We start from the raw sequence: 56341 nt of genomic DNA, 5'->3' as shown, positions 1-56341 counted from the left end.
TCGGTGATGCCGTTGACCAGTGCATGGCTGATCCGCTGTTCGACCGGCAGGTCGCGCCAGGCGAGATCGCGCTCCTTGGCTTCCTGGCCCGCCGTGCCTTTGAAGCGTTCGGCGATCTCCAGCATGCGTTCGGTGGCGGTGCCGCCGGCCCTGGGCATGCGGTTGAGCACGACATCCTCGCAGGCCTCGCGCAGTGCCGGCTCGATCGTATCGTAGACTGCGAGCTGGCCGGCATTGACGATGCCCATGTCCATGCCGCGCTGGATGGCATCGTAGAGGAACACGGCATGCATGGCCTCGCGCACCGGCTCGTTGCCGCGGAACGAGAAGGACAGGTTCGACACGCCGCCGGAAATGTGAACATGCGGCAGCGTCGCGGTGATCTCGCCGGCCGCCTCAATGAAGTCGACACCGTAATTGTCGTGCTCCTCGATGCCGGTGGCGATGGCGAAGACATTGGGATCGAAGACGATGTCCTCGGGCGGGAAGCCGGCCTGCTCGGTCAGGAGCTTGTAGGCGCGCGTGCAGATCTCGACCTTGCGCGCCTTGGTGTCGGCCTGGCCGTCCTCGTCGAAGGCCATGACGACCACCGCCGCGCCATAGGCGCGGACCAGCCTGGCATGATGCAGGAAGGCCTCTTCGCCCTCCTTCATCGAGATGGAGTTGACCAGCGGCTTGCCCTGCACGCATTTCAAGCCGGCTTCGATGATCTCCCATTTCGAACTGTCGACCATGACAGGAACGCGGGCGATGTCCGGCTCGGCTGCGATCAGATTGAGATATTCGACCATGGCCTTCTTCGAATCGATCAGACCCTCGTCCATGTTGATGTCGATGATCTGCGCGCCATTGGCGACCTGGTCGCGGGCGACGTCGAGTGCGGCGACATAGTCGCCCGCCGTGATCAGTTTTCGGAATTTGGCCGAGCCGGTGACATTGGTGCGCTCGCCGACATTGACGAAGGGGATCTCCTCGGTGAGCGTGAACGGCTCCAGCCCGGACAGGCGCATCTTCGGCGTGATGTCAGGAATGGCGCGCGGCGGATACTTCCGCACCGCCTCTGCGATGGCGCGGATGTGCTCCGGGGTCGAGCCGCAGCAGCCGCCGACGACATTGACCAGCCCTTCCCTGGCGAAATCCTCGATCTGCGCGGCCATGAATTCCGGGCTCTCGTCATACCTACCGAATTCGTTGGGCAGGCCGGCATTCGGATAGGCGCAGGTGAAGGTGTTGGCGACGCCTGATAGTTCGGCCAGATGCGCCCGCATCGCATTGGCGCCGAGCGCGCAATTGAGGCCGATGGTGAAAGGGTTGGCATGGCGCACCGAATGCCAGAAGGCGGTCGGCGTCTGGCCCGACAGCGTGCGGCCGGAGAGGTCCGTGATGGTGCCCGAAATCATCACCGGCAGGCGCACGCCCTTCTCGATGAAGATCTCTTCCGCTGCAAAGATCGCGGCCTTGGCGTTCAGCGTGTCGAAGATCGTCTCGATCAGGATGATGTCGGCGCCGCCGTCGATCAGGCCGCGCAACTGCTCACCATAGGCGAGGCGCAGATCGTCGAAGGTCGCGGCGCGGTAGCCGGGATTGTTGACGTCGGGCGACATCGACGCGGTGCGGTTGGTCGGCCCCAGCGCGCCGGCGACGAAACGGCGCTTGCCATCTTCCTGCTCGGCCCTCACCGCCGCGCGCCGCACCAGCCGCGCGCCATCGCGGTTCAGCGCGTAGACGGCATCCTCCATGCCGTAATCGGCCTGGGCGATCGAGGTCGAGGAGAAGGTGTTGGTTTCGAGGATGTCGGCGCCTGCGATGGCGTATTGATAATGGATCTCCTCGATCGCCTTCGGCTGCGTCAGGATCAAAAGATCGTTGTTGCCTTGCTGGTGGCAGGCGCAGCCGGCGAAGGCCTCGCCGCGAAACTGGTCCTCGTCAAAGCCGAGGCCCTGGATCTGCGTGCCCATAGCGCCGTCGAGGATGAGAATGCGCTCGCGTGCCGCCGCTGTCAGCGCGGCAAGCACTTCCGAGCCGTCCGGTTTTGCCGCGACGGGGCCGAACAATGCGTCCAGCGATGCAGAATTCTGCGACATTTTTTATCCCTTTGGCGACAGGCCTTTCATGTCACATAAGGATATCTTTATGTCAATATACGGTAGATGCGCGCGATTGTCACCCACCTGTCTCGAAGGCGGGGTCTGTCGCGCCGGTTTTCCGACGGACCTACGCTCTGTCGAAGCTTGCCAGGAAGCGGGCGAAGACCGGGTTGAAACGATCCGGCGAGTCCCAGAACGGCGCGTGGCCGGATTTGTCGAGCAGATGGGCCTTGCCTTCCCATAAATTGGAGAATTTCACAGCGGAGACGAAATCGGTGTTGACGAATGGCTCGTCGATGCCGTTCAGAACGGCGATCGGCGGCGTCTTGCCGGCCACGATCTCGCGCTGGTTCCGCCCGGTGCCGGCCGCGAACTTTTCGAACATCAGGCGCCGCGCCCTTCCATCGGTGCGCGCCACCGTGTCGATGAGAAACGGCTCGAACGGCTCGCCGCAGGTGCTGCGCGCATAGGCCTCGACATCCGCTTCAGTGAAGGTTTCCTGCCCGGCAAGGTGCATATGCGGGCTCGGCTTGAAGCCGTTGCCGACCTCCTCGGGCGAGACGGGCGGCGTGCCGGTGATCATCAGGCCAAGCAGGCCGGGAAAGCGGTCGATCATCTCAAGCCCGATATGGCCGCCGAGCGACCAGCCGAAGACGATGGCCTTGTCGATGCCGAGCAGCCCGAGCACTTCGGTCATGGCATCGGCATAGCCTTCCATGCTGTAGGAACGCTCCGGATCGATCGCATCGGCGGACGCTCCATGGCCGGGCAAGTCGGGAGCGATGAGGTGGTAGCGCTCGCCCAACGGGCTGTCCAACTGGTTGCGGAAAACGGCGCTGGAAGATGAATTGCCGTGGATCAGCATGACAGCGGCGCCTTCGCCACTGGTCTGGCGAACCGCGATCTTGCCGTGGCTGGTTTCAAGGGTCTTCTGCGAGATCGCCATTGTCCGCTCCGTCGGGGGAATTGCCCTGTTTTAATACAGTTGCGCGGCAAAGCGCCACGGCTTCCATACCTTTGCGGGAACCATCTTCCCGGCCAGGTTGCGTTGAAAAATCCTTTTCAAATAAGAACAATTATGCGTAGATTGTCAATTATCCAACTCCCGATGAACGGGAGGAAAACAGGGAACAGCACGATGAAGCCCAAATCCGCCGCAAGTCGAATCCGCCATATGCTGATGAGCACGACGCTGATCGGCATGTTTGCCGTATCAGCCGCCCCCGCCTTTGCCGACGTCGTCAAGATCGGCCTGCTTGCGCCGCTGACCGGCCCTGCCGCGGCGGACGGCCAGGAATTCCAGCGCGGCGTGCAGATGGCCATCGACGAGGCCAACGCAGCCGGCGGCGTTGCCGGGGATACGTTCGAACTGGTGGTCGGCGACGTCAAGGATCAGTCCGCCGGCAACGTCACCAGCGCGGTCGAGCGCCTGCTTGGCGATCCGGGCGTGCACTTCATGCTGACCGGCTACGCCAGCCTGACCAATTTCGAGATCGACAACATGGCCGAGGCTGAGATGCCCTATATGCTCGCGGCCACCTCGCAGCAGACCCGGGACATCATCGCGCCGAGCCCCGATAAATACATGTGCTGCTGGTCGCTGACGCCTTCCTTCGACGCCTACAACACCGACGTCACCCTGTTCGTCGAGAAGCTCGCGGCCGACGGCAAGATCACCTTGCCGACCAAGAAGGTCGCCATCATCTCGTCCGACAACGCCTATTCGAAGACCATCTCCGAAGGCATGAAGAAGACCTTCAAGGAGAAGGGCTGGACCATCACCGTCGACGAGATCGTGCCGTTCGGCGAAGTGACCGACTGGCGTTCGATCCTCGCCAAGGTGCGCGAGAACGTTCCCGATGTCGTCATCAACACCGACTATCTGCCGGGCAATTCGGCTTCGTTCCTGAACCAGTTCCTCGAGCAACCGACCAAGAGCCTCGTCTTCCTGCAATATGCGCCGAGCGTTCCGGAATTCGTCGAGCTGACCGGCAAGAAATCGGATGGCGTCATCTACAATCTGCTCGGCGGCGCGTTGACGACGCCGAAGAACCCGCGCGCCGACGAGGTGGCGGCCAAGTTCAAGGCAAAATACGGCGTCGAGAGCGGCACCTACGGCGTCGGCCTCTACGAAATGACCAATGTCTATTTCGATGCGGTCAAGAAGGTCGGCGGCGCATCCGACCATGCGGCGATCATGAAGGCGCTGTCGGAGACCGACAAGCAGGTCGCGGAAGGGCGGCTGAAATTCGATCCCGCCACCCACCTTGCCACGCAGGGCGACGACTATATTCCGATCACCTTCTTCCAGATCTGGGATGGCCAGCGCACGCTGATCTCGCCGGAGAAATACGCCACCGGCGCCTTCAAGCTCCAGCCCTGGATGAAGTAGGGAATGGCCCTGCTTGAACTGGACGACGTGTCGAAGGCCTTCGGTTCGCTGAAGGCCGTCGATGGCGTGTCGTTCAAGGTCGAGGCCGGCGAGATCTTCGGCATCGCCGGCCCGAACGGCAGCGGCAAGAGCACGCTGTTCAACATCATCACCGGCATACCGTTCGGCCCCGACCGGGGCCGGATCCGCTTTGACGGCATTGCCATAAACGGCAAATCGGGACACGCCATCGCGCGCCTCGGCCTCGCCCGCACGTTTCAGCGCGAGACCAGCTTCGACGGGCTGACCGTGTTCGAGAACGCGCTGATCGGCGCCAGTTACGGCAAGCAGGAAAAGACAGCGGCCACGGCCCGCAATGCCGCCGCCGAGGCGCTCGAGTTCGTCGGCCTGGGATCTCGGTCGTTCGGCCGGCTTGCCGGCGAATTGTCCGTGTTCGAGCGCAAATGCCTGATGCTTGCCACCGCGATCGCCATGCAGCCGCGCATGCTCTTGCTCGACGAGCCGGCATCGAGCCTGACCAAGCCCGAGATCGAGACGTCGATCGGCCTGATCCGCCGCACCGCCGAACGCGGCATCACCATCCTTCTGATCGAACACGTGCTGACCTTCCTGATGAGCCTTTCGCAACATCTGCTGGTGCTCAACAATGGCCGCGTCCTGGCCGCTGGCGACCCGGCCGGCGTGATCGCCGACCCGCGCGTCATCGAAGCCTATCTCGGCACGAGGAGATCGGCGGCGTGAACCCCATTCTCAGCGTCGAAGGCGTCACCGCCGGCTATGGCCGCGTCACCGTGCTGCACGATATCTCGCTGGAGGCCGGCCGTTTCGGCAATGTCGGCCTGTTCGGCCCCAACGGCCATGGCAAGACGACGCTGCTGCGCGCAGTCTCCGGGCTGCTGCAACCGAAGAGCGGCCGCATCGTGTTCGACGGGCAAGACATTGCCGGCCGCAGCGCACGCGCCATCGTCGGCGCCGGCCTGATCCATGTGCCGCAAGGCAACCGGCTGTTTCCCGATCTCTCGATCGCCGACTGCATGGCGCTCGGCGCCTATTCGCCAAGGGCCCGGCCGCATGAGGCGGAGAACCGCGAAAAGGTGATCAAGCTGTTTCCAAAACTGGCGGAGCGCTGGCGCCAGCGCGTGCGCACGCTGTCGGGCGGCGAGCGCCAGATGGTGTCGATCGGCACGGCGCTGATGAGCCATCCGCGCCTGCTGATCCTGGACGAGCCGACGCTGGGGCTGGCGCCCAAGATCAAGGACGAACTCTGCGCCTCCGTCATGGACATTTCGCGCGGCGGCGTGCCGCTGATCGTCGTCGAGCAGGATATCGAATTCCTGCTGGAGCTGACGCAGCAACTCTACCTCGTCAACCATGGCGCGGTGGCGACCGAGATCAAGCCGGGCGAAAGCCTCGACCACGGCGAGATCATGTCGATGTATTTTGGCCATTAGGAAAATCCGAAGATGAGCGCATTGGCGGAAATCCTGTTCGGCGGCCTGTTCCAGGGCTCGCTCTACGCCATGATGGCGGTCGGGCTAGCGCTCGTCTGGACGACGATCGGCGTGTTCAATTTCAGCCATGGCGTGTTCATGATGCTGGGCGCCTACATCGCCTGGCAGCTGGTCGAACTCGGCCTGCCTGCGGCGGTCGCGTTTCCGATCGCCGTCGTCGTCATGGCCGGCGTCGGCTGGATCCTGCAGGCGAGCGTCGTGCGGCCGCTGATCGGCCGACCCAACATCGTGCTGGTCGTCGTCATCACCACGCTGGCGGCCGGGTCGCTGATCGAGAACGGCGCGCTGACCATCTGGGGACCGCGCTCGAAACAGATCCCGGCGCTGATCGCCGGCAACGCCACCATCGGGGGCGTCGGCGTCTCCCTGCACCAGATCGCCATCATCGTGATCACGCCGCTGATCCTGGCCGCACTTTGGGTGTTCCTCAACCGCACGCGGCTGGGGCTGGCGCTCCGCGCCGTGGCGCAAAATGAAGATGCCAGCCACCTTGTCGGTCTGAACGTCACCGCGCTCTATGGACTGGCCTTCGCCATCGCCGCTTCGCTGGCCGGGCTCGCCGGCATCTTCATGGGCGGCTACCGCTTCATGTCGCCGGTGATGGGCAGCGACCCGCTGCTCAAGGCGCTGATCGTCGTCGTTTTCGGCGGCATATCGAGCATATCGGGTCCGATCTTCGCCGCCTATCTGATCGGCTTCTTCGAGGCAGCCTGCAGCTATTATTTCGGCTTGTACTGGACGCCGGCACTGCTGTTCGGCGTGCTCATCCTGACCCTTATGGTGCGCCCCGAGGGCATCTTTGCCAGCCGCTCCCGAGGCCTAGCATGACCGACACGACATCGCTGATCGCGCCTGGCCACGCCGAGGCGGCAACCCCGATCGCTCCAGGCCGCACGCCGTGGAAGCAGGAGGCCATCGGCTTCGTGCTCGGCTTCGCCCTGCTGGCGCTGCTGCCGCTGATCTTCGGTGACACCTATGCCCGCCACATCCTGATCATGGCCTTCATCTATGCGATCGTCGCCTCGAACTGGGACCTCAGCCTCGGTTATGGCGGCGTCTTCAATTTCGGCCATCTGGCGCTGTTCGGCATCGGCGTCTATGCCTACAGCCTGCTGACCAAGCTGGCCGAATTCGACCCGTGGATCGCGCTGTTTGCCAGCGGTGTCATCGCAACCCTGGCGGCGATCCTGGTGACCATCCCGATCCTGCGGCTGAAGGGCATCTACATCATCCTGGTCACTTTCGGCTTCGCGCAACTGGTGATGCAGGTGATCATCAGCCAGTCGGCCATCACCGGCGGCACGCAAGGGCTGGTGCGCATTCCCGGACTTTATATCTTCGACCACAACATGGTCCGCGACGGCAAGTTCGCCTATTTCTACATCGCGCTGGCACTGCTGGTGGCAAGTACGCTGTTCCTGCGCGTGTTCGTGCGCTCACGCGCCGGGGCCAGTATCGTCGCCTTGCGCGACAATGAGGAATACGCCATCAGCCGCGGCGTCTCGATCGTGCGCCAGCGCATGCTGACGCTTGCCGCGAGCGCCTTCTTCACCGGCATCGCCGGCGCCTTTTACGCCGCCTACCAGCGCAATGCCTCGATCGACGTCTTCGGCATGAGCCTCGCGACCATCATCCTGTCGACGGTGCTGCTTGGCGGCACCAGCACCATCTACGGCGCCATCGTCGCCTCCTTCGTGCTGACGATCTTCGCCGAATGGATGGCCGATTTCGGCGCGTGGCGGCCGATGATCACGGCGGTGCTGATCATCGGCGTCATGCTGGCCTACCCGAGCGGCCTGGTCGGCATGATCAAGGCTTCATGGGGCGCCGTCGCCGGACGCCTGAAGCGCCCGGGCTGATCGGCTCGGAATAGCGGCTCCGCCTCAGCGGATGCCGCACCAGTCGATGACCGAAGCGGCGATCACCTTGGCGGTCTCGACCACCGATTCGACCTCGACATATTCGTCGGAACCGTGAAACCCGTCGCCTGACGGCCCGAAGATGACACCGTCGACGCCGGCGCCGGCATAGTGCGCGGCATCGCACACGGCGACGAAGCCGCGCGCCTGCGGCGCCTTGCCGACCATGGCCTTGCGCTTCATCAGCGATGTCACCAGCGGATGATCGACCGGCGTGTTCATCGGCGGGAAATACAGCCCGCCGAGCTCCCATTGGATCGCAGGCGGGTTGTCGCGCAGCCACGCATCGGTCTGGGCGAAATGGTGGACGAACGTCTCGAAATCGCGGCGGTAGTCGGCCGAGTTCTCATCGGGCAGGAATTTCATGTCGAGATCGAGCACCGCGACGTCGGGAATGATGGCCGGGTTGGTCATGACGATCGGCAGGCCGTGCTGGCCAAGGCCGGTTCCGCCATGCATGACGCCGATGTTGATCGTGTTCATGCCGAGCGGCAGCAGCGGATGCGATTTCGCCCGCGTCCGATCCAGCTCATACTGGCGCACGGCGGCGATGAAGCGGGCGGCGATCTCAATGGCGTTGACGCCCGGCTCGAGCCGGTCCTTGTCGTGGCGCTGCGGATAGATCTCGTTGTAGCGCAGCGCCGAATGGGCGTTGCGCCCGCGGATCGTCACCCGCGCCCATTCGAGCCCGCCTTCGACCGGCAGGACATCGCCCCAGGTTGGTTCGGCGACCAGCACCGCCTTGGCGAGCTTGCCCTTCTTCACCGCGTCCATGGCGCCGAAGCCGCCGGCTTCCTCGTCGACGACCGAGTGGATGGCGAGCCGGCCCTGCAACGTGATGCCCGCCTTGCGGATCGCGCGCGCGGCGGCGATGCAAGCGGCGACGCCGCCCTTCATGTCGACCGCGCCACGGCCATAGAGGCGGCCATTGGTGATCTCGCCGCCGAACGGATCGACCGACCAGTCCTTCATCGCCCCGACCGGCACCACGTCGATATGGCCGCACAGGATCAGGCTGCGGTCCTCGTCTCCCGCCCATTCGCCGACCAGATTGGGTCGGCCGGGCAAGGCATCCCATTGCTCGGTCTTGAAACCGTCCTGCTTGAGGATCGGTTCAAGCAGCGCCTGGACATCCGCCTCGCGGTTGATCGCCGGGTTGGGCTCGAATTTGGGATTGACCGAAGGGATGCGAACCATGTCGCGGGTCAGCCCGATCAACCAGTCGCGATCGGTCTCGATCTCAGCCTGCACGGCATCGATGGTGGTCTGGTTGTCGGGCATCGTCGCTTCCTTCTCTGCGTCGCGGCGCTTTGCATCGCTGCACTGGGCGCAACGACACTATTTCCTTGTGGTTTTGGTTTTGGCGGCGTCGTCGGCCGATGACGACAGGACGGTATCGAGCGTGACCGCATTGGCACTGCGGATCTTCTCGATGTCCTCGATGCGCTTGCGCACCCCGGCGCCGTGGCCTTCCAGCGCGTGGGCGAACACGGTTTCCATCTGGGCAACGGCCGTCGCCAGCGTGTCGAACGGCGAGTTGGCGTCGATCGCGGCAACCATGGTCAGGTCCGCTATGTCAGATATCGGCGACAGCCAGACATCGGTGAACAGCAGGATGGAGACGCCGCGCTCCTTGGCCTGCTGGGCAAAGCTCACCACGTCCGACTGATAGCGCCGGTAGTCGAACACGACGAGGAGGTCGCGCTTGCCAAGGTCGATCAACAGGTCGAAATCGGCGGGGCTCAACGAACCGATGTCGCGCACGCCGGAGCGGAACTGCAGGAGGTAGCCGGCCAGCATGGAGGCGATATGCCGGCTGAACCGGCCGCCCAGCAGCACGACCTGGCCCTTGCTCTCGAGCAGCATGTTGACGGCGCGCGTGTAGGCCTGCACCGGCACTGCCGTGCGCGTGCGCTCCAGGCTGTCGGAAACCGAATGGAAATAGGCAAGTGCGGTGCCTTCGCTGGAGCCGCCCGGACGCTTGGCCTCCATCATCAAAAGCGGCGAATGCAGCCTGGATTCGACTTCGGTGAGCAGGCGTGCCTGGAAATCGGCAAAGCCGACATAGCCAAGCTTGCTCATCAGCCGCGTCACGCTCGGGTCGCTGACGCCGGCGCGCCGTGCCAGCCGGGTCGCGGTGCCCAGCCCCGACATCGGATAATCAGCGAGCAGGACCTGGACGATCTTCTCTTCCGCGGAGGTGAACGCCACGGTCGTATTGGCCAGTTCTTCGCGGATCGACATTGTCATCGCCCATCGCCGACGGAAAGACGATTATCTTACAATTTCACACATGTTTGTCAAATTTGGAACTTCTCTTACAGAGCCATCGAGAGTTCGGCATGACTTGCTATCCCATGGCAGCCAAGCCAGTCGTGCAACACATCCACGTCGGCTCGAACGAGGGCTGGCGTCTATTTGAAGCTGGCGATGGGCAGGAACTTGACCGCGGAACCGGTGAAGCGCCGGTGATCGGAGGTCTGTCCTCGCGGCTGGAATCCATCGAGATAGATGTGCTCCGGCGCTGTGCGGATGAGATTGGCGGCAATGACGGGCGCCGCCGCAGTGCTAGCTCCGCCGGCGATGCCACGACCTGTCTCAATCGGCCGGGACAACGCTGCCGGCACGATGACCGCAGTGGCTTCGGGATCGAGATTTGGCTGGACACGGTCGGCCTTCGGGCTGGTCCTGACGCGATCTTCGGGCTTCGATTGGGCAACCGAGACCCGCTGGCTGGCCAACCCATTGTGGCCGTCATCGGCGTGGTTCAAGGCCAGCAAGGCAGCGACCGCATCGCCGGATTTGTCTGCTTCAAGCTGGCGCGTCGGGCTTTCCGGTCGCCATGTCGGCAACGGGATGTTGAACGCCACCATGTCCGGCGCGCCGCCCGCGGGACCGGCCGACTTGCCCGAGGGAATTTCAGCATCGGTTGCTGTTGGATTGGCCAGTTCGGCCCGCGCGGTGGAAGCGTTGGCTGCTGCAAGCGGCGCGAGTTGCGGGGTCGGAATGCTGGTCGTGGACCCGCTGCGCGGGGCGAAGGCTGGCAGCGGCACCGAGCCCGGCGCCATCGCCATGACGATCGCTTCAGGCGTCTTCCCCTCCGGTCCAATCGGCGATTCTTCGGCCCTATCGACGGAAGCCATCTGGATGTCGGCGCGCTGGGCATCCTGCGGCGGCACGATTGCGATGCCGGCGGGCCTGGGTTCAACGGACTTGGCCGGCTTGCGTGGCGCCGGCACCGCTTCGGCGACATCATCGGTCTCGTCCGCGCCGCGCCCACCCAAAAGCGTCGCCAGCAGGCCGCGCGCCGGCCTGCGTTGGCCGCCGTCGGCACTTGCCAGGTCGATGTTGGGCGTGCCGGCGCCCTTGCGCGATTTGTAGGCGGCAAACGCCTGCCCATAACCGGGCAGCGGTTTGCCGTCGCTCGGCACATGCAGCGTATTGCCGTTCGGGAATACCCTTGCGAGTTCCTGGCGGCTGATGCCCGGCCAATGCCGCACATTGCCGACATCCATATGTATGAAAGGCGAGCCGGAGGTCGGGTAATAGCCTACGCCGCCGCCCTGCATCTTGAGGCCGATGTCGCGCAGCTTCTTCAGCGGCACATCCGGCAGGAAGAAGTCCATCGCGCGGCCAACCATGTGTTGGCTTTCCCGAGCCACGCCCTTCGAGCGGCTGCGCAGCATGGCGTTCGTCGCTGGCGACCGATAGGCGCTGACCACGTGGATATAGGCTCTCGAGCCGCTGGCGCGATAGGCCTGCCAGACAAGATCGAGCAGGCGCGGATCCATCTTCGTCGGTTCGTTGCGACGCCAGTCGCGCAGCATGAGATTGATCTTCTTCAATCCCGCCGGATCATAGCGCCCATTGCGCTTGAAGACGATTTCAGCCTTCTCGCCCGTATGGAGATGTTGAATCTTCAAAGCACGCGTCTCCGCGAACGCGCCGGTGACACACAGGCAAAGGAACGCTGCTATGATGGCAGGCAGTGTCCAAAGACGGGAAGCACGGGGGGCGTTTTGCACGTTTTCGCTCACGTTCATGCCTTGCACGTTCTTTTGTTTCGGGCGATTTCAGGTTCCGCCCAGATGAAGAGCCTTTCAGCCCTCTTCCTGACAAGCATGGACTTGACCGACGCAGACAGGCGTCCATGCCACAATACGTCATGTCGATGAACAGCATCTTGGTTAACGAATCGTGTCTTGCCGGGAATGCGCTTCGGCTGGAGTTGCTGTGGCAGCCATTTTCTGGAGCAATGCACGGCTGATGAGGTCCGCCAGCACGACGGCCGCGCCGTTCCCATGTAGCCGCCTCGCCCTTGCAAATGCAGAGGACGAATGTGCGGCAACAAGGATGTTGGAAACTGGTGCTGCGAGAGAGGATTGAACTCTCGACCTCTCCCTTACCAAGGGAGTGCTCTACCACTGAGCTACCGCAGCCGCTGATGGCGGGGCTTCTGCCATATCGAACCGGCAAGCGCAAGGCCAAGCGCAACGCTTCTGTGAAAGCCTTTGCCGGATAGCTTTTAATGACATGGCAGTGCCACAATGTTGGCTATCCCTGAACAGCAAGCTGGTGGGTCGCCGGCGGGGACGGGGCGATGGACGACAAGGCAATTCCAGTGAAAAAGGATGGTCCACCGAAAAACAGCGCAACAATCCGCAAGGATCGGCTGGCCGAGCAATTGCGCGCCAATCTGCAGAAGCGCAAGGCGCAGTCACGCTCGCGGCGGACCGGTGATGCCGACGAGCGGCCGGACGGGCTCGCTGCATCGAAGGAAATACAAAAAGATTAACTCAAATCGGCCACTCTAGGCCCGGGGTGGGCGAAATCCCATTTCTTGAACCAGCGTAATTCTTGAACCAGATTGGCCAATGGTCTAGACGGGCCGCTACTCAAACGATTGAACCGGCCCTTTTTGGCCGAGAGGGACGTTCTTCCATGGATCGCATCAGAATTGTCGGGGGCAACAAGCTCTCCGGAAGCATTCCGATCTCGGGCGCGAAAAACGCGGCGCTGCCTTTGATGATCGCCTCGCTTTTGACCGACGACACGCTGACGCTGGAAAACGTGCCGCATCTGGCCGATGTCGAGCAACTGATCCGCATCCTGGGCAACCACGGCGTCGATTATTCGGTCAATGGCCGCCGCGAGAAGCAGAATGAGGGCTATTCGCGCACCATCAACTTCTCCGCCCGCAACATCGTCGACACCACAGCGCCCTACGAACTGGTGTCGAAGATGCGCGCCTCGTTCTGGGTGATCGGCCCGCTGCTGGCCCGCATGGGCGAAGCCAAAGTGTCGCTGCCGGGCGGTTGCGCCATCGGCACGCGGCCGGTCGATCTGTTCCTCGAGGGCCTGCAGGCGCTGGGCGCCGATATCGACGTCGACACCGGCTATGTCATCGCCAAGACAAGGAATGGCCGGCTTGTCGGCAACCGCTACATCTTCCCGAAAGTCTCGGTCGGCGCCACCCATGTGCTGATGATGGCCGCGGCGCTCGCCAAGGGCGAGACGGTGCTGGAAAATGCGGCTTGCGAGCCCGAGATCGTCAACCTCGCCGAGTGCCTCAACGCCATGGGCGCGAAGATTTCCGGCGCCGGCACGCCAACCATCACCATCGACGGCGTCGAATCGCTGTCGGGTGCGCGCGTGCGCGTCATCCCCGACCGCATCGAGACCGGCACCTATGCCATGGCTGTCGCCATGACCGGCGGCGACGTCGTGCTCGAAGGTGCGCGTCCGGATCTGCTGCAGACCGCACTGGACGTGATCGCGCAGACGGGTGCGGAGATCACGCCGACCAATTCCGGCATCCGGGTGAGGCGCAACGGCGCCGGCATTGCGCCGGTCGACGTGACGACGGCGCCGTTTCCGGCCTTCCCGACCGATTTGCAGGCGCAGTTCATGGGCCTGATGACGATGGCCAAGGGCAAGTCGCGCATCACCGAGACGATCTTCGAGAACCGCTTCATGCATGTGCAGGAACTGGCGCGGCTCGGCGCTCACATCACGCTTTCGGGCCAGACGGCGATCGTCGACGGCGTGCCGAAGCTGAAGGGCGCGCCGGTCATGGCGACCGATCTTCGCGCCTCGGTGTCGCTGGTCATCGCCGGCCTGGCGGCGGAAGGCGAGACCACGGTCAACCGTGTCTACCACCTCGACCGCGGCTTCGAGCGGCTGGAAGAAAAACTGTCCAACTGCGGCGCGGTGATCGAACGGATTTCGGCATAGCCCGCCACCTCGGCTCCTCTCCAGCAACGCAGGAGATTGGCGAGATCCTTCGCGGCAGCGTCCTTCTCCCCGTCACTATACGGGGAGAAGTGCCCGGCAGGGCGATGAGGGGCAGCGCAGACCTGCAGCTGTTGGTGCGGTTGCACCGATCGCCAAGACCGCCTAACAGAAGGCTGAACAATCAACCTTCAGGTGCGAAATCCGCATGACCGGCCTTAAGCTTATCGCGCTAGACGACCAGGATCTGAGCATCGTTTCGGCTCATGTCCAGGATGCCGTGCTGAAAGTCAGCGACCTCGAATTCCTGCCCGCGGCCAAGCGTTTCCTGCTGACCATGAACCGTTTCGTCTGGGAGGCAAAATCCGGCCTGTTTCGCCAGCACAATGAGCGACGGCAGGCCGTGCTGCATTTCGACCGCGTGCTCGGCGCCAAGACCAGCGGCATCGACCGCGACAAGCCTGCGGAAGTCCTGTCGCTGTTGGCGATCAGCTTCATCGAGATCAGCAAGCCGGCCGGCATCGTCGAGCTGATCTTCTCGGGCGGCGGTGCGATCATGCTCGACGTCGAATGCATCGAGGCCCGCCTTGCCGACATCGGCGGGGCGTGGGAAGCCACCTCGCGCCCCATCCACAAGACCTGAGCGTCCGATGGCCATCACGCTTCGTCAGTCCGACGCCGATTTCGAACAGCGTTTCGCCGCCTTCCTGTTGACCAAGCGGGAAGTGTCCGCCGACGTCGATGCAGCGGTGGGCGCCATCATCGCGCGCGTGCGCGCCGAGGGCGACGCGGCGCTGATCGACTATTCACGGAAATTCGATCGCGCCGATCTGGCTGGACTGGGCATCGCCGTTTCGAAGGACGACATCGCCCAGGCCTACAAGGCCGCCGACCCAAAGACGATCGAGGCGCTGGAATTCGCGCGCGACCGCATCCGCTCGCATCATGAGCGGCAGCGACCAAAGGATGACCGCTATACGGATGCCGCCGGCGTCGAGCTCGGCTGGCGCTGGACGGCGGTCGAGGCGGTTGGGCTCTATGTGCCGGGCGGCACGGCGAGCTATCCAAGCTCGGTGCTGATGAACGCCGTGCCGGCCAAAGTGGCCGGCGTCGAGCGCATCGTCATGGTCGTACCGGCGCCGGGCGGCATCATCAATCCGCTGGTGCTGGTGGCGGCCGACATATCAGGCGTGTCGGAAATCTACCGTGTCGGCGGCGCGCAGGCGATCGCCGCCCTTGCCTACGGCACCGAAACGATCAGGCCGGTCGCCAAGATCGTCGGCCCGGGCAATGCCTATGTCGCGGCGGCCAAACGCCAGGTGTTCGGCGCCGTCGGCATCGACATGATCGCCGGGCCGTCGGAAGTACTCGTCGTGGCCGACGGCAGCAACGATCCGGACTGGATCGCGGCCGACCTGCTGGCCCAGGCCGAGCACGATGCATCGGCGCAATCGGTCCTGGTCACCGACGATTCAGCCTTCGGCATCGCTGTCGAACAAGCCGTCGAGCGCCAGTTGCAGAGCCTGCCACGCGCCGAGACAGCGGCGGCGAGCTGGCGTGATTTTGGTGCGGTGATCCAGGTGTCGACCATCGACGCCGCGCTGCCGCTGGTCGACCGCATCGCCGCCGAACATGTCGAACTGGCCATCGACGACGCCGAGGGCTTCCTGTCGCGGATGCGCAACGCGGGTGCGGTCTTTCTCGGCCGCCACACGCCGGAAGCCATCGGCGACTATGTCGGCGGCTCCAACCATGTGCTGCCGACGGCGCGCTCGGCGCGCTTCTCGTCCGGTCTGTCGGTGCTCGATTTCGTCAAGCGCACGTCGATCCTCAAGCTTGGACCGGAACAGTTGCGGATCTTGGCGCCGGCGGCGATTGCGCTGGCCAAGGCGGAAGGCCTTGACGCGCATGGACGCTCCGTCGCCATACGGTTGAACATGTAGGCGGCGATGTCTGGCCCCGATCAAACCCGCGCCAGGCTGATCGATGTCGAACTCGATGAATCGATCGGCCGGTCGACACCCGATGTCGAGCATGAACGCGCGGTGGCGATCTTCGACCTGATCGAGGAGAACAGTTTTCAGCCCGTCAGTGACAGCGGCGACGGCCCTTACCGGCTGAAACTGTCGCTGGCCGAGCAGCGCCTGGTGTTTGCCGTGGCGCGCGAGGATGGCACCGCCGTCGTCACCCATATCCTGTCGCTGACGCCGCTCAGGCGCATCGTCAAGGACTATTATATGATCTGCGAAAGCTACTACGACGCCATCCGTTCCTCGACGCCGAGCCACATCGAGGCGATCGACATGGGCCGCCGCGGCCTGCACAATGAAGGTTCGCAGACGCTGATGGACCGGCTATCCGGCAAGATCGACATCGACTTCGATACGGCGCGCCGGCTGTTCACGCTGGTCTGCGTACTGCACTGGCGGGGCTAGCCCTGGCACCCGGCGCCCTGCCCCGTTCGATCCTGTTCCTGTGCGGCATGAATGCCGTGCGCTCGCCCATGGCAGAGCAACTGGCGCGCCGCATGCTGCCGGCCACCGTCTTTGTCGCTTCGGCAGGCGTTCGCGCCGGCGAGCGCGATCCATTCGTCGATGCGGTGCTTGCCGAAGACGGTCTCACGCTGGGCGAGCGTCACCCAAGGACGATGGATGATCTCGAGGACGACTATTTCGACCTCATCGTCACGCTGGCGCCGGAAGCGCACCACGCCGCACTTGAACTCACCCGCTCGCTCGCTGTCGAGGTCGAATACTGGCCGACGCCGGACCCGACCGACGCCAGCGGCACCCGCGAACAGATCATGGCTAGTTATCGCGACGTGCGCGAGCGGCTGAAGGTGCGCATAGGCCGACGTTTTCTGCTTCCAGGAGCAAAAAACGCGACGGATTAAGCGTGTTCACAAGCGGACGATTATCATATAGGTTCCGCCGAAATTCCGGCCAGGGTGCTGGAACTACCATCCAAGCAAAGGTATCGAATGCCGAAGGAAGAAGTCCTCGAGTTTCCGGGTGTCGTGACGGAATTGTTGCCGAACGCGATGTTCCGGGTAAAGCTCGAAAACGAACACGAAATCATCGCCCATACGGCCGGCCGCATGCGCAAGAACCGCATCCGCGTGCTGACCGGCGACAAGGTTCTGGTCGAGATGACGCCATACGACCTGACCAAGGGCCGCATCACCTATCGTTTCAAGTAAGCAAAGCCCGACTGGTCCGCGATGAGCATTTTGCAGAAGCTGGTGCTTGCCTCGGGTTCGCCGCGCCGGATCGAGCTTTTGCAGCAGGCCGGCATCGAGCCGGACCGCGTGCTGCCGGCCGATGTCGACGAAATGCCGTTGCGTGCCGAGCATCCGCGCTCGCTGGCCAAGCGGCTGTCGAGGGAAAAGGCCGAGAAGGCGTTCGCCTCGCTGCAGACCGAAGCCGACTACGCGCCAGGTTTCGTGCTGGCCGCCGACACGGTGGTTGCCGTCGGACGGCGCATCCTGCCCAAGGCGGAAACCCTCGACGACGCTGCCAACTGCCTCGGGCTGTTGTCGGGCCGTTCGCACCGGGTCTATTCCGGCATCTGCCTGATCACCCCGGGTGGCAAGCTGCGCCAACGGCTGGTCGAGACGCGGGTGCGTTTCAAGCGGCTGCCGCGCGAAGAGATTGACGCCTATGTCGCCTCGGGCGAATGGCGCGGCAAAGCGGGTGGTTACGCGGTCCAGGGCCTCGCCGGCGCCTTCGTCGTCAAGCTGGTCGGCTCCTACACCAATATCGTTGGCCTGCCGCTCTATGAGACCGTCGCGCTGTTGAGCGGCGAGGGCTTCAAGGTGCATGGCGGCTGGCTGGCGGGACCCCGGCTGTGAATTCCGATCCCAAAGTCACGCCCTTGCGCCCGAAGCGCCCCTGCCCCGAATGCGGCAAGCCCTCGGCGCGCGACACCTTCCCGTTCTGCTCGACGCGCTGCAAGGACATCGACCTCAATCGCTGGCTGAAGGGCGCCTATGTCATCAAGGCTCGCGACGACGAGGAAGAAACGGACCCCGACGATTCGAAATGAGCCGGGCGCCGCCGATCAGGCGGCGGCCTCGCTCTTGCGTTTCGTCCGCGCCCAGGCAGGCAGCCAGTCACCGTGGGCGGCCAGGAGATCATCGACCAGGGACCAGATCTGGTCGAGATCGAGTTCGGCTGATGTGTGCGGGTCCATCATCGCCGCATGATAGATGTGCTCGCGGTTTTCCGTCATCAGCGCCCGCACCGTCAGTTCCTGCACGTTGATGTTGGTGCGCATCAGCGCGGTCAATTGCGGCGGCAGCTCGCCGATATAGGTCGGCTGGATGCCGGAGGCATCGACCAGGCACGGCACTTCGGCGGCACAATCGCGGGGCAGCGAGGTGATGCAGCCATTGTTGCGGACATTGCCGTAGATCACTGACGGCTCGCCGGTCCAGACCGAATTCATGATCGACGAGGCATATTCCTTGGACTGCTCGACTTCGATGCGATCGGCCGAGCGATAGGCCTCAGCCTGTCCCTTCCAGCGCTCGATCTGTTCGATGCAGCGCTTGGGATACTCATCCAGCGGGATGCCGTACTTCTCGATCAGGTCGGGGCGCCCTTCCTTGATGAAATAGGGCGTGTATTCGGCGAAATGTTCCGAGCTCTCGGTGACGAAATAGCCGAGCCGGGTCAGCATCTCGTAGCGCACCTTGTTGGGGCAGCGCGGGTTCCAGCCGGGCTTGGGCGCGCGGCCTTCGCGATAGGCGCGCACGAGATCTGGGTAGAGGTTGCGGTAGGAACCGTCCGGCTGGCGATGCTCGAACTTCAGGTAGAACGCCATGTGGTTGATGCCGGCCGAGCGATAGCGGATCTCGTCGTAGGGAAGGTCGAGGTCTTCAGCCAGTTCCATCGCCGTGCCCTGCACCGAATGGCAGAGGCCGACCTGCCTGATGTCGGGATATTTCTCCGATATCGCCCAGGTGTTGATCGCCATCGGGTTGACATATTGCAGCATGATCGCCTGCGGGCAGACGGCGAGCATGTCCTCGCAGACCTTCCAAAGATGCGGCACGGTCCTCAAGCCGCGCATGATGCCGCCGACGCCCAGCGTGTCGGCGATCGTCTGGCGCAGGCCGTATTTCTTCGGCACCTCGAAGTCGGTGACCGTGCAGGGCTCATAGCCGCCGATCTGGAAGGCGACGACGACGAAATCGGCGTCGGCCAGCGCCTTGCGCTGGTCCGAATGGGTCTCGGTCTTCGCCTTGACGCCGAGCGTCGCGATCAGCTTGTTGACGACGATGGCGCTCTCTTCCAGCCGCTGCGGATTGATGTCCATCAGCGCGATCGTCGCGCCCGAAAGCGACGGGCGCTGCAGCACGTCGCCGACAATGTTCTTCATGAACACCGTCGAGCCGGCGCCGATGAACGTGATCTTGGGATTCCTTGCCATGCTAACCTCCGGCATATGTTCAGGCCACGTCGAAAGCGGCCCTGACGAGCCGTTCGGTGTAGGCGGTCTTGGGATTGGACAGGACGTCGTCGACGGGGCCCTGCTCGACGATCTTGCCGTTCTGCATGACGATCACGCGATGGCACAGGGCGCGCACCACCTTGAGGTCGTGCGAGATGAAGAGGTAGCTGAGGCCGCGCTCGTCCTGCAGCTTGCGCAGGAGGTCGATGATCTGCGCCTGGACGGAGAGGTCGAGCGCCGATGTCGGCTCGTCGAGCAGGATGAATTCGGGTTCGAGCGCGATGGCGCGGGCGATGGCGATGCGCTGCCGCTGGCCGCCGGAGAATTCATGCGGAAACCGCGACAGTATATCGCCCGGCATGCCGGCGCTGACCAGCGCGTCGCGCACCCGTTCGACCCGCTCGCGCCGCGTCGCCCCTATGCTGTTGACAATCAGCCCTTCCTCGATGATCTGGCCGATCGTCATGCGCGGGTTGAGCGAGGAAAACGGATCCTGGAAGACGATCTGCATGCGCGAGCGCAGCGGCCGCATCTCGGCACGCGACAGGCCATGGATCGGCTTGCCGTCGAAATGGATCTCGCCGCGCTTGGCGTCGATCAAGCGGAGCAAGGCCTGGCCGAAGGTGGTCTTGCCGGAGCCGGATTCGCCGACCAGCCCCAGCGTCTCATGGCGACAGAGTTTCAGGCCGAGATCGTCGACGGCGACCAGTTCTCGCCAGTCCGGCTTCAGGAAGGTGCCGTGGCGCAGCATGAATGAGACGTGCACGCCGCTCGCCTCGAGGATGGTGCCGCAGCCCTCCGGAAGGGGTTTCGGCTGCCCATGCGGCTCTGAAGCCAGCAGCCGTCTCGTATAGGGGTGCTGTGGGTTGGCGAACAGCCGTTCGGTGACGTTGTGCTCGCACATTTCGCCATGCTGCATGACATAGACGTAGTCGGAGAACTGGCGCACCACGGTCAGGTCGTGGGTGATCAGGATCACCGCCATACGCAGCTCTTTCTGCAGGCTGCGGATCAGGTTCAGGATCTGCGCCTGGACGGTGACATCGAGCGCTGTGGTCGGCTCATCGGCGATCAGCACATCGGGATTGTTGGCCAGCGCCATGGCGATCATCACCCGCTGACGTTGCCCGCCCGATAGCTGGTGCGGGTATTGCTTGAGCCGCGCGGCGGGATCGGGAATCTGCACATGCTGCAGAAGTTCCAGTGCGCGCGCCCAGGCCTGCTTGCGGCTGACTTTGCGATGCACCCGGATCGCCTCGACGATCTGGCTGCCGACCGTATAGATCGGGTTGAGCGAGCTCATCGGCTCCTGGAAGATCATCGAGATGCGGTTGCCGCGCAGCTTGCGCCGGGCGCTCTCGGGAAATTTCAGGATGTTTTGCCCGTCATAGCAGACGCTCGATCCGGGGGACACGGTGGCGCGCCGCGACAGAAGGCCCATGACGGTGCGCGCCGTCACCGACTTGCCCGAACCGGATTCGCCGACGATGGCGATCGTCTCGCCGCGATAGAGCTGAAACGAGATGTCCTTGACCGCGTCGACGACGCCATGCTCGACCTTGAAGGCCACGGCGACGTTGCGAGCATCGATGATCGGCTGGCCCTGGCGTCCGTCATGGTCGTGACGGACGGTTGGTGCGAAGGATTCGGCGAGCGCGACGGTCATCTCAGCACCTCAATAAGGGTCGACGGCGTCACGCAGGCCGTCGCCCAGCGCGTTGAAGGCAAAGACGGTGACGAGCACGAAACCGACCGGCGACAGGATCCACGGATAGGTGCCGATGACGGAATAGGTCGCGGTGTCCTGCAGCATCAGGCCCCACGAGATCAGCGGCGGCTTGACGGCGAAGCCGAGGAAACCGAGGAAGGATTCGAGCAGCACCACGGTCGGGATCGCCAGCGTCACGGCGACGATCACGTGGCTCATCACATTGGGGAAGATGTGCTGCATGATGATGCGCCGGTCGGTGGCGCCGACCGCCATGGCGGCGCGCACATACTCGATCCGCGCCAGCGCCAGCGTCTTGCCGCGCACCTCGCGCGACATCTGCGCCCAGCCCAAGGCCGACATGACGATGATGACGAAAGCCAGGAAGACGTTGGTGGGAGCGGTGACCGGGATCAGCGTCGTCAGCGCCAGATAGAGCGGCAGCTGCGGGAAGGCGAGCACCAGTTCGACGAAGCGCTGCATCCAGACATCGAACCTGCCGCCAAAATAGCCGGAGACCATGCCGACGGTGGTGCCGATGACGGTGATGATGAAGACGACCGTCAGCGCGATCATCAGCGAGACGCGCGAGCCGTGGATGGCGCGCGACAGCACGTCACGGCCGAACTTGTCGGTGCCCAGGAAATGCACCGGCTGGCCGTCCAGCGAGCCGAACAGATGCCGGTCCGCCGGCAGCAGCCCGAACAGCTTGTAGGGCGCGCCATGCACGAAGAAACCAAGCAGCCTTGGATGGTCGTAGTCGGGACCGACGACGGGCTGGAAAGTGACCGGATCGAGGTCCGCCGAATCGGCCAGCGCATAGACCCTCGGCCGTGCGGTGAAACCGCCGTCTCTGTCATGGAAAACAGGCACCTGCGGCGGAGCGAAGCCGACATCCGTGACCTTCGGGTCCATTGGCGCGATGAACTCGGCGAACACGGCCATCAACAGCAGCAGCACGACGAGCCAGAGCCCGGCCATGCCGGTCCAGGAGCGCTTCAGCCGGCGCCAGACAAGCGCGATATAGCTTTCGTTGCCGCGCGCCGGTTTGGCGACGATGGGACCTTCGGCCGGCAGCGGTGGAGGGGATGGATCGCGCGCCAGCATCTCAGCGCTCCCCGAACTGGCGCACGCGCGGATCGAGCAGGACGAGCAGCATGTCGGCGATGATGTTGCCGACGATCAGCGTCGCCGACAGCACCATCATGAAGGTGGCGGTGACATAGACGTCGCCGACAGCCATGGAGCCGACGATCGCCGGGCCGACCGTCGGCAGCGCGAAGATGATCGCGGTCTCGATCTCGCCGGTCAGCATATAGGGCAGCACCACACCCTGATACATGATGAGCGGATGCAGCGCGTTGGGCACGGCGTGGCGCATGACGACGGCGGCACCCGTCAGCCCCTTGGCCCTGGCCGTCTCGACATATTGCGCGTTCAGCGTATCGAGCAGATTGCCGCGCATGACGCGCATATTGTAGGCGAGGCCGCCGAAAGTCGCGATCGCCACCACCGGCCAGACATGCTTGACCAGGTCGACGAATTTGGCCCACGACCACGGCGCGCCACCATATTGCGGCGAGAAGAATGAGCCGATCTCCGACACGTTGAACTGGAACACCAGGAGATAGACGATGATCAGCGCCATCAGGAAGCGCGGCACCGTCATGCCGAGAAAAGAGATGGCCGACAGTGTCGAGTCGATCCAGGTGTATTGCCTTGTCGCCGCCCATATGCCGAATGTGATGCCCAGCACCGAGGCCAGCAGATGGCAGACCAGCGCCAGGAGGAGCGTGCGCGGCAGGCGCTCTCCGACCACGTCGGCGACCGGTTTGTTGTAGTACAGGCTGTAGCCGAAATCGCCGCGGGTGACGATGCCACCGATCCAGTTGAGATACTGGAGAGGCAGCGGCTTATCGAGACCATGCTCGATGCGATAGGCCTTTGCCTGCGCGTCGGCCTCGGCGAAGGAGGCTCCACCCTGGTTGATCGCCTGCGAGCGGATGTAGTCGGCATAATCGCCCGGCGGCGCCTGGATGATGGCAAAGGTGGCCAGGCTCAAAATGGCGAGGACCGGGATTGCCGACGCTATGCGCGTGAGCAGGAATCGCAGCATGGACGGTTCGTTTCCTTGTCTCGCCGATCGCGCCCTTGGTTGCGTCCGGAGGTTGGTTTGTCCGGACGCGCCAGCGGCGCGGCCGGAGGTCTCTCGGTCAGGGAGGTAAACCTAATTCATCGGCCCCTTCTCTCCGGGTTTGCCGGGCAACTCCTCGGGGAACAATTCGTATTTCGCCTGCTTGTCGGCCGCGACAAAGACCCGTTCGCGGATGATCGAATCCTCGGCCCAGTTGAACATGAAGATCGGCGTGCCCTGCGGAATGTTCGAGAAGCGCTTGTTGACGATCAGCGCGCCGGGATATTCCGTCAGGCCGACATTGTAGACGTGCTCCGTCGAGATCTTCTGGAATTGTTTCATCAGGCTGGCACGCTGGTCGTTGTCCTGCGTCGAGACGAACTTGTTGACGATATCGACGAGATCCTTTTCGAACGGCATCACATCGACCTCGCCGTTCTCCGGCGCCCGATGGTCCCAGCTGGTGCGCGGGCCGACCGGGGCAAGCTGCACGGTGTTCTGCACCACCGACGTCAGTTCCTGTTCGTTGCGCCGGACCAGCCAATCGAAGCGGCCCGAATATTGGGAAGCGTCGCGCTGGGTGCCGTTGAGGCCATTGAGCACGACCCGAAGCCCGAGCTTTTCCATCTGGGCGACGACGCCTTCGGCAAGGCTCTTGTCGGTCGTGTAGTCGTTGTTGACCAGCATCACGATCTCGACATTCTTGCCGCCGGCGGTACCGGAAGGGAAATTCACGAAGCCGTCGCCATCCGTATCCTTGAGGCCGGCCTTGGCGAGTTCCGCCTTGGCGCCCTCGAGGTCGAAGGGGTAGTAGACCGTCGAAGCGCGGTCGTAGAAGCTGGTTCCTGACGACAGGCCGCCGGGATAGATGGCGGTGAACGGCCCCTTGACCAGCGAGTCACCGAGCGCCTTGCGGTCGAGCGCCATGGTGACGGCCTTGCGGAAATCCTCGTTGCGGTTCAGCTCGCGGATCGCCTGGCCGCGTTCGTCCGGATTGCCCCAGCCATTCGCGGAAAAATTAAATCGCAGATTGTAGCCGATGAGCCGCGGGCCGAAAGCAAGACGGGCCGGTGCGTTCGCCTCTGCCGCACGCTTCAGCGAGGCGACGAAGTTTTCCGGCTGCTCCAGATTGGAAAAATCGGCCGCGCCGGCCACCGCCTGGACGTCGCGATCGGCCCAGGTCGACAGCTTGTAGTGCAGTTCGTTGAGATAGGGCAGCTGGTTACCCTTCTCGTCGACCTTCCAGTAATAGGGATTGCGGCGCATGACGATGATGTCGTCCGGCCGGTATTCGACCGGGACCCAGCCACCCATCACCGGCATGTTCATGAATTCCGGCGGGAAGGCATTCTTGAACTGATCGTAGGTGTTCTTCGAGTATTTCGGATGCTGCGGCTTCAGGATGTGCGCGGGGCCAGGACAGAAAGTGCCGTAGGCCATGGCGTACAGGTACTGCTTCGGGAAGGCATCCTTGAAGGTCCATTCGACGGTGTAGTCGTCGATCTTCTTCAGCGTCGTGCCGACGCCGAAGCTTTCCGGCGTGGCGCCGTTCAGCGGCGAGACGTTGGGATCGACCACCTCGTCGTCCCAGTAGAACATGACGTCGTCGGCATTGAACGGCACGCCGTCCGACCACTTCGCTCCTTCGATGAGGTGCATGGTCAGCTTGTGGCCATCGCTCGACCAATCCCAGCTCCTGGCCAGGTTCGGCAGCGGCTCGGTGTCCTTGGCCTCGACCTGGAACAGCGGGGCGGTGCGCGTCAGGCATTCGGAGAGGCCGATGTCGATGCCGCCCCAGCCTTGCGTCTGACCGGCGCCGTAGTTCCAGCCTTCCGGCCGCCCGCCGATGACGTGGCGCATCGTATCGCCATAGACGCCGATGCCGTCCTGCATGTTGCCCTTCTTGAAGACCAGCGGCTCCTTCGGCAGCCTGTCCTTCACCGGCGGCAGCTTGCCGGTCTTGACGTATTTCTCGGTGACCCAGTCGGGCTCGTGATATTCGGGGAGCGCCTTGAACTCCAGGATCGAGTCTCGCGCGACATAGTTGATCTTGCCTTCGGCGGGAAACGGTGTCGGCGCCGGCGGAACCGTCGGTTCGGAAGCGTAAGCACCGAGTGCCGAGACCGAGACGCTCAGCGTCAGTCCGGCAGCAAGGCCGATATTGCGGAAATTCCTCACGGTCTCTCTCCCTCTTGTTTGTCCGGAGCGTTTGCACCCGCTCCGCCTCTCCTCGAATTCAAACGGCTTCGTGGCAGTGGATCCGCCTCCCATGGATCCACCATCACCGCATGAATTCCAGCCGGCCCGTCTCAGCCGGCCCGTCTCAGCCGGCTCGTCTCAGCCGGCTTGCTTCAGCGCGGCTTTTTCGGCGCGTAATTCCTCGATCGAGCGAACGCTGCGCCGTGCGGCGCCCGCCCACTCGCGGGTCTTCACCTGGGATGTCGACAGCCGCTCCCTGGCCGCCGGAACCGCATGGGCATATTGCGGCAGCCAGGCCGCCTGGGCGACGACCATTTCGTCGACCATTTGCCAGACCTCTTCCGGCGTCGAAACCGCGCCGACCAGCGGGTCATGCAGCACGGCGAGCTTCAGAAGATCGATGTCGCCTGATATCGCGGTATGCACCGACATGCGCTGGACATTGATCGAGGCGATGCAGGTGGCGGCGCAGGCCTCCGGCAACGTGATGCCGGCGGCCATGTTGATGCCAAAACGGTCGACGAAGCCGGGCGACTCGATGATGGCATCCTGCGGCAGGTTGGTGATCACGCCATTGTTCTTGACGTTGAAGTGGCCGCGATAGACCCGGTTGGTCTCCAGCGCCTCCAATATGTGGCTGGCATGCTCGTTGGAGCGCTTCGCCCGGTCGATCGGCTTTGACGCCGCTTCGAGGAACTGCGGATATTCCGTCTCGAACCAGTTGCGGGTTTCGGTGGAGTAGCGGAGATAGCCGCCTGTCTCGCCGTGAATCCAGTCGGACATATCGATCCAGCGCGTGATCTCGTCGGGACGTTTGCGGTACCAGGGCAGATATTCGGAAAGATGGCCGTTGCTCTCGGTCGAATAGATGCCGAAGCGCTTCAGAACGTCGATGCGCAGCTTCTCCTGCCTGGAATAGACCGGATGCGCCTCGAAAGCGGCCACCAGTTCGTCCTTGCCGATGGGACGGCCGTTCAGGCGCAGGTCGATAAACCAGGTCTGGTGGTTGATGCCGGAACAGACATAGTCGAGTTCCTGCGTGGACTTGGCGCCCAGCACCTCGGCGATCTGTTCGGCGCCGTGCTGGACGCCGTGGCAGAGCCCGACAGTGTCGACCTTGCCGTATTCGATCGCCGCCCAGGTGTTCATCGCCATCGGGTTGGCGTAGTTCAGGAATTTGACGTTCGTCTCGGCGACCTCGCGCATGTCCTTGCAGAAATCCAGGATCACCGGGATGTTGCGCTGTCCATAGAGAATGCCGCCGGCGCAGATCGTATCGCCGACGCATTGGTCGATGCCGTATTTCAGGGGAATGCGGATATCGTCGGCATAGGCTTCGAGACCGCCGACCCTCACGCAACTGATGACGTAGCGTGCGCCTTCGAGCGCCTTGCGGCGGTCGGTCGTCGCCGTCACCCTGGTCGGCAACCTGTTTGCCTCGACGATCCTGTCGAGGATCGCCTTGATCATCTGAAGGTTGTGCTCGCTTACATCGGTGAGCGCAAATTCGATGTCCTTGAATTCGGGCACGCACAGGATGTCGGTGAACAATTTCTTGGTGAAGCCGACGCTGCCGGCACCGATGATAGCGATTTTGAAACTCACCAGCCGCACCTCATTCCATTTCGAATTGCAGGCAAGGAATGACAATGGGAAGCTGTTGCCACATGCCGTGGCATGTGTGCAGGACAAGCCGGAAACCGGCTCGCCAACCTCCCTGTCCGCTCCTCGACTGCGGATCTCTCTCGCTTTTCGACGGCGATTATGCGCTTATTCGCGAGCGCGACCAGAGAAGGATTATGCTTTCAAGGGTAATTTTGTGCTGCAGGATTTGATAAACAACGGACAGTCCATGCGCACGATCTCGCTGCCGCGCGGCCGCCAGCGCCTGCACGCCATGCCGACGAGCACGGGCTATGAAGTGCGCGAGGACGAGATCTACGACTGGGATGGGCGCAGGCGCGGCCAGACGCCGTTCACCGTGCTCCAGCACACGATCAGCGGAACCGGCCGGCTGCGCTACGAGAACCGCAATTACCGCCTGCAGAAGAACGACACATTGCTGGTGCTGGTGCCGCACAACCACCGCTACTGGCTGGCCGGGGATGAGCGCTGGGAATATTTCTGGATTTCGATGAACGGCGAGGAGGCGCTGCGCATCCACAAGTCGATCCTCAGCGTCTCGGGTCCGGTATTTCGGCTGCAGCAGGCGACGATCGATCATCTTGCCGATTGCAGCTTGCGCCTGATCAAAGGCGCCGCTTCGCCGGGTGCTGCTTCGGCGGTCGCCTATGAGGCTGCGATGGCGCTCTATGACGATGTCTTCGGCTCCCATGCCTTTGCCGAAAAACAGAGCGCCATGCAGCCGGTCATCGATCACATCAATGCCAATCTCGACAGGCCGCTGCCGGTGGCGGACCTGGTCCAGATCAGCGGCCTCAGCCGGGCCCATTTCTCACGCTGTTTCGCCGAGAGCGAAGGCTTGCCGCCGGCCGAGTTCGTGCTGCAGCAGCGTCTGCAACGCGCGGCGAAGCTGCTGACCAAGGCGGATTTTCTGCCGGTGAAGGAGGTCGCCATCCTGTGCGGCTTCGAGGACGCGAACTATTTTTCAAAAGTCTTCCGCCGCTGCTACGGCATCACGCCGAGCCAATTCCGCACCACCGGCATGTATGCCAATTTGCGGACACCGGCCAGGCGTGGCGTCAGGGCGCCTGATGACGAGACCTGACGCCGCGACGGTTAAAAAGGCAGCCAGCTAGGCAGCGCGCCGACTGCCGCCATCCAGCCATTCGAGATCGGCTTGCGACAGCGTGATGTCGAGAGCGCGCAGGCTGTCGTCCAACTCGTCCAGCGTGCGTGGCCCGATCAGCGGGATGGATGGGAATGGCTGAGCGAGCACATAGGCCAGCGCAATATGAATCGGGCTCTTGCCCAGTCTCGCGGCAAGTTCGACCGCCCGGTCGCGGCGGCCGAAATTCCGCTCGGAGTACCAGACCCGCACCAGTTCCTCATTGTCTTGCTTGTCCCGACCTGCGCGATCGGTGAAGAAGCCGCGCCCCTGACTCGACCAGGCGAAATTCGGCATCTGCCTGGATGTCAGCCAGGCCTTCCATGGATCCGTGGAGGACGTGACGCAGCCTGCCCAGATCGGCTCCAGCATTTCAGCCAGCGAGAAATTGTTGGACAGCGCGCCAGGCTTTTGCTTGCCGGTACGTTCGGCATAGGCGATCGCCTCATCCATGCGTTCCATTGTCCAGTTCGAGCCGCCGAACGGGCCGCGGATGCGGCCGGCCTTGACCTCACGATCCATCGCATCGACGAATTCGCCGACCGGCACATCGGGATTGTCGCGGTGCATGAAGTAGACATCGACGTGATCGGTCTGCAGGCGTTCGAGCGACTGGTCGAGCTGCTTGCCGATCACATCGGGATAGCACAGCGGCGAGTGCGCGCCCTTGGCGATGACCACCGATTGCGCGCGCACGTCACGGTTTTTCAACCACTCGCCAAGCAGCTTCTCGGTATAGCCGCCGCCATAGACATAGCCGGTATCGAAGAGATTGCCGCCGGCCTCGAAATAGGCATCGAGCAGGATCGAGCCTGAGGAAAAGGTACGGAAATCCTCGAAGCCGAGCGCCACCACCGATGCCGGCTTCGACAGGCCGGGAATGGTGCGCTTGGCGATCGCCGTGCCGCCGGACCGCAAAGGCCGGCCGGAGATGGTGTTGGTGCGCTGCGCGGCTTTCTCGATCGCGTATTCCAGGCCGGCTGCCGCCCGCCATTTATCCAGCACGCGCAAGGTGCCGAGGCTTTCCGCCCATGCCATGCCCGGCCAGGCGAATTCTTGGCCGCCGGCTCGGATCGCCTCACCGGCTGCGTCGACCTCGAAGGAATAGACATGGCGCTTCTCGTCGACGCTGATGGTCTGGCGCGCGCCGGTGAATGCGATGATGTCGATCCGGCCGAGGCCGACGTCGCGGTTGCCGCCGGCGAACCAGAAGTCCGGCACTTCGATACGGCCCTTTGTGCCCAGGACGCGCAGCACATTGTCCTGGTTGAGCGAAATGCTGCAGGAGACTTCGGCGACAATGCCGCCTGGGAAATGCAGCAGCGCGGACGCCCATTCGTCGACGCCGGACTGGCCCAGATGGGCGGTGCCGACCACCTTGTCCGGCTCAGCGAAAGGTTGTCCTAGCGCCGCGCCGGCAATCAGCCGAACCATCGAGACGGGATAGCCGCCAACGTCGAGAATGCCGCCGCCGGCGAGATCGTTGGCATAGAGCCGGTGCTGCGGCATGAAGCCCGGCATGGCGAAGCCGAAGCTCGATTTGATCATCCTGATGTCGCCGATGACACCGGACCTGATCAGGTCCACCAGCTTCAGCGTCTGCGGGTGCAGCCGGTACATGAAGGCTTCGCCGAGGAATGTGCCGGCCTTGCGTGCGGCGTGCATCATGGCGTCGGCTTCGAAGGCGGTCAGCGCAAGCGGCTTTTCGCACAGCACATGCTTTCCGGCCTCGGCCGCCTTGATCGCCCATTGCGCATGACCGGGATGCGGTATCGAAATGTAGAAGGCATCGATGTCGGGATCGGCGAGCAGCGCGTCGTAGCCGTCGAGAATGCGGGCGCCGGGAAAACTCTCGGCGAGGCCGGGCTTGGCGGGATTTCGCGCGCCGATGGCGACCAGCTTTCCGGTGCGCGAAGCGGCCACGCCACCGGCAAAGGACTGGGCGATGCTGCCCGGGCCGAGGATGCCCCAGCGAATGGGCGTGGTTGCGGTCATTGTCATTCTCCTTGAAGGCTGGAAAGGGCCGGCGGTCAGCGCAGCCGCAGTCCTTTTTCGTCGAACAGGTAGGATTTGCGGATGGAAACGGTGATCTCTGATGTGTCGGGAACCTTCGTCGCGTCGCGCTGGATCACCACGTCGTCACCGTTGGCCGTTCTGGCGTAGAGGAAACTTGTGCCGCCCAGGTGCTCGACCACGTCGATGGCAACCACGAGGTCGGCGTCGCCCTCTCCGGCATTGCCGAAATGTTCGGGCCGCACGCCGACAATGACCTTGCTGCCGATTTTTGGGCTGCCCATTTCAGGTGCAGCGCCGGTCAGCGGTTGCGTGATGCAGGTCTTCTCCTGACCCGCCAGCTCGACCACGACACCACGCGCATCGTGCCCGACGACCCGGCCTTTGATGAAGTTCATCTTCGGCGAGCCGACAAAGCCCGCGACGAACTGATTGTCGGGGTTGTCGTAGAGATCGAGCGGGCGGCCGATCTGCTCGATATGGCCGGCGCGCATCACGACGATCCTGTCGGCGAGCGTCATCGCCTCGGTCTGGTCGTGCGTGACATAGATCATTGTCGTGCCGAGCTCCTTGTGCAGCCGGGAGATCTCGACGCGCATCTGGACGCGCAATTCGGCGTCGAGGTTGGAGAGCGGCTCGTCGAACAGGAACACCTGCGGTTCGCGCACGATGGCGCGGCCGATGGCGACGCGCTGGCGCTGTCCGCCGGAGAGTTTTTTCGGGCGCCTGTCCATCAATTCGCTGATGCGCAGGATCTCGGCCGCCCGCTTCACCCGCCGTTCGGTGTCGGCCTTTGGATTGCCGGTCATGCGCAAGCCGAAAGAGAGGTTCTGTTCGACGCTCATATGCGGATAGAGCGCGTAGGACTGGAACACCATGGCGATGCCGCGGTCGGCCGGCTCGACATCGTTGACCACCTTGCCGCCGATGGCGATCTCGCCGCCGCTGATGTCCTCGAGCCCGGCGATCATCCTGAGCAGCGTCGATTTTCCGCAGCCGGAGGGCCCGACGAAGACGACGAACTCGCCGTCCTTGATGTCGATGCTGGCGCCATGGACGACCTCGAAGACACCGAAGCGCTTGACGACATTGTTGAGCGTGACCGTTGCCATGCTGCCCCTTACTTGACCGCGCCGGCGGCGATGCCCGCGATGAAATGGCGCTGCAGCAGCACGAAGACGACGAGCATCGGCACCGTCAGCATCACCGCGCCCGCCATGATGCCGCCCCATGACACCTTGGTGAGGCCGATCAGCGTGCCGAGCGCCACCGGCGCCGTCATCGAACCGGGTTGGCTGTTGATCAAAAGCGGCCACAGATAATTGTTCCAGGAGGCGAGGAACAGGATGATGGCGAGTGCCGCCAGCATCGGCCGCGCCAAAGGCAGCGCGACGAAGAGGAAGATGCGCCATTCCTTGACGCCTTCGACGCGCGCCGCATCGAAGAGGTCGTCCGGCATCATCGAAAAACTCTGCCGCATGAACAGCACGCCGAGCGAATTGAACAGCGGCGGCACGATCAGCGCCACCCAGGTGTTGGCGAGCTTGAAGTCGCGCGCCACCATGATGAATTGCGGGATCAGCACGACCGCATAGGGAAGCGTGATGGTGCCGAGGATGATGGCGACAACCACGCCCTTGCCGAAGAACTGGTAGCGGGCCAGCGCCCAGCCGGCCATCGACGTCAGCAGCACCGACAGGATGGTGTAGGTCACCGCCACCGAGACCGAAATGCCGATGGCGCCGACGAAGTTCGTGTCACGCTGCAGATTGTTGAAATTGTCGATGAAATTGCCGTGCGGCAAAAGCTCGATGCCGGGGCTGAAGATGCCGTTGTCCGGCATGGTCGAGAACACCACCATCATCCACAGCGGAAACAGCCAGATCAGCGCCAGCGGCGTCAGGAACAGATGCAGAGCGATGCTGCGTCCCAGTCTGGCGGAGGAGCGCGAACTCATTTCGGTTCCCTCGTCAGCCACAGCTGCGCCAGCGTGATGGCGATCGCCAGCCCGGCCATGGTGTAGGCGACGGCCGACGCATAGCCGAAATTGAGCGACCGAAAACCCTGGCGATAGAGCAGCAGGCCAAGCGTCTCCGTACCGCCGCCAGGTCCGCCGCGTTCGGTGATCAGGAACGGCTCGGTGAACAGCTGCATGGTGCCGATGATCGACAGCACGAGGCAGAATACGATGACCGGCTTCAAGAGCGGCAGGGTGATGTAGAAGAACTGCTTGAGCTTGCTGACGCGGTCGAGCGTCGCCGCCTCGTAGACATCTTCGGGAATGGACTGCATGCCGGCGAGCAGAATGATGGCGTTGTAGCCGGCCCAGCGCCAGGTCACCGCGATCATGATCAGCGCCATCGCCGGCGTGACGTTGGAAAACCAGTCGATCTTGGGCAGGCCGACGCTGTTCAAAAGCTTGTTGATGATGCCGAAATCGAGGTTGAACATCAGCCGGAACACCGCCGAATAGGCGACCTCGCCGACCACCACCGGGGCGAAGAAGGCAAAGCGGTAGAGGCCGCGCGCCTTCAAGAGCGGCGAGTTCAACAGCACCGCCATGACAAGCGCCAGCGAGATCATCACCGGCACCTGGATGACAAGGATGAGCAGCGTGTTCTTCAGGGCGTTGAAGAAGGCCGGATCGCCGATCAACCGGCCCCAGTTGAAGCTCGGCGCGAACCGCCACGGCACGGTACGCGTCGCCTGGAAGGAGATCATGAAGGAGCTGATGATCGGCCACACCCAGAAGATCGCGAAGATCAGCAGATAGGGCGTGAGGAAGCGATAGGCCGTGGCGTTGCGGTTGCGCATCCTCATCCTCCTTCTATCGATTGTTGTTTCACGCCATCGCCTGGGTCTTCCCTTCTCCCTTGTGGGAGAAGGTGTCGCCGAAGGCGACGGATGAGGCGTGTTCCAGGGAATGCCAACGTCTCACTCCGCTGGAGCACCCCTCATCCGTCTCGGCGCTATCGTGCCGATCCACCTTCTCCCACAAGGGGAGAAGGAGAAGCGGTGGTTATGATTTGATGGGCAGTCCGGTCGCCGCCGCGATCTGGCTTGCGGCATCGTCGAGTGCCGTCTTGGCGTCGGGATAGCCGCCGGCCAGATACTTGGTCTGCACGGCGCGGACGATGATTTCGGCGTCGCTCTGGAACTGCGTGCCGCGGCTCGGAACAACCTTCGGCAAGGTGCCGAGAATATCCTTCCACACCGCCTGGCCGCCCCAATAGGGCAGACCTTCCGAGACGTAGGGGTCATTGAGCGCCGAGATCAGGGACGGCACCAGGCCGAACTCCTTCAGCATCGTGATCTGGCCTTCATTGGTTCCGAGCGTGTATTTCAGATAGGCGTAGGCTGCCTCCTTGTTCTTCGACACCGAGGTGATAGCCAGCGAGGAACCGCCGAGATTGGCGGCGCGCGGCCCGTCGGCGGTGAGGCTCGGCATCAGATAGACGCCCCATTTGCCGTTTTCACCGGCAGATTCGGTGCGAATGGTGCCCTCATACCAGCCGCCATAGATCTGGGTGGCGACGGTGCCGGCGGTGTTGTTGGTGATCTTGGTGCCCCAGTCGGCCGACGAGATGATGCCGGCGTCCTTCATCTCCTTGACCTTGGTCATGGCATCGACGCATTTGGGCTGGTTGACCGTGATCGATTGTCCGTCCTCGGAGAAATAGGCGCAGCCCTGTTCGTTGGAGATCATGCGGAAGAATTCCGAGTCACCGTTGAAATCGGCATTGGTCATCGAGACGCCAGGATTGGCGGACTGGATCTTCTTGCCCGCGGCGATGAAATCGTCCCAGGTCTTGATCGAACCCGGATCGACGCCGGCCTTTTCGTAGAAATCGCGGCGATAGAACGCGGCAACCGGGCCGGAATCCCACGGCATCGCGTAGGCCTTGTCGCCCACTTCCAGCTCGGTGCGCTTGAAATCGGGGAACTTTTTCTGGTCGTCGGCTGTGTAGCCGAGCGTATGCAGGTCGACGAAGCAGTCGGGGAACTGGCTCCAGTAATTCTCGGCCTCACCGTTCTCGACGGTGACGATGTCGGGCAGCCCGACGCCGCCGGCGGCGCAGCCGGCGATCGACTTGTCATAGGTCGGCTGGTTGCCGAGATCCTGGACGGTGACCTTGACCTCGGGAAATTGCTTGTTGAAGCCGGCAATGGTCGCCTTCAGCGATGAAGCCGCGACATTCCAGCTCCAGATGGTGATTTCGCCGGATTGCGCGAAGGCCGGGGCTGAGCCCAGGGCAAGCGCGAGCGCGGCGCAGGTCATTGTGATGCGCATTGAAATCCTCCCATTTCATTTGCTCTCTCACTGTGAGCGTGGCTAGACTATGCAGTGGGCAAGGCCTGTCGCCGTCAAAAGGAATATGAAATTGGCGGAAAGTAAGATGCCTGAACGGCCGTTCTACCAGCCTGGGGCCAGCAGCGTGGAAGGCCTGCCGCTGCTCCTGCAGATGTTTCACACCAATCCGTTGGTGATGCTCAAGCCGCACTGGCACGCCCAGGTCGAGGTTAATTTCATCGTGCGCGGCAGCGTGCATTACCGCATGAACGACCACGAGATTTCGCTTTCGGCCGGCGAGATGTGCCTGTTCTGGGGTGGCCTGCCGCACCAGATGGACGATTTGTCCGACGACGCCATCTATGCCGGGGCGCATCTGCCGCTGGTGCATTTCTTCCGGCTGCACCTGCCCACGGATATAAGGCACCGGCTGATGACCGGCGCGACACTGGTGACATCAGCCACCGACCAGTCCGACAACCATAATTTCGAGCGCTGGAACCGCTACGCCCGGTCCGGCGACCAGGCCAAGGCCGAACATGCCGTCAACGAATTGCTGCTGCGGCTGGAGCGGGTGCGGTTCGAGCCCTACCGGCTGGTATCCGCAACTCCGACCGACCAGGAAACAGGCAGCCCCTTCGACCAGCAATCGTCGCGCAATGTCGGTCGCATGTGCGATTTCATCGCCGAAAACTTCCTCTACGACATCGATTGCGTGAACATCGCGGCGGCCGCCGACATCCATCCCAAATATGCCATGAGCCTGTTCAAGAAATCCACCGGCATGACGCTCAACGAGTATGTGAACCTGTTGCGGCTGAGCTATGCGCAGGCGCTTTTGATGCATCAGGACGCCAATGTGCTGCGCGTCGCCATGGATTCGGGCTTCGGCTCGCTCAGCGCCTTCAACAAGTCGTTCCGCAAGCTCGCCGGCATGTCGCCCTCCGATTTTCGTAGAGGCGTGACCGGCGCCAGATAGGTAGCGGCGACCAATGCGGGTCTGAGCCGCGAAGCATTGTGCGCCTCGATCGCCGGCTAAAGGCAGTGCCACGGCATGTCAGCCGGCAACAGCGGCACGGACAGGGATGGCGAAGGCCGGATCGTGCCATGCCGTGCCCGATTCCGGCCCGCAAGCGGCATGGAAACCGGGGCACCGCACGGCGTCGCTTTTCCTGCCTGAAATCGCCCACTAGGCGCTGGACAGGCCGAATTCCCGTGCTATAACCCACGCGCTTTCAAGGGGCGCCCCACGGCGCCTCGATGAATTCCGGTCTGCGAGTTTTCGTTTGCCGGAACAGGCCCAGATAGCTCAGTTGGTAGAGCAGCGGACTGAAAATCCGCGTGTCGGTGGTTCGAATCCGCCTCTGGGCACCATCCCCTCTTCTCCCGACACTTCCTGTCATCGCAGCTTCTACGCTCCAGGCTCTTTAGGCCCTTGAAATCGCAGCTCTTTTTCGCAATGAGGGCGCACGAGAGCGCGTTTCACGGGGTCTCGGCGTATTTGGTCCAACGAGGCGGAGGGGTGGTATTTTCGTTGGTATTGGACATCCTGATGGTATCGAAGCCGCCAATGGGAGGTTCCAAAAATGGCCCTTTCTGACTTGAAATGCAGAAACGCACGATCCTCTTCCAAACTCTTGAAACTTTCTGACGGAGGTGGGCTCCAGCTCTGGGTGCAGCCCACTGGATCCCGCCTATGGCGTCTCGCCTATCGTTTCGACGGCAAGCAGAAGCTCCTGGCCTTGGGCGGCTATCCACTCGTTTCGCTGGCCGAGGCGCGCCAAGCGCGCGACGACGCCAAACGTCTCTTACGAACTGGGATCGACCCTGCGCAGGACCGCAAATCGCGAAAGGCTGGTTCGGCGGAGGACACGTTTCGTTCAATCGCGGAGGAGTATGTAGACAAGCTGAAGAAAGAGGGACGTGCCGACCGGACAATCACCAAGGTCAAATGGCTGCTCGATTTCGCCTATCCCACGTGTGGCGGCAAATGCATCCGGGAACTTGATGCCGCCGATATTCTTGCCGCTCTTCGCACCGTGGAGGTTCGCGGTCGATACGAGTCGGCCAGACGACTGCGCTCGACGATTGGCAGCGTCTTTCGATATGCCATCGCGACCGCACGCGCGGACACAGACCCAACGTCCGCGCTAAGGGGTGCGCTCATCAGGCCAACGGTGACGCCACGTGCCGCCATTACTGATCCGAAGGCATTGGGCGGTTTGCTCCGTGCAATCGAGTCATTTGACGGGCAGCCCGCAACCCGAGCGGCTCTGAAGCTAATGGCGCTGCTGTTTCCCCGTCCCGGTGAGCTTCGCGCCGCTGAATGGGACGAGTTCGATTTCAAAAGCTCGGTGTGGACCATACCGGAATCACGAATGAAAATGCGACGACCGCACCGCGTGCCTCTTTCAAGGCAGGCAGTGTGTATCCTGGCGGAGCTTAGAAAAATTTCCGAGATCGGCACGCTGCTGTTTCCAAGTGTGCGATCGGCTGCCCGCCCGATTTCCGACAATACACTTAACGCCGCCCTGCGTCGCATGGGGTATAGCAAGAATGAAGCAACGGCCCATGGCTTCCGAGCAACGGCATCAACTTTGCTAAACGAATGCGGCAAGTGGCATCCAGACGCCGTAGAGCGACAGCTTGCTCACATTGAAAATAATAACGTTCGGCGCGCCTATGCCCGGGCGGAGCATTGGGAAGAACGTTCCAGGATGATGCAGTGGTGGGCAGATTATCTGGAAACAATTGAGAACGCAGGAAGGCGGGGGTAAACTCGATCTACTATGCGGGCAGCGATTGTCCTGCTGGGGTGCTCTGAGATCGCAAGACATAATATCGGGTGGCCTACGCGGCTCTATACTGACCTTGGCCCCTAACACTTCACGGCTTTTCGCCTTGCGCCTTGTTCGACAGGCTTCGGGACGCGCCTGTCTATTGCCTCGCGGAATGCGGTTCTTGTGGATACACTGAATGAAAGGGACCAAAAAGATTTCAAGGCGGCGGAGGTCGAAACCCTTGAATTCGTCTGCCGGTCGCCATTCAAGCTGCGAAGTTGCCGGCAGCCGCCGGCAAGCTGTGAATTAATATGAGTTGTTCTTGACTTGTTCTATAAGCGCCGGTCACTTAGCGTTCTAATTTGCGGGAGCGGTTGATGAGCAATTTGGAACTACGCGAGTTTCACTCTTTCCTTGAACGGTTGATCGAGAATTCGTCTCGGGAGCAGCGCTTTTCCGTCGATAAGATCGTTAACACAGTTCTTAGTGAACATCCTCAGCGCCTCGAAAAGATTCAAAACCAGGTCATAGGTTTGGGTCTGCGCGCACTTATCAGAAACAACTGTCGCGCCAAAACCAGCGCCACCGACAACGGCCCGGATATGTTCGGTGATTATCGCATCGGCAAACGAGTCTCGGTGCCTTATAAGGATGGCAAGGGCAAGCTACGCTGGGACAAGAAGCGGCGCGGCGAACTGACATTCGACGATTTCGACGAGATTATCGCACGCTGGGATGATCGCCCCGCCCGGCAGTCTCAGGATAGGAGAGATTTCGAGGACATAGCCAAAAGGATTCGACCGTATCGTGACCAGGCAGGAACTGTTGGCGAAGCCCTCGAGTTGGCTGCGCGCGACAGTCTATGAGCGCTAGCGAGGCTCCTGACGGGCACCTAGGTTAGCGCCAGCCGGTACCTGATTCCGAAATTCCGTGAACACTTCATTCGGTCATTCTCCTCATGTTGTCAGTTCCGATTAGGCCAGTCGGAAGGTATGAGCTTCACGCCCGATGCTTTTGTCCATCGACCCTTGACCGCCGCGACATATTCCGGATCCTCTTCGATGTAGGCGTGCTCGATCAGGATGACCTGAAGTCCGGCCCTGCGAGCGGTTTCTTCGAAAAGGAACCGGACTATTTTCTGCATCGCAACTTGGTCGTCGTCCTTTTCCATTTCCTTTAGTCGCTTCTCATCCCCACCCTTGGGGTAGTAGGGGCGGCTGATCTGATCAATTACGAGAAGGCCCGGGACGGGCGCGCGCATAGTCTCGAAGAGCTTCTGGAGAGAGAACGACAGCGCGAGGTGCATCGCGAGATAGTTCTGGTCCGAACCGACCTCCGCCATCGCGAGTACCGCTCGTCGCGTCGGCTCGATAAGCGAAAGGCTGGGCGCGGACGAGAAAACGACGCGCGCGCCGGTGGCCGGCACCTCTGTGGGAAGGTCTGCCAACATGTCCGTCGCAAAGTTGCTCACCATGTTTTCGGCGTCGCGCAGACGCTCTCGCCGCGCCTGTGGATCCACTTGGTCCCTGAGATTTTCGATCTCGGATTCAAGGGAGGCTGTGTTCGTCGAAGATATCTCGTAGTCTCTGGCGGTAGTCTCCAGAAATTGGTCGATGCGTCCTACTACCCTCGCACGTTCCTGCAGGAGCGATGCTGCGCCTGCGGATTCTTCCTCGACCCGGAGCAGCCCGCTGAGTTGGGCCTCAACCTCCCTGAGGCGGCCGGATCTTGAACCGATCTGGTTTTCGACGTGGCCGGAATGGTCGTCAAGGCGAGGGCGCATAACGTCGACCGCAAGGACTTCGTGCGCCACGATTGTCAAGGAGTTTTGGATCTGCTCTGCCATAGCCAGACCCGCTGCATTTTCCGCATCGCACACGGGGCAGCGCCCGTCGCCCAGCTTGAGGTGCTCGACCAGCTTGAGTTTGTGAGACTGTCCCGACACCGCAGTGCCGTAGCCCGCCGCTTCACGAATGGTTCGCCTCAGCATCTGCCGCTTTTCGCGCAGTGTCTGTAGTTCGGACACGAGCTGCCTTCGCTCCTCCTCCAATACGGCGCGCGTTTCGCTGTCCCCGGAAGCGGGCGTCAAGACGCCGTTCTCGGCGACGCCCCTCAGCTGATCGAGCAGGAGCTGGTCGGATGCGTCTGACGAAGGTAGCTCGGCGATGAGACCGATGCCTTCGGCCTGGGTGAGAAGGGCTATGGAACGCTGCGTCAGAAGACCTTGGCTTCGCTCCTGGGCTTTGGCTTCCCGTTCTATCCTGCCGAGGGCGGCCTCTAGTTGGCGGAGCCTCCGTGCGGCAAGAACGCTCGTCTGATTCACCGCGCCCAAAAAGTACGGCATTGTCGCTTTGATGTCCCGCGCCTTCTCGGGGCGGTGCAAATCGTGCAACAAGGTCTCTCTGCTGATGATGATGTCGCCCGATAGGAACAGGTAGGGTGTCACGTCACGAATTGTCGCGCGTCCTTTCTCGGATTTGGCTGCGACGGCAGGATCGTCCAGATCCTGAATCCCGAACGACTTCTCGATCATCGCGCGCGCCGTATCGCGGTTCGTCGGACCTTCGAGTCCTTCGGAAGTATTCGGAAGCCTTAGGTTCTTCCCGGTCCTCGCGAACATCTGGTTGGTGCCGCTCCCGGACTCCGGAATCTTTCTGCCGACGATGAGATCGCTATCCCCCAGCACCCAGTGGACGGCGACGGCCACAGCATGCCCGCGCACGAAAAACGGGAGCCGGCAATCTGTTGACCCCAGGCAGTAGTCGATAGCGTCGATGATCGCGGACTTGCCCGTCCCGGAAGCGCCCGTGATGACGTTCACCTTATTGATATCGAACTCGATCGTCCGGCGTCTGGCACCAACGCCGTAGAGTGCGATTTCACGAACGTTCCAACGGATCACGGCGTCACTCCGAATGCTGAAAAAATAGATCCTGCCGAACCGGCCTTGCCCATCCAGCTGCCGAGCCGCTCGGCTCGTTTGATCGCCCGTTTGGGGTTCTCGGGTAAGTTGTCCACCGGCGTTGTCGAGGGCGCCCGGGTACCAGGCTCGATGGTCCCAGAATTTCCAAGAGCGAGAGCCCTTGAACAAAGACCAAACCGGATTGCGGCGGAGACGATCTCCTTCGAAGCGTCGAGACGGACGCTCAGATCGAGACGTACGTCCGGATAGCGGTTCAGCCAGGAGAGAAGACCAGTTGTGGCGGCGGTCTCCAGGAAAGACGTCTCCAGGTCATCGGACAGTGCGATAGGCAGGGCCAAGTAAGCCAATGCGAGAGTTGGTGGCTTCCCTTTCGAGGCCGCCACGTATTTCCGGCAAAAGCCGAGGAGACCGAAAGTGCCGAATGCAGGGTTGGTCTCTGCGAACAGGTCATACGCAATGTTCATTACTTGAATCCAAGAAGCGCGACATAGTCGGGATGCCAGCCCACCCGGCCATCGATCGAAAGGACCTGGTAAGTGCCTCTGATGTAGCTCGGCGTGGTAACGCTCGGGGCGATGGACTCGATCTTGTCCGGCGCCTCATAATGGCTCCACTTTAGTAGCGCGCGTCCCTTCGACTGCTTCGTCTCTTCAGAGAGTCCGTTGCACTCGTGGCAAATGTCAACGTGGCGGTCGCACCATTCCTCGGCCAGACGGTCGTCGTATCTGGCAATCAGCTCCCGTCGCGAAGGATTTTCGGTCGACCAACGCGAACGGGCTTCGCGAGCCCGCCATTCGTTCGTGACGGCCCTTCTAAATTCCGCTTCGGTGCCGCCCACCAAACTTATCTGGTTCGCGACCATGGGGTGCGACTTATGGGATTCGGGAGGGAGTTCGACCGCAAAATAGTCGACGAGGGTGTCATGCTCAATGTCGGCGACGATCTCCATGTGCCGCTTCACGAGCTCAAAACGAGGGATAGCCTTGTCCCGCTTCCCGCAATGCGCATGGATGATTTGACGGTTCCACCATTCCACCATCAGGGCGGCTACCTGCGACTGATCTTTCGAGAGCACCGATGTCAGCGTTTTGGCAAGTTCGTTCTCGATTTGCCTGATGTTCTGCTGGCCGGGCATTATGCGCGCCCTCGACAGGATCTCGGCCTGGACGTCGTCGGAAAGTTTTAAGAATGCTTCGCATGCAGGAGCTCGTTTGGTGTGCGGCAGGAGCGTCCGATTACCAGCGGCGGATGTCCTTTCCTGAATGACGCGTCGAGCTTCCTCCTTAAGTGCAGCGACGAGTTCGTCCCTGCTTTCGGTCTCGCTTAGAAGAACTTGGAGGGGGGAGTGCGGCGAAATTTCCGCGACGGTGACGAGGTGGAGCCATGTCCGGGGAAGGTCCAGGTTCGGAAGCACGTCGATCCACGCCTTCAACGTCTTCCATACATTGAGACTGGCCACCGTGATCGCGTCCGGCTTTTCGGAAAGCGAATGCTTGAGTTGCTCAAGGATCGTCTCTCCGTTCGTCTTTAGAACGACATCGTCGAGCGTTTCAAGAAAGACCACAGCGTCGTCGCTCTGTTCCTTCCACAGTCTCAGGAGAGCGTATTGCGCCTGATAGAGAAACCCCAGGGCTGAGGCGTCGGCGCTGTGCGGGTTGGGATAGTCCAATTTTCGGCCTCGCGGATAGTAAATTGTGTCGTCGGCCTGATCGCGCGTTATTTGTGATTCCAATGATCAGCGCAGGTCTGTATGTATATTTAACGCAATCACATCGCTCAAGGTGCAACTCACGCGTTCCTGAACTTAAGTTGGACTTTGCTATCGAGGCTCATCTATCCTAGTTTTTGACGGTCTCGTGCAGGGGGAGCGTTGCCGAGTGTCAATGGACGGTAACAGCCCTGCACCTCCCAGTGAGAGGAACGGACTGCGTTTGCCAGATGCGTTCAAAAAGCGACGAGCTGTGTTCGGCCCCACGCGCGACGTCTGAGCAGCGGCTCGTCGGTCGCCACTCCCGGCACAAAGCTGCCGATCGCTGTGCGGCGCCCGAAATCGCGTTGGTTACCTCAACGTCGGAATGAGCATATCGGTTTTGGCACATAAGAGGGCCAGTTCTGTCGCGGCCGTTTTCAACGGCAACCCTCGGAATGAAGAAGGGTGCGCAAGAGGCCCAGCGGGGCAGTCGCAGGTGGTTAGCCTCGATCATGCACAATGCAACGTAGCGGTCCACAACTTGCCCCACGAGTCCGCTTAGAAACGCTCTCCCTACCGTGATCCATCCGGTTCATACGTTGCTGCCAGTTTGCGCCGAACGGACCTAGTCAGGCCGCTTCCGCTCAACGGGGCTCCTCTTATTTAACTGAGCACGATCTCGTCGCTTCGAAAAGGCAACCAGGATGCGGCTTTGTGCTTCGACACCAACACGCTCCGGAGTATCAGGGACGAGCCAGCGTCCATGAAGAGTGACGCATTCTCATATCCGCCGCGAGGTCTCTCTCGTGAGGAAGCAGCTCGTTATATCGGTGTCGGATCGACGCTTTTCGACGAAATGGTCGCCGATGGGCGTATGCCGAAGCCTAAGCGCATCAACAGTCGCACCGTCTGGGATCGTGTAGCGCTGGACATCGCTTTCACATCGTTGCCGGACAAAGACGGCGGTCTCCAAGAGCTGTTAGAGCGAAGCAAACGAGACGGGCAAAAAAGATAGTGCTACGTTCATTGCGTATACGCCAAAGGCGTAGTAGGCCAATGGGCTGTGGGGGAGGCGTGACGTGGACGAGAATGAGAAGATTGCCCAAGAAGTTAAAGCTTGGCGGGCCAAGGGAGGATTCACTGCCGAAGCCGCAGCTAAGGTGCTGGGAATACCGAGACGCACATTCGAAGGCATAGAGCAAGGCAGAGGCTTCCCTTACCCGGTGCTCCTGCGCGTTGCCATCGAAAGCGAAGCCCTTTCGCTACAGGCGATGCTGGAGAACTCCCCGCGCGTTGAGCACAGGCGGCAGAAGACTGGAAGGAGCATTTGATGGCTAGGCCCTTCAAGGATGCGCGGTACCCTGGGGTCTCTTCGCGTCTCAAGAACGGCAAGCTAGCTTATCGCTACCGCGCAAAAGGCATGCCCGAAATCCGCCTTCCCGGGAAGCCCGGCGATCCCGAGTTCAAGGCGGCTTACGAGAAAGCCACGCAGGGGCAAGGCAAGAAGGCAGTTATCATCGATTTGCCCGGTCGGGCACTGCCAAAAACCTTTGGCCATGCCGCGCACCGGCTTGAAACAACAATGGAGTGGCTGGATTTTGATGAAGCCACGCAGCAGAAGAATGCGCGACTGATTGAGCGATTTCTCAACCTGCGGGTCGATCCCAACTACCCACTCACCTGGCGCGATACTCCTGTTGAACATCTCGACGCGGATCATCTTCGCGCCATCATTGAAGACATCTTCAGGACAAACCGCACAGTCGCCAAACACATATTGGTCGCCATCAAGAAACTTCTGTGGGTCGCGACCGATGTCGAAAAATGGATCAAGCCGCAGGATGATCCATCGCTATCTGTCCGTGTGCGGGTGCCCAAATCGACGAAGAACCCAGCTTGGCCAATTGCGATGCGCGAAAGGTTCGAGGAGCGACACCCCATCGGCACAGCCGCACGCACCTGCTATGCACTCGGCTTCTGGCTTGGAAATCGGCGCGGGGATATCGCTGCTCTTGAGTGGGACGATCTTTTAACCGAAGAGATCGAACTGTTCGACGGCTCATTGGTGCTCATCGAGGCCTTTGATTTCCGCCAGAAGAAGAACCGCAACCGCCATGGCGGACGGGAGATGTTCATTCCAGTCGTAGACAAATTAGCAGCGGCCTTGGACCCGCTCGATCGCTCGAAAGGCGGCACTGTCTTAAAGAACGCCTATGGCAAGTCATTCTCGGAAAAGAGCTTGACCGGCATGATGCAGCACTGGACGCGGCAGGCGGGAATTCCTAGCGGCTACACGCTCCATGGCCTGCGCCGCACCTTCGGCACCTACCTCGCTGAATGCAACATCCAAGCGCGGGCCATTATGGATGCGATGGGCCATTCCTCAATGGCCGTGACGGATGAGTATGTCCGCGAGGCCAATAAGAAGCGGATCGCGGTTGATATTGCTCGTGCCATCAACGAGCGCGAGGCCAAACGCGACGCCATGAAGCGGCGGACAAACCTCCGCATCGTCAAATAACCAAATCGAGTCGGAACAAACCGGGGCCACGGCCTTTCCTTGGGCCCATAATGGGCCCAAAACGTTTTGGACCGATGGCACTTTTTGTCAATAAAATCAAAGGTTATGGTGGGCCCGGAGGGACTCGAACCCCCAACCAAGCGGTTATGAGCCGCCGGCTCTAACCATTGAGCTACAGGCCCCACGCGGGCTGGATTAATGTTTTTCGCATCGCGGCACAAGGCTTTCCCCGACGGGGTTCCGCAGATCGCCCAAATCAACCCATAATCGCGCTCTACGCGACCCCTTGCGACTTGATCGCAGACCAAGGAGATTTTCATGACCAGACATCTTTTGCCTCTCGCGCTCGCCACTGCAATCGCTTTTCCGGCGATGGCTGGAGCCGCCGATCTGCCGACGCCGCCCCGCATCATCGTGTCGGGCGAAGGCGAAGCAACCGTAGCCCCCGATCTGGCGGTCCTGACGCTGAGCGTCATGCGCGAGGCCAAAACCGCGCGCGCCGCGCTCGATGCCAATAATGACGCCATGGCCGCCGTGATCGCGGCGATGAAGTCCGCCGGCATCAAGGACCGCGATCTGCAGACCGCTGGCATCCAGATCAACCCGCGCTACAACTACACCAACAAGCCGGACGGCAGTCAGGAAGCCGAACTCGTCGCCTACCAGGTGACCAACACGCTTTCGGTGCGGGTGCGCGACGTCGACAAGACAGGCGAGGTCCTCGACAAGGCGGTGTCGCTGGGCGTCAATCAGGGCGGCGGCATTGCCTTCACCAATGACAACCCGGCAGCTACGGTCACCGAGGCGCGCAAGAAGGCGGTCGCCGACGCCATGGCCAAGGCCAAGACGCTGGCCGAAGCCGCCGGCGTCAGCCTGGGCCGGGTGCTCGAGATCACAGACCAGAACATCAGGCCGGCGCCGATGCCGATCAATGCCAAAGCCTTCGATGCCGCGGCCGGCGCGGCTCCGGTACAGGCCGGTGAGAACGCCTACAATGTGCAGGTCACCGTCACCTTCGAACTGAAATAAGCGGCTCTGACGATCCGTGGCTGAGCCTGGCCACGGCAATCATCAACCAATAGCGTGCATGAAAAAACCCGCGGGATTGCTCCCGCGGGTTTTTTCGAGCCACACCCTTCAAACGGAAAGGGGCTCGGCTAGTCCAGACCAATCTTCGCAGAAGATTGTGTCTCCCGGCTGATCTTCGTAGAAGATCATGCCGCCGGCTGATCCTTGCAGAGGATCATGCCTCTTGATCGGCCAAACCAAGCTTAGCGATAGATGACCGGGCAGCCGCGCTCATTGGCGAACACGACGACGACGCGGTCGCCATCCTGGCGGCCCGCCACTTTTACCGTACGACGGTTGACGTCGACGATCCGGACGCGATGGAGGCCCATGCGTTCGGCCTTGTCGAGGGCGCGGTCCGGCGAGCAGCCACGGCGCCAGTTGCCACGGCGCTCGTCACGGCGATGGCGATAACCGTCGTCACCGGTATAGACGCCGAAACGCGGGTCGTTGTTGTTGCCGAAGCCGAGATAGAGGCTGTCGGCGTGAGCGGGAACGGCCGCCAGCGTGCCGAGACCGACCAGGGCCGAAAGGGCTGCCGTCTTGATCGTGTTGAACATCGTCTTCTCTCCTTTTTGCGGGCCTTCGCCCGTCCTCGTGAACCGATGGTGGGAGAATGCGCCTGCCTGTCTGAACTCTTTACGAACCTGCCGTTCATCTCCGGTTCATATGGCGGGAAAAGGAAAGTTCCCGCCATTCGCCGTCGTCCCCAGCCCTCGGTGAAGGCCAGAACGCCTGACTCGGCGCCCGGTTCCGACCCCGCGGATTGGCCGAATGTCTTCAAACGCGAGGCTCTTGCTCACCGCCGCTGGTCCTACGGCTCCTCGTCCAGTACATAGTCAAAATAGTCTTCCGGCTCGGCAAGATCGGTTTCGCTCGCCTTGACCCGGCCGCGCATCGAGATGCCGGCTTCATGCACGGTCTCGGCGCTGCCCGACACCAGCCGGTGCCACCAGTAGAGGTCGCGGCCCTCGGCCACCAGCCGATAGGCACAGGTGCTGGGCAGCCAACTGATGGTTCGCACATTCTGTGGCGTCAGCCCGACGCAGTCGGGAACGCGCGCCAGCCGGTTGACGTAGTCCGAACAGCGGCAGGTCTCGGCATCGAACAGCCGACAGCCGACGCTGGTCCAGTATATCTCGCCGGTGTCCTCGTCCTCAAGCTTCGAAAGGCAGCATTTACCGCAGCCGTCGCACAGCGATTCCCACTCGGCCGGGCTCATCGCCTCCAGCGCCTTGGTTTTCCAGAATGGCGTTTCCATTTCCGGGATGTGGCCCCAGCCGCGGGCAAGGTCAAGCGCGGCAATGGTCGCAATTGCGGCTATCGCCAGGTGAATGACATGAAGTTGCCTTCAAAAGGTCGGTCAATCGCCCCGTACGGCCTCTATCCGTGCCAGACTGGAACCAATCGGCACAAGATCGGTTTCGGCAAGGATGGGACCCCACAAGGAGAATTTCGATGAAACGCCAACCACGGATTCTGGCAGGCACGGCACTCGGCCTGCTTATGGCATCCGCGCCGTTGGGCGCGTTCCCGCTTCAGGGAAGTGTCGCGTCCGGCCTTGCCCAGCGCACGGCAGCCCCATTCATCCTGGCGCAAGCAGCATGCGCCGAAGGCGAAGCCTGCGCACAACAGCAGCAGGCGGAACCCGAACAGAAGCGCGAGCGCAAGAAGGCCGAGCCTGAACAGCAGGCCGCGCCTGCCCAGAGCGAACAGCCCGCCGAGGAGCAGCAGCCACGCCGGAAGAAGCGCGACCAGCAGCAGCAGGCTGAGCAGGCGCCGGCCGAACAGGCCGCTCCGGCCGAGGAACAGCAGCCGCGCAGGAAGAAGCGCGACCAGCAGCAGCAAACCGAGCAGGCGCCGGCCGAACAGGCCGCGCCAGCCGAGGAACAGCAGCCGCGCAGGAAGAAGCGCGACCAGCAGCAGCAGACCGAGCAGGCGCCGGCCGAACAGGCAGCGCCAGCCGAGGAACAGCAGCCACGCAGGAAGAAGCGCGACCAGCAGCAGCAAACCGAGCAGGCGCCGGCCAACCAGGCGGAACCAGCCAACGACAACCAGCCCGGCGAGCAGACCAAGCCGCGCAAGAAGAACAGGCAGGACCAGCAGGCCCAACCTGAAGTCGCCCCGGCACCGAAAGAGGCTCCCGCTGGAGAGGCGACGGCCCCTGCCGGCGAACAGCCCGCGGCCCAGGGCGAGCAGCCCCAGGACACGACGAAGAAGCGTGTCAGGAAACCTGTTGGCGAGCAGCCGGCCACAGCCGAACAGCCAGCCACCGGCGAACAACCGGCCAATGGTGAGACGGCAGCACCGGCACAGGGCGAAAACCCGGTGCAAGGCGAAGCACCGGCCGATCCAAACGCCGCTCCCATCCTGGACAGCCAGAAGGACGCCGAGCGCAGAGGCGGCCGCAAGCAGGGCGACGAGATCGTCCCCCAGGATGGCGAGCAGCAGAATGGCGGGCAAAATGCCCAGCAAGGTGGCGATCAGGGCCGCAAGCCGGTGGCTGCTCCCATCGACCAAGGTCCGCCGCCCACCGACGACAGGGCCGCACAACAGGAGATCAAGCCCGAGAAGATCGCGCCGGTGACCGAGGAAAAGGGCACGCGCGTAGAGCGTGCGCCCGATGAGAACGTCCGTGACCGCCGGCGTCCGAAAGGCGTCGACGTCGTCAGGGAACTCGGCGACCGCGTCATCCTGCAGTTCAACAACCAGACATTCGTCGAGAGCAATGACGCCCCGCGCATGACCCGCGGCGCCAGGAACGTCTACTATGAGGATCTGTCGGGCGACCGCACCCGGGAAATCGTCGAGCGTGACAACGGTGTTCAGATCGTCACCATCCGCAACCGCTATGGCGACGTGATCCAGCGTTCGCGCATTGCGCCGGATGGACGCGAATATGTGCTGAGCTATGTCGATGAGCGGCACTATGAGGACGACAGCGACTGGCGCGATCCCGGCGATGATCTGCCGCCGATGCGGCTGACAATCCCGCGCGAGGAGTACATTCTGGACTCCGAGGATGTCGAAGATCCGGACGACTACTACACCTTCCTCGAACAGCCACCGGTGGAGAAGGTCCAGCGCCTCTACTCGATCGACGAGGTCAAACGTTCGGCCCGCGTGCGCGACATCGCACGGCGCGTCGATCTCGACACGCTCAACTTCGAATTCGGCTCGGCCTCGATCTCCGACACCGAGGTGCAGAAGCTCGAGGGCGTCGCCACCGCAATGGAGAAGCTGTTGAAGAAGAACCCGGCCGAGACCTTCCTGATCGAAGGTCACACCGACGCCGTCGGCACACCGGAGGCTAACCTGGCTCTTTCCGATCGCCGCGCAGAATCGGTGGCCGAGGCTCTGACCAACGCCTTCGGCATCCCGCCGGAGAACCTGACGACACAGGGCTATGGCGAGGAGTATCTGAAGGTCAATACGTCGGCGCCGAACCGCGAGAACCGGCGCGTCGGCATTCGCCGCATCACCTCGCTGGTGGCACCTGTGGCCAGCAACAATTAGGTTATGATTTCAAAATCATGACCCGGTTTGTGGAATCGGCACGAGAAGCATCCATCCCCGGCACCGCCGGGGATGGATGGATGTGACGGGTTCAACAAGAATTGTACGGGCATTAGACACGGCTCATTGAATCGCGAGCCCAGCCACCCCAGATTCGGTGCTGGGCGTTCCCTGCCCCGTCCCGGCTCCAGCGGGACGCATTGAACCCCGCCGGACCTTGTTCGGCGGGGTTTTTTGTCTTGCAAACGGTGGCGGCCTGGCCGAATACGGCCATTGTCTGAGAGATAACCAGCCGGAATCATCCCATGAAGCGTCTCGAACTCGCCATCGAATCGATCATTCTCGCTTCACGCTGGTTGCTCGTCGTTTTCTATATCGGCCTGGCCCTGGCATTGGCCGTCTATGCGCTGTCATTCGGCAAGAAGCTTTATGAGTTCATTACCCTGGCGTTCACGCTCGGTGACACCGACACTATCCTCAAGATGCTCGGCCTGATCGATGCCGCACTGGTTGCCTCGCTGGTGGTGATGGTCATCATCTCGGGCTACGAGAACTTCGTCAGCCGCTTCGACGACCAGGAGGGTGGCGTGCACTGGCTGGGCACCATCGATGTCGGCTCGCTGAAGGTCAAGGTTGCCTCGACCATCGTCGCCATCTCGTCCATCCACCTTTTGCTGGTGTTTTTGAACTCGTCGACCTACACGACCGACCAGCTGATGTGGCTGACCATCATCCATCTCGCCTTCGTCGTCTCGGCCCTCATGCTCGCCTATATCGACCGGCTGATGGGCCTCGGCAAAGGCAAGAAGGATGAGGCGTAAGCAAGCGCCTGCCGGACCTTGAATCACTCCGGCAGGGTTGGCGCCCTATCGCTTTGTGAGCAAGGCTTTGCCGTGGCTCAGCCACGGCGGATGGCTTAGCTCGACGCTCACAATGACGCGGATCTAGTAGATGCTCTTGATCTTGCTGTCCGTGCGGGCAAACACCTCGTCAGGGACAAAGAAATCTCCGGCCAGAGGCCCGGTCGCACCTGGCGCATAGGCTGAAAAGTCGCTGACGCCCTCGGCGCGCAGCACCTCCTCGTCGATGTAGAAATTACCTGTTGTCTCGCGCGCCGGCCGCATGAAGATGGCATGCGCGGCGTCGGCCATGATGTCGGGCAAACGGCTCATCGCCGCCACCGTCGCGCCGCCGAGCAGATTGCGCACCGCCGCCGTGTCGATGGTCGAGATCGGCCACAGTGAATTGACGGCGATGCCGTCCTTGGCGAACTCCGCACTCATGCCCAGCGTGCACATCGACATGCCGAACTTGGCCATCGTGTAGGCGACGTGGTTCCTGAACCACTTGGCCTTCATGTCGAGTGGCGGCGCCAGATTCAGGATGTGAGCATTTTGCGCCAACTTCAGGTGAGGAATGCACATTTTCGAGACCAGGAAGGTACCGCGCGTGTTGATCTGATGCATCAGATCGTAGCGTTTCATGTCGGTCTCGAGCGTGCCGGTGAGTTGGATGGCGCTGGCATTGTTGACGCAGATGTCGATGCCGCCGAATTTTTCCACGGTCCTGGCGACCGCCTCGGCCACCTGCGCCTCCTCGCGGATGTCGCACAAAACAGGCAGCGCCTTGCCGCCAGCCTGCTCGATCTCTTCGGCAGCGCTATAAATCGTGCCCGGCAGCTTCGGATGCGGTTCGGCGGTCTTGGCCGCGATCGTCACATTGGCGCCGTCACGCGCCGCGCGCAGCGCGATCGCCAGCCCGATGCCACGCGACCCGCCGGAGATGAACAGCGTCTTTCCCTTGAGCGACATTTCCTTGCGCCTCCCTTCAACACAACAGGCGCAAACCTTTGCGCGGCGGGCGACCGCAGCGCAAGACCCGACACGCTGGACACCGCGTTACGCAGGGTAGGGTTTATGACTAAACCAGCACCAGCCCTTGGCGCATCGCAATGGCAATCGCATCGGTGCGGTTGGCGGCACCGAGCTTGATCAGGATCGCGGCGACATGGAACTTCGCGGTGTGCACGGAAATGTTCAGCCGCCGCGCAATCACCTTGTTTGGGGCGCCCTCGGCCAGCAGCGCCAACACTTCCGCCTCGCGCGGCGACAGCGTTGGGCGGGCGGCATGCTCGTCGGAGGCCTCCTCCTCGAACGGCTCGCCATCGCCGGCACGGAAATCCTCATGGCGTCCGCTTCCGCGCTCGCCCGAGACGCGATAGCCGGCCGCGGCCAGCCGCGCCGCCGCGGCGATCAACAAATCGTCCGCGCCAGCGGACATCACGGCCAGCACCTCACCGGCGGGCCGCTCGCCGCCAGCGCGTCCGGTCAGCAGCACCCGTGGAATGAGGGCCGGCACGCCATCACCAATGCTGTCGTCAACGATGGCGACGTCGGCTCTTCCACCGCCGGCCACGACCGGCAGCAGGTCATCGCTCGCGGCCAGCGAGGCCGCCAGGCGCTCGGCGCGTGACGCATCGCCAAGCGCAATCAGCACCACCAGCCGCCGCGAGACGGCACCGTCATGCATGATCCTGTCGCTGGTGAGCGTGTCCATGGATGCCCTCAGCTCAGCGGCTTTTCGCCGATTGTCAGCGCGACATCGCGCTGTTCGCCGCCGCGCACGACACCGAGCGTCACCGAAGCGCCGGCACTGTCGGGTCCGAGCCTGCGGATCAGGTCCCGCGGGCCGTGCACCGCCTCACCGTTCCACGTCACGATGATATCGCCAAGAGAGAGACCGGCGGCCTTCGCGGGACCATCGTCATCGAGACTCATCACCATCGCGCCGTGCGCGTCGCGGTCGCGTACCGGATGCAAGCCGGCGCCGAGATAGCCGCGCGCGACATGGCCCTTTTCGCGCAAGGTCGCGACCGCCCGCTCGATCGTCTCGTAAGGCATGACCAGCGCCCGGTGGCGCGGTCCAAACAACAGCATGCCGATCAGCGCACCCTTGGCGTCGAGAACCGGGCCGCCCTCGAAACGGCCGCCGGCGCCGACGGCAAGATTGATGCGCCGGTCGATGGTGCCGCCGCGCATCGAGCGCCAGGCCGGGCCGACTTCGCCCACCGAGCCCGAAACAGCCAAAGCCGAACCGTCGCTGCTGCCGATGGCAATGGCGATGTTGCCCGGCCGCACCGCATCGGCCTTGGCCAACGGCGCGGCGCTGACGGCCTCCGCCGGCTTCAGCAGGGCAACACCGGTCGAAGGGTCGCGGCCAACCAGCTCGGCCTTCACCGTTTCCCCCGAGGCCAACACCAGTTCGATCTCCTCACCGGCCTCGACAGCCTCTTCAGCGGTGACGAAATAGCCGTCACGCCAGTGGAAGGCGCTTGCCGTGCGGTGATGATGCGTGGCGAAGCCAGCCGTCGCCGGCGCGGCCTTGGCGGCGAGATCGGCGACGGCTTGCGAAAACGCGCTCAGATTGAAATCGCTCATAATGGTCTCCTGGGTTCATCCATGCCCAGATATCGCTCGACAGCGCGTCCGCGGGTACTCGCCTGACGGCTAGTTGCCGGTTTGACTGGCCATCTGGTCAGGTCGCTGCGGTTCCAGCCGCTCCGCACATATAGTCACGATCAAGCCTGAACACACGGAGCCCTCCCATGGCCCTCGCCGCCGCCAAATTCCAAACCGATGATACGCTGCTCGACGCCTATTCGACGACGGTTGCCGACGCTGTCGACCGCATTGGTCCGGCCGTCTGCCGCATCGAGCGCGTTGGCGGTCAGGGCGGCCATGGCTCCGGCTTCGTCATTGCGCCGGACGGGCTGGTGGTCACCAACTTCCATGTCGTCGGCGATGCCAGGACAGTGCGCGTCTCGATGCCGGACGGCGCCTCGAGAGAGGGTCGTGTTCTTGGCCGCGATCCCGACACCGACATCGCGCTGGTGCGCGCCGACGGCAGCTTTGCCGACGTCGCACCGCTGGGCGATTCCAAGCGGCTGCGGCGCGGCCAGATCGCCATTGCAATCGGCAATCCTCTGGGTTTTGAATGGACCGTCACCTCCGGCGTCGTCTCTGCGCTCGGCCGCTCGATGCGCGCCTCCACCGGCCGGCTGATCGACGACGTTATCCAGACCGACGCAGCGCTCAATCCCGGCAATTCCGGCGGACCGCTGGTGTCGTCGGCCGGCGAGGTCATCGGCGTCAACACCGCCATGATCCATGGCGCGCACGGCATCGCCTTCGCTGTTGCCTCCAACACCGCCAATTTCGTCATTTCGGAGATTATCCGCTTCGGCCGCGTGCGCCGCGCCTTCATCGGCGTCTCGGCCGACACCGTCAATCTGCCGCGACGCGCAGCGCTCCTGTCGCAAGTGTCGACCAATACCGCGGTGCGGCTGCGCAGCGTCGAGAAGGATGGCCCGGCGGCCAAGGCCGGCTTGAAGGAGGGCGACATCATCGCCGCAATAGACGGCCGTCCGGTCACCGGCGTCGACGACCTGGTGCGCGTGCTCGACGCCGAGCGCATCGGCCGCGAGACACAATGCACCGTGGTGCGCCGCACCGGCGTCAGCCAGGTGACGGTGATGCCGGTTGCAAGGGCGGGCTGAGGACGGTCACCGTTCCACCGCCCCCTCCGCGTACTGCGCCAGAAACGCCTCGCTCGGCGGAATCGGCTTGATGACGTCGATCAGCACGCCATTGGGATCCCGCGTGATGAAATGGCGCTGGCCGAAGGGTTCGTCGCGTAGAGAGCGCAGGATCGGCAGCCCGGCCGCGACGATCCGTTTATAGACCGCATCCGGGTCCCTCACCTCGAAGTTGATCAGCAGGCCCGACGCGCGGCCTCGCCCCTCTTCCGGGATCGTCTCATGATCGCCCTGGACGATGCCGAGATTGACTCTTCTGTCCTCCACCGATTGCAGATGCACATACCAGTCGCTTTCGAATAGCGGCTGGAAGCGAAAATGCTCGATATAGAACGCCGTCGTGCCGGCGACGTCGCCGGTCATCAGCACCGGGTAATAGCTCGTCGTCTTCATCTTTCCTTCTCCCGTGAGTTAACATACAGTCTGCATGTAGATTGAATTAACATACAGGCTGCATGTATGCAACATCATTCCGCGCGTCGTTCCAACCGTGACCGCACCGAGGCGACGCGCGCCGACCTGATTGCCGCGGCACGAAAGCTGTTCACCGAAAAATCCTATGCCGAGACCAGCACGCCGGAGATCGTCGCTGCCGCCGGCGTGACGCGCGGCGCGCTCTATCATCACTTCGCCGACAAGCAGGCGCTGTTTGCCGCCGTGGTCGAGCAGGAGGCGATGGCGGTGGCTGAGGAGATCGAGCGCGCTTCGCCGCCATCGCTCAATGCCCGCGACGCGCTCATTGCCGGCTCCGACGCCTATCTCACTGCGATGCGCGCACCCGGCCGCACGCGGCTACTGCTGCTCGACGGCCCGGCCGTGCTTGGCCGCGCCGCCATGGACGCGATCGACAACCGCCACGGCAACCGCTCACTGCGCGAAGGGCTGGTCGCGGCGATGCGGGCGCAGACGATGACGAGATTGCCGGCCGACGCGCTGACCGCGCTGCTCGGCTCCGCCTTCGATCGTGCCGCCCTGGCCATCGAGGCCGGTGCGTCAGCTCAGGACTACCGCGCCGTGCTCATGGCACTGATCGATGGCCTGTCTCTTCCTCAGGCACCTCGCCCGGTTCGAACTCGTTGAAGCAGCCGAGCTGGCGCTTGAACTGGTCGATCAGCCAGGCCGCCGCGGGCTTCGGGCTGCGATCGTTGCGGTGCATGGCAAACAGCGGCGAACTCACCTCCCTGAAGGATTCGAGGTCGATTTCGACCAGCCGGCCACTCGCCAGGTCGTCTGCTATCAGCCAGCGCGGCAGCCCGCCCCAACCCAGCCCCTCGCGCATCAGCATATGCTTGGTGCGCACATCCGTCAGCCGCCAGGTGCGGTAGGCGAAGACGCCGAAGTCGCGCCCCTTGGTGCGCTCCGACTGGTCGGTGACGACAAGCTGCGTGTGTTCGCGCGCATCCTCGATCGCCACCGGCTTCGGCAGCAGAGCCAGCGGATGGCTGGGCGCGGCGGCCAGCACGATCGACATGAAGCCGATGCGCACGAGATGCACATCGACATCGCCCAGCAGGCCGCCAATACCAAGGTCGGCCTGCCCGCTGACGACATGATCGGGGATCAGGCCGAGCGTACCGATATGCAGGCGCAGCATCACGGTCGGAAACTGCGCCTCGAACGCCTTCAGCACCCGCACCAGCACCGGCGACGGCAACGCTGCGTCGACCGACAGCGCGACTTCAGCCTCGAGCCCTTGATGATGGCCGTCGACGCGCGAGCGGATGCGCTGCAGCACACCGATCATGCGCCGCGCATCCTCCAGCATCGCCCGGCCGATCTCGGTCAATTGCGGCTCGCGGGTACCCTCGCGCTCGAACAGTTTCAGCCCCAGCTGCGCCTCGAGATTGGCTATGCCGTAGCTGATGACGGACTGTGCCCGATTGAGCCTGCGGCCGGCGGCCGAGAAGCTGCCGGCTTCGGCGACTGTCACAAAGATCTGAAGTTGATCGAGCGTCGGATTGGGCTGCATCGTGATATCTAACTTATAGATGGATCGTATAGAAAATATACCAGTTTATTGAATGGATCGAAAGTCCCATATCTGGCGGGACAAATCATTCCAACCGCTGGAGAGCCCAAAATGTCCATTCTTCTCATCACTTCGAGCCCGCGCGGCGCCGCCTCCCATTCGACCCGCATCGCTACTGAATTCGCTGAAAAGCTCGTCGCCGCCGATCCGTCGAACACGCTCGTCGTGCGCGACCTCGTCGCCAATCCGCTCCCTCATATCGACGCCGACTACGCGAGCGGCATCTACGTGCCGGCGGAAGCGCGCACTGCGCGCCAGGCTGAGGTCGTCGGCGTCTCCGATGTCGTGCTCGACGAGCTGTTTGCTGCCGACACCGTGATCCTGGCCACAGGCTTCATCAACTTCAACATCTCCTCGACGCTGAAGTCCTGGGTCGATCATATCTCTCGTTCCGGCAAGAGCTTTTCCTATGGCGAGAACGGCCCCAAGGGTCTCGTCACCGGCAAGAAGGTCTATATCGTGCTGGCTTCGGGCGGCATCTATTCCGAAGGTG

53 protein-coding genes and 3 tRNA genes (2 of these 56 only partly in view) are annotated in these 56341 nt (G+C 62.5%); 28 read left to right on the top strand and 28 right to left on the bottom strand.

The genetic code is table 11. The features are described from left to right. Together metH and AC0L2U_RS19245 are read right to left on the bottom strand one after the other, a co-directional pair. Positions 1-2084: the 5' portion of a methionine synthase gene (gene metH / locus AC0L2U_RS19250; RefSeq protein ID WP_473602485.1), read on the bottom strand. It extends 1726 nt beyond the left edge of the window; only the first 2084 of its 3810 coding nucleotides appear in the window; its start codon is at positions 2082-2084; its stop codon lies off the left edge, out of view. A 130-nt stretch (positions 2085-2214) separates the two neighbouring features. Then, the gene (locus AC0L2U_RS19245) at positions 2215-3033 is read right to left on the bottom strand and encodes an alpha/beta fold hydrolase (RefSeq protein ID WP_128288371.1); all 819 of its coding nucleotides are present in this window, start codon (positions 3031-3033) and stop codon (positions 2215-2217) included. A gap of 192 nt (positions 3034-3225) precedes the next feature. Between AC0L2U_RS19245 and AC0L2U_RS19240 the strand changes: the two genes are divergently transcribed. From AC0L2U_RS19240 to AC0L2U_RS19220, 5 genes are read left to right on the top strand one after another with little or no spacing between them, the layout of a single operon-like run. Beyond that, on the top strand, positions 3226-4479 hold the full coding sequence (locus tag AC0L2U_RS19240; protein ID WP_127328756.1) for an ABC transporter substrate-binding protein: 1254 nt from the start codon (positions 3226-3228) through the stop codon (positions 4477-4479). A 3-nt stretch (positions 4480-4482) separates the two neighbouring features. Continuing rightward, positions 4483-5220 carry an ABC transporter ATP-binding protein gene (locus AC0L2U_RS19235; protein ID WP_127396607.1) on the top strand — a complete coding sequence of 246 codons (738 nt, stop codon included), beginning with the start codon at positions 4483-4485 and terminating at the stop codon, positions 5218-5220. Further along, positions 5217-5930, top strand: a complete 714-nt coding sequence (locus AC0L2U_RS19230) for an ABC transporter ATP-binding protein (RefSeq protein ID WP_127321148.1) — start codon at positions 5217-5219, stop codon at positions 5928-5930. The genes AC0L2U_RS19235 and AC0L2U_RS19230 overlap by 4 nt, the downstream gene beginning before the upstream one ends. Before the next feature lie 12 nt (positions 5931-5942). Continuing rightward, a complete protein-coding gene (locus AC0L2U_RS19225; protein WP_127296621.1) occupies positions 5943-6818 on the top strand; it encodes a branched-chain amino acid ABC transporter permease in 876 nt (291 codons plus the stop codon). Then, complete coding sequence (locus AC0L2U_RS19220; RefSeq protein ID WP_127396605.1) at positions 6815-7849, top strand: branched-chain amino acid ABC transporter permease; 1035 nt, start codon at positions 6815-6817, stop codon at positions 7847-7849. The genes AC0L2U_RS19225 and AC0L2U_RS19220 overlap by 4 nt, the downstream gene beginning before the upstream one ends. Before the next feature lie 24 nt (positions 7850-7873). Here AC0L2U_RS19220 and AC0L2U_RS19215 read toward each other — a convergent pair whose 3' ends face one another. The 4 genes from AC0L2U_RS19215 to AC0L2U_RS19200 all read right to left on the bottom strand — a co-directional run bounded on the left by AC0L2U_RS19215 (position 7874) and on the right by AC0L2U_RS19200 (position 12348). Then, positions 7874-9190: a M20 family metallopeptidase gene (locus tag AC0L2U_RS19215; protein ID WP_127396604.1), complete on the bottom strand. Its 1317-nt coding sequence runs from the start codon at positions 9188-9190 to the stop codon at positions 7874-7876. A gap of 57 nt (positions 9191-9247) precedes the next feature. Beyond that, a complete protein-coding gene (locus tag AC0L2U_RS19210; protein ID WP_127396608.1) occupies positions 9248-10153 on the bottom strand; it encodes a MurR/RpiR family transcriptional regulator in 906 nt (301 codons plus the stop codon). Positions 10154-10323: 170 nt separating this feature from the next. Next, positions 10324-11952, bottom strand: coding sequence for a peptidoglycan L,D-endopeptidase MepK (locus AC0L2U_RS19205; protein ID WP_256746006.1), 1629 nt, complete (start codon positions 11950-11952; stop codon positions 10324-10326). A gap of 321 nt (positions 11953-12273) precedes the next feature. Continuing rightward, positions 12274-12348 (bottom strand) — tRNA-Thr (locus AC0L2U_RS19200). A 161-nt stretch (positions 12349-12509) separates the two neighbouring features. Between AC0L2U_RS19200 and AC0L2U_RS19195 the strand changes: the two genes are divergently transcribed. The 9 genes from AC0L2U_RS19195 to yacG all read left to right on the top strand — a co-directional run bounded on the left by AC0L2U_RS19195 (position 12510) and on the right by yacG (position 18184). Further along, entirely contained in the window at positions 12510-12704 is a 195-nt protein-coding gene (locus AC0L2U_RS19195; protein ID WP_127268678.1) for a hypothetical protein, read from the top strand. 146 nt (positions 12705-12850) lie between these two features. Then, positions 12851-14143: a UDP-N-acetylglucosamine 1-carboxyvinyltransferase gene (gene murA / locus AC0L2U_RS19190; protein ID WP_127381104.1), complete on the top strand. Its 1293-nt coding sequence runs from the start codon at positions 12851-12853 to the stop codon at positions 14141-14143. A 205-nt stretch (positions 14144-14348) separates the two neighbouring features. Continuing rightward, a complete protein-coding gene (locus AC0L2U_RS19185) occupies positions 14349-14783 on the top strand; it encodes a DUF2948 family protein (protein WP_127319558.1) in 435 nt (144 codons plus the stop codon). A 7-nt stretch (positions 14784-14790) separates the two neighbouring features. After that, complete coding sequence (hisD, locus tag AC0L2U_RS19180) at positions 14791-16083, top strand: histidinol dehydrogenase (RefSeq protein ID WP_127396016.1); 1293 nt, start codon at positions 14791-14793, stop codon at positions 16081-16083. A gap of 6 nt (positions 16084-16089) precedes the next feature. Continuing rightward, on the top strand, positions 16090-16575 hold the full coding sequence (locus tag AC0L2U_RS19175) for a UPF0262 family protein (RefSeq protein WP_127271901.1): 486 nt from the start codon (positions 16090-16092) through the stop codon (positions 16573-16575). Then, positions 16563-17033 carry an arsenate-mycothiol transferase ArsC gene (locus AC0L2U_RS19170; RefSeq protein WP_081738604.1) on the top strand — a complete coding sequence of 157 codons (471 nt, stop codon included), beginning with the start codon at positions 16563-16565 and terminating at the stop codon, positions 17031-17033. Before AC0L2U_RS19175 ends, AC0L2U_RS19170 begins: the two co-directional genes overlap by 13 nt. A gap of 87 nt (positions 17034-17120) precedes the next feature. After that, positions 17121-17339, top strand: coding sequence for a translation initiation factor IF-1 (gene infA, locus AC0L2U_RS19165; protein WP_006200926.1), 219 nt, complete (start codon positions 17121-17123; stop codon positions 17337-17339). Between the two features lie 21 nt (positions 17340-17360). Next, positions 17361-17990 (top strand): Maf-like protein, encoded by a 630-nt coding sequence (locus AC0L2U_RS19160; protein ID WP_128309489.1) that lies wholly within the window; start codon positions 17361-17363, stop codon positions 17988-17990. Continuing rightward, positions 17987-18184: a DNA gyrase inhibitor YacG gene (gene yacG, locus AC0L2U_RS19155; protein ID WP_127269085.1), complete on the top strand. Its 198-nt coding sequence runs from the start codon at positions 17987-17989 to the stop codon at positions 18182-18184. The genes AC0L2U_RS19160 and yacG overlap by 4 nt, the downstream gene beginning before the upstream one ends. A gap of 15 nt (positions 18185-18199) precedes the next feature. Here yacG and melA (AC0L2U_RS19150) read toward each other — a convergent pair whose 3' ends face one another. The 6 genes from melA (AC0L2U_RS19150) to melA (AC0L2U_RS19125) all read right to left on the bottom strand — a co-directional run bounded on the left by melA (AC0L2U_RS19150) (position 18200) and on the right by melA (AC0L2U_RS19125) (position 27240). Next, on the bottom strand, positions 18200-19573 hold the full coding sequence (gene melA, locus AC0L2U_RS19150) for an alpha-galactosidase (protein ID WP_473602484.1): 1374 nt from the start codon (positions 19571-19573) through the stop codon (positions 18200-18202). Between the two features lie 19 nt (positions 19574-19592). Continuing rightward, positions 19593-21260 (bottom strand): ABC transporter ATP-binding protein, encoded by a 1668-nt coding sequence (locus tag AC0L2U_RS19145; protein WP_256746002.1) that lies wholly within the window; start codon positions 21258-21260, stop codon positions 19593-19595. Between the two features lie 9 nt (positions 21261-21269). Further along, on the bottom strand, positions 21270-22409 hold the full coding sequence (locus AC0L2U_RS19140; RefSeq protein WP_127319546.1) for an ABC transporter permease: 1140 nt from the start codon (positions 22407-22409) through the stop codon (positions 21270-21272). A gap of 1 nt (position 22410) precedes the next feature. Further along, entirely contained in the window at positions 22411-23418 is a 1008-nt protein-coding gene (locus AC0L2U_RS19135; RefSeq protein WP_127807904.1) for an ABC transporter permease, read from the bottom strand. A 111-nt stretch (positions 23419-23529) separates the two neighbouring features. Further along, positions 23530-25614 carry an ABC transporter substrate-binding protein gene (locus AC0L2U_RS19130; protein WP_127807905.1) on the bottom strand — a complete coding sequence of 695 codons (2085 nt, stop codon included), beginning with the start codon at positions 25612-25614 and terminating at the stop codon, positions 23530-23532. 159 nt (positions 25615-25773) lie between these two features. Further along, positions 25774-27240: an alpha-glucosidase/alpha-galactosidase gene (gene melA, locus AC0L2U_RS19125; RefSeq protein WP_127807906.1), complete on the bottom strand. Its 1467-nt coding sequence runs from the start codon at positions 27238-27240 to the stop codon at positions 25774-25776. Positions 27241-27487: 247 nt separating this feature from the next. Here melA (AC0L2U_RS19125) and AC0L2U_RS19120 point away from each other — a divergent pair, with 247 nt between their 5' ends. After that, the gene (locus AC0L2U_RS19120; protein WP_127397671.1) at positions 27488-28363 is read left to right on the top strand and encodes an AraC family transcriptional regulator; all 876 of its coding nucleotides are present in this window, start codon (positions 27488-27490) and stop codon (positions 28361-28363) included. Between the two features lie 27 nt (positions 28364-28390). Here AC0L2U_RS19120 and AC0L2U_RS19115 read toward each other — a convergent pair whose 3' ends face one another. The 5 genes from AC0L2U_RS19115 to AC0L2U_RS19095 form a co-directional block, all read right to left on the bottom strand. Continuing rightward, on the bottom strand, positions 28391-30418 hold the full coding sequence (locus AC0L2U_RS19115) for an aldo/keto reductase (protein WP_292693719.1): 2028 nt from the start codon (positions 30416-30418) through the stop codon (positions 28391-28393). Positions 30419-30453: 35 nt separating this feature from the next. Next, positions 30454-31548: an ABC transporter ATP-binding protein gene (locus tag AC0L2U_RS19110; RefSeq protein ID WP_127807907.1), complete on the bottom strand. Its 1095-nt coding sequence runs from the start codon at positions 31546-31548 to the stop codon at positions 30454-30456. 8 nt (positions 31549-31556) lie between these two features. Then, entirely contained in the window at positions 31557-32393 is an 837-nt protein-coding gene (locus AC0L2U_RS19105) for a carbohydrate ABC transporter permease (RefSeq protein ID WP_127256867.1), read from the bottom strand. Further along, entirely contained in the window at positions 32390-33250 is an 861-nt protein-coding gene (locus AC0L2U_RS19100; RefSeq protein WP_013530184.1) for a carbohydrate ABC transporter permease, read from the bottom strand. The genes AC0L2U_RS19105 and AC0L2U_RS19100 overlap by 4 nt, the downstream gene beginning before the upstream one ends. Positions 33251-33455: 205 nt before the next feature. Next, a complete protein-coding gene (locus AC0L2U_RS19095) occupies positions 33456-34727 on the bottom strand; it encodes an extracellular solute-binding protein (RefSeq protein WP_473602483.1) in 1272 nt (423 codons plus the stop codon). A gap of 85 nt (positions 34728-34812) precedes the next feature. Between AC0L2U_RS19095 and AC0L2U_RS19090 the strand changes: the two genes are divergently transcribed. The 4 genes from AC0L2U_RS19090 (at position 34813) to AC0L2U_RS19075 (ending at position 38373) form a co-directional block, all read left to right on the top strand. After that, positions 34813-35706 carry a helix-turn-helix domain-containing protein gene (locus tag AC0L2U_RS19090; RefSeq protein WP_024504770.1) on the top strand — a complete coding sequence of 298 codons (894 nt, stop codon included), beginning with the start codon at positions 34813-34815 and terminating at the stop codon, positions 35704-35706. Between the two features lie 319 nt (positions 35707-36025). Further along, positions 36026-36101: transfer RNA gene (locus tag AC0L2U_RS19085), tRNA-Phe, on the top strand. Positions 36102-36313: 212 nt separating this feature from the next. Continuing rightward, positions 36314-37504 (top strand): tyrosine-type recombinase/integrase, encoded by a 1191-nt coding sequence (locus AC0L2U_RS19080; protein ID WP_473602482.1) that lies wholly within the window; start codon positions 36314-36316, stop codon positions 37502-37504. 380 nt (positions 37505-37884) lie between these two features. Continuing rightward, positions 37885-38373 (top strand): hypothetical protein, encoded by a 489-nt coding sequence (locus AC0L2U_RS19075; protein WP_473602481.1) that lies wholly within the window; start codon positions 37885-37887, stop codon positions 38371-38373. 98 nt (positions 38374-38471) lie between these two features. On the opposite strand, the gene AC0L2U_RS19070 is transcribed toward AC0L2U_RS19075, so the two are convergent. Genes AC0L2U_RS19070 through AC0L2U_RS19060 form a run of 3 tightly spaced genes read right to left on the bottom strand, consistent with a single transcriptional unit; the run spans position 38472 to position 42099 of the window. Next, the gene (locus AC0L2U_RS19070; protein WP_473602480.1) at positions 38472-40409 is read right to left on the bottom strand and encodes a DUF3732 domain-containing protein; all 1938 of its coding nucleotides are present in this window, start codon (positions 40407-40409) and stop codon (positions 38472-38474) included. Continuing rightward, a complete protein-coding gene (locus AC0L2U_RS19065; RefSeq protein WP_473602479.1) occupies positions 40406-40894 on the bottom strand; it encodes a three component ABC system middle component in 489 nt (162 codons plus the stop codon). The genes AC0L2U_RS19070 and AC0L2U_RS19065 overlap by 4 nt, the downstream gene beginning before the upstream one ends. Then, on the bottom strand, positions 40894-42099 hold the full coding sequence (locus tag AC0L2U_RS19060; RefSeq protein ID WP_473602478.1) for an ABC-three component system protein: 1206 nt from the start codon (positions 42097-42099) through the stop codon (positions 40894-40896). The genes AC0L2U_RS19065 and AC0L2U_RS19060 overlap by 1 nt, the downstream gene beginning before the upstream one ends. Positions 42100-42883: 784 nt before the next feature. Between AC0L2U_RS19060 and AC0L2U_RS19055 the strand changes: the two genes are divergently transcribed. The 3 genes from AC0L2U_RS19055 to AC0L2U_RS19045 all read left to right on the top strand — a co-directional run bounded on the left by AC0L2U_RS19055 (position 42884) and on the right by AC0L2U_RS19045 (position 44641). Further along, entirely contained in the window at positions 42884-43135 is a 252-nt protein-coding gene (locus AC0L2U_RS19055) for a helix-turn-helix transcriptional regulator (RefSeq protein ID WP_128187805.1), read from the top strand. A 64-nt stretch (positions 43136-43199) separates the two neighbouring features. Further along, positions 43200-43451, top strand: a complete 252-nt coding sequence (locus AC0L2U_RS19050; RefSeq protein ID WP_245485888.1) for a helix-turn-helix domain-containing protein — start codon at positions 43200-43202, stop codon at positions 43449-43451. Then, a complete protein-coding gene (locus AC0L2U_RS19045; RefSeq protein WP_473602477.1) occupies positions 43451-44641 on the top strand; it encodes a tyrosine-type recombinase/integrase in 1191 nt (396 codons plus the stop codon). The genes AC0L2U_RS19050 and AC0L2U_RS19045 overlap by 1 nt, the downstream gene beginning before the upstream one ends. 106 nt (positions 44642-44747) lie before the next feature. On the opposite strand, the gene AC0L2U_RS19040 is transcribed toward AC0L2U_RS19045, so the two are convergent. Continuing rightward, positions 44748-44823 (bottom strand) — tRNA-Ile (locus tag AC0L2U_RS19040). A 136-nt stretch (positions 44824-44959) separates the two neighbouring features. On the opposite strand from AC0L2U_RS19040, the gene AC0L2U_RS19035 reads away from it, so the two are divergent. Beyond that, on the top strand, positions 44960-45670 hold the full coding sequence (locus AC0L2U_RS19035) for an SIMPL domain-containing protein (protein WP_127809630.1): 711 nt from the start codon (positions 44960-44962) through the stop codon (positions 45668-45670). 242 nt (positions 45671-45912) lie between these two features. Here AC0L2U_RS19035 and AC0L2U_RS19030 read toward each other — a convergent pair whose 3' ends face one another. Next, positions 45913-46269: a hypothetical protein gene (locus AC0L2U_RS19030; RefSeq protein WP_127326311.1), complete on the bottom strand. Its 357-nt coding sequence runs from the start codon at positions 46267-46269 to the stop codon at positions 45913-45915. Between the two features lie 254 nt (positions 46270-46523). Beyond that, a complete protein-coding gene (locus AC0L2U_RS19025; protein WP_127318366.1) occupies positions 46524-46970 on the bottom strand; it encodes a YcgN family cysteine cluster protein in 447 nt (148 codons plus the stop codon). 197 nt (positions 46971-47167) lie between these two features. Here AC0L2U_RS19025 and AC0L2U_RS19020 point away from each other — a divergent pair, with 197 nt between their 5' ends. Together AC0L2U_RS19020 and AC0L2U_RS19015 are read left to right on the top strand one after the other, a co-directional pair. Next, the gene (locus AC0L2U_RS19020) at positions 47168-49225 is read left to right on the top strand and encodes an OmpA family protein (protein WP_473602476.1); all 2058 of its coding nucleotides are present in this window, start codon (positions 47168-47170) and stop codon (positions 49223-49225) included. 305 nt (positions 49226-49530) lie between these two features. Next, entirely contained in the window at positions 49531-50046 is a 516-nt protein-coding gene (locus tag AC0L2U_RS19015) for a TIGR00645 family protein (protein ID WP_473602475.1), read from the top strand. A gap of 123 nt (positions 50047-50169) precedes the next feature. On the opposite strand, the gene AC0L2U_RS19010 is transcribed toward AC0L2U_RS19015, so the two are convergent. From AC0L2U_RS19010 to AC0L2U_RS19000, 3 genes are all read right to left on the bottom strand, one after another. Next, positions 50170-51036: an SDR family oxidoreductase gene (locus AC0L2U_RS19010; RefSeq protein WP_127269031.1), complete on the bottom strand. Its 867-nt coding sequence runs from the start codon at positions 51034-51036 to the stop codon at positions 50170-50172. A 109-nt stretch (positions 51037-51145) separates the two neighbouring features. Continuing rightward, on the bottom strand, positions 51146-51781 hold the full coding sequence (locus AC0L2U_RS19005) for a helix-turn-helix transcriptional regulator (RefSeq protein ID WP_473602474.1): 636 nt from the start codon (positions 51779-51781) through the stop codon (positions 51146-51148). A gap of 8 nt (positions 51782-51789) precedes the next feature. Then, positions 51790-52662, bottom strand: coding sequence for a S1C family serine protease (locus AC0L2U_RS19000; RefSeq protein WP_473602473.1), 873 nt, complete (start codon positions 52660-52662; stop codon positions 51790-51792). A gap of 167 nt (positions 52663-52829) precedes the next feature. Between AC0L2U_RS19000 and AC0L2U_RS18995 the strand changes: the two genes are divergently transcribed. Then, a complete protein-coding gene (locus tag AC0L2U_RS18995) occupies positions 52830-53780 on the top strand; it encodes a S1C family serine protease (protein ID WP_473602472.1) in 951 nt (316 codons plus the stop codon). A gap of 6 nt (positions 53781-53786) precedes the next feature. Here the strand turns inward: AC0L2U_RS18995 and AC0L2U_RS18990 are convergent, their stop codons facing one another. Beyond that, positions 53787-54212: a VOC family protein gene (locus AC0L2U_RS18990; RefSeq protein ID WP_473602471.1), complete on the bottom strand. Its 426-nt coding sequence runs from the start codon at positions 54210-54212 to the stop codon at positions 53787-53789. Between the two features lie 66 nt (positions 54213-54278). Between AC0L2U_RS18990 and AC0L2U_RS18985 the strand changes: the two genes are divergently transcribed. After that, entirely contained in the window at positions 54279-54899 is a 621-nt protein-coding gene (locus tag AC0L2U_RS18985) for a TetR/AcrR family transcriptional regulator (protein WP_473602470.1), read from the top strand. On the opposite strand, the gene AC0L2U_RS18980 is transcribed toward AC0L2U_RS18985, so the two are convergent. Then, complete coding sequence (locus tag AC0L2U_RS18980) at positions 54838-55788, bottom strand: LysR family transcriptional regulator (RefSeq protein ID WP_127326301.1); 951 nt, start codon at positions 55786-55788, stop codon at positions 54838-54840. The genes AC0L2U_RS18985 and AC0L2U_RS18980 overlap by 62 nt on opposite strands. A gap of 111 nt (positions 55789-55899) precedes the next feature. On the opposite strand from AC0L2U_RS18980, the gene AC0L2U_RS18975 reads away from it, so the two are divergent. Beyond that, on the top strand, positions 55900-56341 hold the 5' portion of the coding sequence (locus tag AC0L2U_RS18975; RefSeq protein ID WP_127268106.1) for an FMN-dependent NADH-azoreductase. It continues 194 nt past the right edge of the window; 442 of the gene's 636 nt are visible here — the first part of the coding sequence; its start codon is at positions 55900-55902; the stop codon falls past the right edge of the window.

The organism is Mesorhizobium sp. WSM4808 (genome assembly GCF_055811675.1).
The sequence above is the reverse complement of the archived record's forward strand: the minus strand, read 5'-3'. Positions and strand labels throughout refer to the sequence as shown.

Excerpts from the sequence above, each read along its gene's own strand:
- AC0L2U_RS19245 (WP_128288371.1), bottom strand. The coding sequence starts at position 3,033 with ATGGCGATCTCGCAGAAGACCCTTGAAACCAGCCACGGCAAGATCGCG.
- AC0L2U_RS19240 (WP_127328756.1), top strand. The coding sequence starts at position 3,226 with ATGAAGCCCAAATCCGCCGCAAGTCGAATCCGCCATATGCTGATGAGC.
- AC0L2U_RS19065 (WP_473602479.1), bottom strand. The coding sequence starts at position 40,894 with ATGAACATTGCGTATGACCTGTTCGCAGAGACCAACCCTGCATTCGGC.
- AC0L2U_RS19035 (WP_127809630.1), top strand. The coding sequence starts at position 44,960 with ATGACCAGACATCTTTTGCCTCTCGCGCTCGCCACTGCAATCGCTTTT.
- AC0L2U_RS19030 (WP_127326311.1), bottom strand. The coding sequence starts at position 46,269 with ATGTTCAACACGATCAAGACGGCAGCCCTTTCGGCCCTGGTCGGTCTC.
- AC0L2U_RS18995 (WP_473602472.1), top strand. The coding sequence starts at position 52,830 with ATGGCCCTCGCCGCCGCCAAATTCCAAACCGATGATACGCTGCTCGAC.
- infA (WP_006200926.1), top strand. The coding sequence starts at position 17,121 with ATGCCGAAGGAAGAAGTCCTCGAGTTTCCGGGTGTCGTGACGGAATTG.
- AC0L2U_RS19080 (WP_473602482.1), top strand. The coding sequence starts at position 36,314 with ATGGCCCTTTCTGACTTGAAATGCAGAAACGCACGATCCTCTTCCAAA.
- AC0L2U_RS19135 (WP_127807904.1), bottom strand. The coding sequence starts at position 23,418 with ATGCTGCGATTCCTGCTCACGCGCATAGCGTCGGCAATCCCGGTCCTC.
- AC0L2U_RS19205 (WP_256746006.1), bottom strand. The coding sequence starts at position 11,952 with ATGAACGTGAGCGAAAACGTGCAAAACGCCCCCCGTGCTTCCCGTCTT.
- AC0L2U_RS19235 (WP_127396607.1), top strand. The coding sequence starts at position 4,483 with ATGGCCCTGCTTGAACTGGACGACGTGTCGAAGGCCTTCGGTTCGCTG.
- AC0L2U_RS19175 (WP_127271901.1), top strand. The coding sequence starts at position 16,090 with ATGTCTGGCCCCGATCAAACCCGCGCCAGGCTGATCGATGTCGAACTC.
- AC0L2U_RS19075 (WP_473602481.1), top strand. The coding sequence starts at position 37,885 with ATGAGCAATTTGGAACTACGCGAGTTTCACTCTTTCCTTGAACGGTTG.
- AC0L2U_RS19140 (WP_127319546.1), bottom strand. The coding sequence starts at position 22,409 with ATGCTGGCGCGCGATCCATCCCCTCCACCGCTGCCGGCCGAAGGTCCC.
- AC0L2U_RS19220 (WP_127396605.1), top strand. The coding sequence starts at position 6,815 with ATGACCGACACGACATCGCTGATCGCGCCTGGCCACGCCGAGGCGGCA.
- AC0L2U_RS19210 (WP_127396608.1), bottom strand. The coding sequence starts at position 10,153 with ATGTCGATCCGCGAAGAACTGGCCAATACGACCGTGGCGTTCACCTCC.
- AC0L2U_RS19045 (WP_473602477.1), top strand. The coding sequence starts at position 43,451 with ATGGCTAGGCCCTTCAAGGATGCGCGGTACCCTGGGGTCTCTTCGCGT.
- hisD (WP_127396016.1), top strand. The coding sequence starts at position 14,791 with ATGGCCATCACGCTTCGTCAGTCCGACGCCGATTTCGAACAGCGTTTC.
- AC0L2U_RS19115 (WP_292693719.1), bottom strand. The coding sequence starts at position 30,418 with ATGACCGCAACCACGCCCATTCGCTGGGGCATCCTCGGCCCGGGCAGC.
- murA (WP_127381104.1), top strand. The coding sequence starts at position 12,851 with ATGGATCGCATCAGAATTGTCGGGGGCAACAAGCTCTCCGGAAGCATT.
- AC0L2U_RS19015 (WP_473602475.1), top strand. The coding sequence starts at position 49,531 with ATGAAGCGTCTCGAACTCGCCATCGAATCGATCATTCTCGCTTCACGC.
- AC0L2U_RS19000 (WP_473602473.1), bottom strand. The coding sequence starts at position 52,662 with ATGAGCGATTTCAATCTGAGCGCGTTTTCGCAAGCCGTCGCCGATCTC.
- AC0L2U_RS19010 (WP_127269031.1), bottom strand. The coding sequence starts at position 51,036 with ATGTCGCTCAAGGGAAAGACGCTGTTCATCTCCGGCGGGTCGCGTGGC.
- AC0L2U_RS19090 (WP_024504770.1), top strand. The coding sequence starts at position 34,813 with ATGAAATTGGCGGAAAGTAAGATGCCTGAACGGCCGTTCTACCAGCCT.
- AC0L2U_RS19020 (WP_473602476.1), top strand. The coding sequence starts at position 47,168 with ATGAAACGCCAACCACGGATTCTGGCAGGCACGGCACTCGGCCTGCTT.
- AC0L2U_RS18980 (WP_127326301.1), bottom strand. The coding sequence starts at position 55,788 with ATGCAGCCCAATCCGACGCTCGATCAACTTCAGATCTTTGTGACAGTC.
- AC0L2U_RS19185 (WP_127319558.1), top strand. The coding sequence starts at position 14,349 with ATGACCGGCCTTAAGCTTATCGCGCTAGACGACCAGGATCTGAGCATC.
- AC0L2U_RS19215 (WP_127396604.1), bottom strand. The coding sequence starts at position 9,190 with ATGCCCGACAACCAGACCACCATCGATGCCGTGCAGGCTGAGATCGAG.
- AC0L2U_RS19160 (WP_128309489.1), top strand. The coding sequence starts at position 17,361 with ATGAGCATTTTGCAGAAGCTGGTGCTTGCCTCGGGTTCGCCGCGCCGG.
- AC0L2U_RS19225 (WP_127296621.1), top strand. The coding sequence starts at position 5,943 with ATGAGCGCATTGGCGGAAATCCTGTTCGGCGGCCTGTTCCAGGGCTCG.
- AC0L2U_RS19100 (WP_013530184.1), bottom strand. The coding sequence starts at position 33,250 with ATGCGCAACCGCAACGCCACGGCCTATCGCTTCCTCACGCCCTATCTG.
- AC0L2U_RS19055 (WP_128187805.1), top strand. The coding sequence starts at position 42,884 with ATGAAGAGTGACGCATTCTCATATCCGCCGCGAGGTCTCTCTCGTGAG.
- AC0L2U_RS19195 (WP_127268678.1), top strand. The coding sequence starts at position 12,510 with ATGGACGACAAGGCAATTCCAGTGAAAAAGGATGGTCCACCGAAAAAC.
- AC0L2U_RS19110 (WP_127807907.1), bottom strand. The coding sequence starts at position 31,548 with ATGGCAACGGTCACGCTCAACAATGTCGTCAAGCGCTTCGGTGTCTTC.
- AC0L2U_RS19120 (WP_127397671.1), top strand. The coding sequence starts at position 27,488 with ATGCGCACGATCTCGCTGCCGCGCGGCCGCCAGCGCCTGCACGCCATG.
- AC0L2U_RS19005 (WP_473602474.1), bottom strand. The coding sequence starts at position 51,781 with ATGGACACGCTCACCAGCGACAGGATCATGCATGACGGTGCCGTCTCG.
- melA (WP_473602484.1), bottom strand. The coding sequence starts at position 19,573 with ATGGCAAGGAATCCCAAGATCACGTTCATCGGCGCCGGCTCGACGGTG.
- AC0L2U_RS19095 (WP_473602483.1), bottom strand. The coding sequence starts at position 34,727 with ATGCGCATCACAATGACCTGCGCCGCGCTCGCGCTTGCCCTGGGCTCA.
- AC0L2U_RS18985 (WP_473602470.1), top strand. The coding sequence starts at position 54,279 with ATGCAACATCATTCCGCGCGTCGTTCCAACCGTGACCGCACCGAGGCG.
- AC0L2U_RS18990 (WP_473602471.1), bottom strand. The coding sequence starts at position 54,212 with ATGAAGACGACGAGCTATTACCCGGTGCTGATGACCGGCGACGTCGCC.
- AC0L2U_RS19025 (WP_127318366.1), bottom strand. The coding sequence starts at position 46,970 with ATGGAAACGCCATTCTGGAAAACCAAGGCGCTGGAGGCGATGAGCCCG.
- AC0L2U_RS19145 (WP_256746002.1), bottom strand. The coding sequence starts at position 21,260 with ATGACCGTCGCGCTCGCCGAATCCTTCGCACCAACCGTCCGTCACGAC.
- AC0L2U_RS19105 (WP_127256867.1), bottom strand. The coding sequence starts at position 32,393 with ATGAGTTCGCGCTCCTCCGCCAGACTGGGACGCAGCATCGCTCTGCAT.